This window comes from Pseudomonas sp. DTU_2021_1001937_2_SI_NGA_ILE_001, from assembly GCF_032463525.1.
Lineage (GTDB): Bacteria > Pseudomonadota > Gammaproteobacteria > Pseudomonadales > Pseudomonadaceae > Aquipseudomonas.
On record NZ_CP135971.1, the window covers coordinates 401,262 to 457,505 of the forward strand.

The 56,244-nt window shown below is 65.1% G+C and carries 47 protein-coding genes, 1 pseudogene and 1 riboswitch (2 of these 49 running past the window's edge); of the genes and pseudogenes, 30 read left to right on the top strand and 18 right to left on the bottom strand.

Annotation, left to right across the window (positions count from 1 at the left end; genetic code table 11):
• The 5 genes from RRX38_RS01710 to RRX38_RS01730 all read right to left on the bottom strand — a co-directional run.
• Positions 1-761 carry the 5' portion of an ABC transporter substrate-binding protein gene (locus tag RRX38_RS01710; protein ID WP_315961231.1) on the bottom strand. 202 nt of this gene lie to the left of the window's left edge, so only the first 761 of its 963 coding nucleotides appear in the window; the start codon lies at positions 759-761; the stop codon falls past the left edge of the window.
• The gene (locus tag RRX38_RS01715) at positions 758-1,528 is read right to left on the bottom strand and encodes an ABC transporter ATP-binding protein (protein ID WP_315961232.1); all 771 of its coding nucleotides are present in this window, start codon (positions 1,526-1,528) and stop codon (positions 758-760) included. The genes RRX38_RS01710 and RRX38_RS01715 overlap by 4 nt, the downstream gene beginning before the upstream one ends.
• Positions 1,529-1,549: 21 nt before the next feature.
• Positions 1,550-3,691, bottom strand: coding sequence for a TonB-dependent receptor (locus RRX38_RS01720; RefSeq protein ID WP_315961233.1), 2,142 nt, complete (start codon positions 3,689-3,691; stop codon positions 1,550-1,552).
• 105 nt (positions 3,692-3,796) lie between these two features.
• A riboswitch (cobalamin riboswitch) is annotated at positions 3,797-4,014 on the bottom strand.
• Positions 4,015-4,097: 83 nt separating this feature from the next.
• A complete protein-coding gene (locus RRX38_RS01725) occupies positions 4,098-4,751 on the bottom strand; it encodes a flagellar motor protein MotB (protein ID WP_315961234.1) in 654 nt (217 codons plus the stop codon).
• A 6-nt stretch (positions 4,752-4,757) separates the two neighbouring features.
• Positions 4,758-6,113 carry a hypothetical protein gene (locus RRX38_RS01730; protein ID WP_315961235.1) on the bottom strand — a complete coding sequence of 452 codons (1,356 nt, stop codon included), beginning with the start codon at positions 6,111-6,113 and terminating at the stop codon, positions 4,758-4,760.
• Positions 6,114-6,554: 441 nt separating this feature from the next.
• On the opposite strand from RRX38_RS01730, the gene tssA reads away from it, so the two are divergent.
• From tssA to tssM, 13 genes are read left to right on the top strand one after another with little or no spacing between them, the layout of a single operon-like run.
• Positions 6,555-8,126, top strand: coding sequence for a type VI secretion system protein TssA (tssA, locus tag RRX38_RS01735; RefSeq protein ID WP_315961236.1), 1,572 nt, complete (start codon positions 6,555-6,557; stop codon positions 8,124-8,126).
• An 18-nt stretch (positions 8,127-8,144) separates the two neighbouring features.
• The gene (tssB, locus tag RRX38_RS01740; RefSeq protein ID WP_315961237.1) at positions 8,145-8,666 is read left to right on the top strand and encodes a type VI secretion system contractile sheath small subunit; all 522 of its coding nucleotides are present in this window, start codon (positions 8,145-8,147) and stop codon (positions 8,664-8,666) included.
• A gap of 25 nt (positions 8,667-8,691) precedes the next feature.
• Positions 8,692-10,167 carry a type VI secretion system contractile sheath large subunit gene (gene tssC, locus RRX38_RS01745; RefSeq protein WP_295473410.1) on the top strand — a complete coding sequence of 492 codons (1,476 nt, stop codon included), beginning with the start codon at positions 8,692-8,694 and terminating at the stop codon, positions 10,165-10,167.
• Between the two features lie 4 nt (positions 10,168-10,171).
• Complete coding sequence (gene tssE / locus RRX38_RS01750) at positions 10,172-10,603, top strand: type VI secretion system baseplate subunit TssE (protein WP_315961238.1); 432 nt, start codon at positions 10,172-10,174, stop codon at positions 10,601-10,603.
• On the top strand, positions 10,600-12,387 hold the full coding sequence (tssF, locus tag RRX38_RS01755) for a type VI secretion system baseplate subunit TssF (RefSeq protein WP_315961239.1): 1,788 nt from the start codon (positions 10,600-10,602) through the stop codon (positions 12,385-12,387). Before tssE ends, tssF begins: the two co-directional genes overlap by 4 nt.
• Complete coding sequence (tssG, locus tag RRX38_RS01760; protein WP_315961240.1) at positions 12,351-13,358, top strand: type VI secretion system baseplate subunit TssG; 1,008 nt, start codon at positions 12,351-12,353, stop codon at positions 13,356-13,358. Before tssF ends, tssG begins: the two co-directional genes overlap by 37 nt.
• Positions 13,359-13,370: 12 nt before the next feature.
• Entirely contained in the window at positions 13,371-15,962 is a 2,592-nt protein-coding gene (gene tssH / locus RRX38_RS01765) for a type VI secretion system ATPase TssH (protein ID WP_315961241.1), read from the top strand.
• Position 15,963: 1 nt separating this feature from the next.
• Positions 15,964-17,466, top strand: a complete 1,503-nt coding sequence (locus tag RRX38_RS01770; protein ID WP_410524888.1) for a sigma-54 interaction domain-containing protein — start codon at positions 15,964-15,966, stop codon at positions 17,464-17,466.
• Positions 17,467-17,497: 31 nt separating this feature from the next.
• Entirely contained in the window at positions 17,498-17,635 is a 138-nt protein-coding gene (locus RRX38_RS01775; protein ID WP_295473427.1) for a hypothetical protein, read from the top strand.
• Entirely contained in the window at positions 17,632-18,141 is a 510-nt protein-coding gene (gene tssJ / locus RRX38_RS01780) for a type VI secretion system lipoprotein TssJ (protein WP_295473430.1), read from the top strand. Before RRX38_RS01775 ends, tssJ begins: the two co-directional genes overlap by 4 nt.
• Positions 18,138-19,469 (top strand): type VI secretion system baseplate subunit TssK, encoded by a 1,332-nt coding sequence (gene tssK, locus RRX38_RS01785; protein ID WP_315961243.1) that lies wholly within the window; start codon positions 18,138-18,140, stop codon positions 19,467-19,469. The genes tssJ and tssK overlap by 4 nt, the downstream gene beginning before the upstream one ends.
• Before the next feature lie 5 nt (positions 19,470-19,474).
• Positions 19,475-20,299, top strand: coding sequence for a type IVB secretion system protein IcmH/DotU (icmH, locus tag RRX38_RS01790; RefSeq protein WP_315961244.1), 825 nt, complete (start codon positions 19,475-19,477; stop codon positions 20,297-20,299).
• Positions 20,296-23,718 carry a type VI secretion system membrane subunit TssM gene (gene tssM, locus RRX38_RS01795; RefSeq protein ID WP_315961245.1) on the top strand — a complete coding sequence of 1,141 codons (3,423 nt, stop codon included), beginning with the start codon at positions 20,296-20,298 and terminating at the stop codon, positions 23,716-23,718. The genes icmH and tssM overlap by 4 nt, the downstream gene beginning before the upstream one ends.
• A gap of 63 nt (positions 23,719-23,781) precedes the next feature.
• Here the strand turns inward: tssM and hmpA are convergent, their stop codons facing one another.
• Positions 23,782-24,963 (bottom strand): NO-inducible flavohemoprotein, encoded by a 1,182-nt coding sequence (gene hmpA, locus RRX38_RS01800; protein WP_315961246.1) that lies wholly within the window; start codon positions 24,961-24,963, stop codon positions 23,782-23,784.
• Positions 24,964-25,174: 211 nt separating this feature from the next.
• Between hmpA and RRX38_RS01805 the strand changes: the two genes are divergently transcribed.
• From RRX38_RS01805 to RRX38_RS01815, 3 genes are all read left to right on the top strand, one after another.
• Positions 25,175-25,612, top strand: coding sequence for a YqaA family protein (locus tag RRX38_RS01805; RefSeq protein ID WP_315961247.1), 438 nt, complete (start codon positions 25,175-25,177; stop codon positions 25,610-25,612).
• 179 nt (positions 25,613-25,791) lie between these two features.
• Entirely contained in the window at positions 25,792-27,333 is a 1,542-nt protein-coding gene (katB, locus tag RRX38_RS01810; RefSeq protein ID WP_315961248.1) for a catalase KatB, read from the top strand.
• A gap of 88 nt (positions 27,334-27,421) precedes the next feature.
• Positions 27,422-27,946, top strand: a complete 525-nt coding sequence (locus RRX38_RS01815) for an ankyrin repeat domain-containing protein (RefSeq protein WP_410524859.1) — start codon at positions 27,422-27,424, stop codon at positions 27,944-27,946.
• A gap of 266 nt (positions 27,947-28,212) precedes the next feature.
• Here the strand turns inward: RRX38_RS01815 and RRX38_RS01820 are convergent, their stop codons facing one another.
• Positions 28,213-28,713, bottom strand: coding sequence for an Lrp/AsnC family transcriptional regulator (locus tag RRX38_RS01820; protein WP_295473333.1), 501 nt, complete (start codon positions 28,711-28,713; stop codon positions 28,213-28,215).
• A gap of 138 nt (positions 28,714-28,851) precedes the next feature.
• Between RRX38_RS01820 and RRX38_RS01825 the strand changes: the two genes are divergently transcribed.
• From RRX38_RS01825 to RRX38_RS01845, 5 genes are all read left to right on the top strand, one after another.
• Positions 28,852-29,787, top strand: a complete 936-nt coding sequence (locus tag RRX38_RS01825; RefSeq protein ID WP_315961250.1) for a DMT family transporter — start codon at positions 28,852-28,854, stop codon at positions 29,785-29,787.
• A 247-nt stretch (positions 29,788-30,034) separates the two neighbouring features.
• On the top strand, positions 30,035-30,703 hold the full coding sequence (locus tag RRX38_RS01830) for a (2Fe-2S)-binding protein (RefSeq protein ID WP_315961251.1): 669 nt from the start codon (positions 30,035-30,037) through the stop codon (positions 30,701-30,703).
• Positions 30,703-31,698: a xanthine dehydrogenase family protein subunit M gene (locus RRX38_RS01835; RefSeq protein ID WP_315961252.1), complete on the top strand. Its 996-nt coding sequence runs from the start codon at positions 30,703-30,705 to the stop codon at positions 31,696-31,698. The genes RRX38_RS01830 and RRX38_RS01835 overlap by 1 nt, the downstream gene beginning before the upstream one ends.
• The gene (locus RRX38_RS01840; RefSeq protein ID WP_315961253.1) at positions 31,695-33,911 is read left to right on the top strand and encodes a xanthine dehydrogenase family protein molybdopterin-binding subunit; all 2,217 of its coding nucleotides are present in this window, start codon (positions 31,695-31,697) and stop codon (positions 33,909-33,911) included. Before RRX38_RS01835 ends, RRX38_RS01840 begins: the two co-directional genes overlap by 4 nt.
• Before the next feature lie 64 nt (positions 33,912-33,975).
• The gene (locus tag RRX38_RS01845; RefSeq protein WP_315961254.1) at positions 33,976-34,959 is read left to right on the top strand and encodes an XdhC family protein; all 984 of its coding nucleotides are present in this window, start codon (positions 33,976-33,978) and stop codon (positions 34,957-34,959) included.
• Here RRX38_RS01845 and RRX38_RS01850 read toward each other — a convergent pair.
• Positions 34,932-35,537 carry a nucleotidyltransferase family protein gene (locus RRX38_RS01850; RefSeq protein ID WP_315961255.1) on the bottom strand — a complete coding sequence of 202 codons (606 nt, stop codon included), beginning with the start codon at positions 35,535-35,537 and terminating at the stop codon, positions 34,932-34,934. The two genes, RRX38_RS01845 and RRX38_RS01850, sit on opposite strands and share 28 nt — an antisense overlap.
• Positions 35,538-35,643: 106 nt before the next feature.
• Between RRX38_RS01850 and RRX38_RS01855 the strand changes: the two genes are divergently transcribed.
• Positions 35,644-36,204 (top strand): flavin reductase family protein, encoded by a 561-nt coding sequence (locus RRX38_RS01855; RefSeq protein ID WP_315961256.1) that lies wholly within the window; start codon positions 35,644-35,646, stop codon positions 36,202-36,204.
• Positions 36,205-36,310: 106 nt separating this feature from the next.
• Here the strand turns inward: RRX38_RS01855 and RRX38_RS01860 are convergent, their stop codons facing one another.
• Positions 36,311-37,702 carry an aldehyde dehydrogenase family protein gene (locus RRX38_RS01860; protein ID WP_315961257.1) on the bottom strand — a complete coding sequence of 464 codons (1,392 nt, stop codon included), beginning with the start codon at positions 37,700-37,702 and terminating at the stop codon, positions 36,311-36,313.
• A gap of 102 nt (positions 37,703-37,804) precedes the next feature.
• On the opposite strand from RRX38_RS01860, the gene ptrR reads away from it, so the two are divergent.
• A complete protein-coding gene (gene ptrR, locus RRX38_RS01865) occupies positions 37,805-38,665 on the top strand; it encodes a putrescine utilization regulator PtrR (RefSeq protein ID WP_295473316.1) in 861 nt (286 codons plus the stop codon).
• Between the two features lie 3 nt (positions 38,666-38,668).
• Here ptrR and RRX38_RS01870 read toward each other — a convergent pair whose 3' ends face one another.
• The 3 genes from RRX38_RS01870 to RRX38_RS01880 form a co-directional block, all read right to left on the bottom strand.
• Positions 38,669-39,319 (bottom strand): hypothetical protein, encoded by a 651-nt coding sequence (locus RRX38_RS01870; RefSeq protein WP_315961258.1) that lies wholly within the window; start codon positions 39,317-39,319, stop codon positions 38,669-38,671.
• 77 nt (positions 39,320-39,396) lie between these two features.
• A complete protein-coding gene (locus tag RRX38_RS01875) occupies positions 39,397-40,647 on the bottom strand; it encodes an OprD family outer membrane porin (protein WP_315961259.1) in 1,251 nt (416 codons plus the stop codon).
• Positions 40,648-40,722: 75 nt separating this feature from the next.
• Entirely contained in the window at positions 40,723-42,384 is a 1,662-nt protein-coding gene (locus tag RRX38_RS01880; protein ID WP_315961260.1) for a DUF6351 family protein, read from the bottom strand.
• 115 nt (positions 42,385-42,499) lie between these two features.
• Here RRX38_RS01880 and RRX38_RS01885 point away from each other — a divergent pair, with 115 nt between their 5' ends.
• Entirely contained in the window at positions 42,500-42,988 is a 489-nt protein-coding gene (locus RRX38_RS01885) for a DUF3237 domain-containing protein (RefSeq protein ID WP_315961261.1), read from the top strand.
• A 54-nt stretch (positions 42,989-43,042) separates the two neighbouring features.
• Here the strand turns inward: RRX38_RS01885 and RRX38_RS01890 are convergent, their stop codons facing one another.
• Positions 43,043-43,381, bottom strand: a complete 339-nt coding sequence (locus RRX38_RS01890) for an FKBP-type peptidyl-prolyl cis-trans isomerase (protein ID WP_295473306.1) — start codon at positions 43,379-43,381, stop codon at positions 43,043-43,045.
• A gap of 73 nt (positions 43,382-43,454) precedes the next feature.
• Entirely contained in the window at positions 43,455-43,934 is a 480-nt protein-coding gene (locus tag RRX38_RS01895; protein ID WP_295473304.1) for an Lrp/AsnC family transcriptional regulator, read from the bottom strand.
• Positions 43,935-44,082: 148 nt separating this feature from the next.
• On the opposite strand from RRX38_RS01895, the gene RRX38_RS01900 reads away from it, so the two are divergent.
• The 3 genes from RRX38_RS01900 (at position 44,083) to RRX38_RS01910 (ending at position 48,428) form a co-directional block, all read left to right on the top strand.
• On the top strand, positions 44,083-46,170 hold the full coding sequence (locus RRX38_RS01900) for a transketolase C-terminal domain-containing protein (protein WP_315961262.1): 2,088 nt from the start codon (positions 44,083-44,085) through the stop codon (positions 46,168-46,170).
• A 1-nt stretch (position 46,171) separates the two neighbouring features.
• Positions 46,172-47,416, top strand: a complete 1,245-nt coding sequence (locus tag RRX38_RS01905; RefSeq protein WP_315961263.1) for a dihydrolipoamide acetyltransferase family protein — start codon at positions 46,172-46,174, stop codon at positions 47,414-47,416.
• Positions 47,417-47,501: 85 nt separating this feature from the next.
• Positions 47,502-48,428 carry a hypothetical protein gene (locus RRX38_RS01910; RefSeq protein ID WP_315961264.1) on the top strand — a complete coding sequence of 309 codons (927 nt, stop codon included), beginning with the start codon at positions 47,502-47,504 and terminating at the stop codon, positions 48,426-48,428.
• 60 nt (positions 48,429-48,488) lie between these two features.
• On the opposite strand, the gene RRX38_RS01915 is transcribed toward RRX38_RS01910, so the two are convergent.
• Positions 48,489-49,190: a DUF3053 domain-containing protein gene (locus RRX38_RS01915; RefSeq protein WP_315961265.1), complete on the bottom strand. Its 702-nt coding sequence runs from the start codon at positions 49,188-49,190 to the stop codon at positions 48,489-48,491.
• Positions 49,191-49,314: 124 nt separating this feature from the next.
• Positions 49,315-50,106, bottom strand: coding sequence for an AraC family transcriptional regulator (locus tag RRX38_RS01920; RefSeq protein ID WP_295473296.1), 792 nt, complete (start codon positions 50,104-50,106; stop codon positions 49,315-49,317).
• Between the two features lie 82 nt (positions 50,107-50,188).
• Between RRX38_RS01920 and RRX38_RS01925 the strand changes: the two genes are divergently transcribed.
• Complete coding sequence (locus tag RRX38_RS01925) at positions 50,189-51,199, top strand: bile acid:sodium symporter family protein (RefSeq protein WP_315961266.1); 1,011 nt, start codon at positions 50,189-50,191, stop codon at positions 51,197-51,199.
• Positions 51,200-51,210: 11 nt separating this feature from the next.
• Here the strand turns inward: RRX38_RS01925 and RRX38_RS01930 are convergent, their stop codons facing one another.
• Together RRX38_RS01930 and RRX38_RS01935 are read right to left on the bottom strand one after the other, a co-directional pair.
• Positions 51,211-52,101, bottom strand: coding sequence for a DMT family transporter (locus tag RRX38_RS01930; protein WP_315961267.1), 891 nt, complete (start codon positions 52,099-52,101; stop codon positions 51,211-51,213).
• Positions 52,102-52,447: 346 nt separating this feature from the next.
• Positions 52,448-54,562 carry a TonB-dependent siderophore receptor gene (locus RRX38_RS01935; RefSeq protein WP_315961268.1) on the bottom strand — a complete coding sequence of 705 codons (2,115 nt, stop codon included), beginning with the start codon at positions 54,560-54,562 and terminating at the stop codon, positions 52,448-52,450.
• A 284-nt stretch (positions 54,563-54,846) separates the two neighbouring features.
• Between RRX38_RS01935 and RRX38_RS24930 the strand changes: the two are divergent.
• Both RRX38_RS24930 and RRX38_RS24935 read left to right on the top strand, forming a co-directional pair.
• Positions 54,847-55,359 (top strand): annotated as a pseudogene (locus tag RRX38_RS24930) (MCP four helix bundle domain-containing protein); the annotation flags it as partial.
• A 420-nt stretch (positions 55,360-55,779) separates the two neighbouring features.
• A protein-coding gene (locus RRX38_RS24935; protein WP_410524889.1) for a methyl-accepting chemotaxis protein crosses the window boundary here: on the top strand, positions 55,780-56,244 show its 5' portion. The gene runs 246 nt beyond the window's last position; 465 of the gene's 711 nt are visible here — the first part of the coding sequence; its start codon is at positions 55,780-55,782; the stop codon falls past the right edge of the window.

Here is a 56,244-nt window from a genome sequence, read left to right on the forward strand (position 1 = left end):
ATGATGATGATCACCTCGGGGTTGCGCTCCACCACGCTCTCCCAACCGACGCTGGTCCAGCTGGCTTGCACGTCGTCCATGATGTTGCGCCCGCCAGCGGCCTCGATCAGCGCCTGGGGCATGCCCAGGCGCCCGGAGGTGAAGGGGCGGTCTTCGCCGCTGTCGTAGATGAACACCCGTGGGCGCTCGAGGTCGCCTTCCAGGCGCTCACGTACGGCCGCGACACGCTGGCGGGTCTGCTCGATGAGGGCCTGGGCGCGTTTCTCGACCGAGAAGATCCGCCCCAGGTTATCGAGGTCGTGGTACAGGTCGTCGAAGCTGGCGGCGGGGCGGGGCATGACGAACGAGCAGGACTCGCTCAACTCGTAGACGGGAATGCCGAACGGCGCAAGGGTCTGCGGGGTGACCGGGCCGCCGATACGCATGCCATAGTTCCAGCCGGCGAAATACAGGTCGGTGCCGGCATCGACCAGGTTTTCCAGCGAAGGGGCGCGCGGGGCGATTTCCTTGAGCCCGGCAAGCTGCTCGCGCAGCGGATCTTGCAGGGTCTTCCAACCGGTAATGCCACTGAAGCCGGCCATGCGCTCGCGTAGGCCCAAGGCCAGGAGCATGTCGGTCATGTTCACGTCCTGGCTGACCGCGTGTTGCGGTGCGTGCTGGAAGGTCACGTCGCGGTCGCAACTGCGCACGGTCAGCGGGTAGTCGCTGGCGTAGGCGCCGAAGCTGGTCGCCAGGCCGAGGAGAAACAGCAGTCGCATCATGGTCGGGTTATCCAGGTAATGCGTGGATGGGGGGCAAGAGGGTGGGTGTCGACCAGCGCTTGCAGGCCGAACACCTCGTGCAGCAGCGCCGGGGTCAGCACTTGGGCAGGCGTGCCGCTGGCCACCGCCTGGCCGTCCTTGAGCACGTAAAGGCGGTCGCAGAACGCGGCTGCCAGGTTCAGATCGTGGAAGCTGGCCAGGGTGCTCAGGCGCAGTCGGCGCAGCAACTGCAACAGCTCCAGCTGGTAGCGCGGGTCCAGGTGGTTGGTGGGCTCGTCGAGGATCAGCAGGCGCGGCTGCTGCACCAGTGCCCTGGCCAGCAGCACGCGCTGCTTCTCGCCGCCGGAAAGGCTGGCGAAGGCTCGCGCGCCGTGTGCGTGCATGCCGGTGCGCTGCAGGGCCTGTTCGACCAGCGCCCGGTCCTCAGCGTTGTCTCCCTCGAGCAGCTTCTTGTGCGGGGCGCGGCCCATGCCCACCACCTCGGCAACGCTCAGGCCGAAGTCCTGGGGAAACTCCTGTTGCATCACCGCAATGTGCTGTGCGCTCCAGCGCTGGCTGCGCAGCCACAGGTCTTCGCCGGCAAGCCGTACCTGGCCGCCGGCCGGGCGGCTGAAGCGCCAGGCGCAGCGCAACAGGCTGGTCTTGCCGCTGCCGTTGGGGCCGATCAGGCCAACGAACTCGCCGTCGGCGACCTGCAGGTCGATATCGACCAGGCGAAAGCGCTGCGCATCGCCCCAGTTCAGGCGTTCGATGGCCAGGTGGGTCATGGGTACTCCTCGTCGAGCCGATCAGAAGCTGTAGTCGGCGGTGACCAGCAGCGAGCGGGGCGCCCCCATCAGCCATTGCTGGCCGCTGTTCTGCCCGGTCACCGCATAGCGGCGGTCCAGAAGGTTATACAGTTGCATGCCCAGATGCACGTCGGGCCGTGCCTGCCAGCCCAGGCTGGCGTCGACCACGGTGTAGCCCGGCACCTGGGTGGTGTTGGCCACGTCGGCGTAGCGCGCGTCCACGTAGCGCAGGCCGACACCGGCATCCACCTGATGACCGAGGTCCTTGTTCAACCACAGGTTGGCGGTGCGCCGCGGCACGTCGATCGGGCGGTTGCCGGCCCGCGACACCGGCTCGCCGCCGGCCAGGTCGTCGAAGTCATCGAAACGCGCGCGCAGCAACGCGGCATTGGCCGACACCTGCCAGCCACGCTCCAGGTTCAGCTCCAGGCTGGCCTCAAGGCCGTCGGAAGACTGCTGGCCGACCTGCTGGCTGAGGCGCGTCAGCGGGTCGGTGCTGAGCAGTTTCTTCTTGACGATATGGAAGGCTGCCAGGGTCCACTCGCCATCGCCGTTCCAGAAGCGCTGCTTCAGGCCCAGTTCGGTCTGCCGCGCTTCGGTAAGGTCCAGCTGCTGCTGGCTGGGGCTGAGGGTGATGAGGTTGCTGATGCCATCTTCGGACGTCGAATACTGGCCATACAGCGACAGCTGGTCGGTGACCGCGAACACCAGCCCGGCGCGCCAGTTGCCGCCATTCAGGTTCCGCTCGCTGCGGCTGGCGTCGCGCAGGTCTTCGCGTTGCAGCTGGTTATGGTCGCGGCGCACGCCAGTGACCAGCGACCAACGCTCGGAGAGCTGCAGGCGGTTTTCGGCGAACAGCGCGACGCTGTGGGTCAAGGTGTCGGCCAGTGGGCGAAACGCTGACTGGCTCTGGAAATAGCCGTCGGCAGGCCGCCAGGCGTCGATGTAGTCACCGCCGACGTCGGTGTAAGGCGAGTTGTTGTCGAGGCGGAAGCGGATGCGGTTGTACTCGGCGCCGACCAGGGTCTGGCTGTCCAGACCGAACAGGCTGTGGTGCCAGGTGAAGGTCTGGCGGTCGCCTAGCTGCTCTTGGTCGTGTTTGATTTCCAGGTAATCGCTGCGCAGCAGTTGTTCGCGCGCGCCATTCCAGGTGTAGATCTCGGCGTTGCGCCAGTGACGGCGGCTGGTGATGAAATAGAGCTGGTTGCTGGCACTCAAGCTGTCGTTGATCTGCCAGTCGGTGTTCAGTCGCGTCCACTGGTCGTCGTTGCGCTGCACCGCGTTGTGCAGGTTGTAGTTCTTGTCGCGCAGGCTGTCGTGGTAGTGGCCGTCGAGCAGCGGGGTGCCGAAATAACTGGCCGGTTCGCTGTCGCCCCGCTCGTGGGCCAGGGTGAAACTCAGCGCGTCGGTGGCTTGCCAGCGCAGCGCGGCGCTCAAGGCCGTGTTGCGCGAGTTGCCGTGGTCGACCCAGCCGTTGCTCTGCTGCTGGTTGAGGGTCAGCCGATAACTGAGGTGCTGATTCAGCGAACCGCCGCTGTCCAGCGCGGCCTGCTGCTGGTCCCACGACCCGTAGCCGAGGCGCAGGCGGTTGCGGATCTCACCTTCGAAGGGCTTCTTCGGCACGATGTTGACTGTCGCCCCGGTGGCGCCTTCGCCATACAGCACCGAGGCCGGGCCGCGCAGCACGTCGATGTGCTCGACCATCCAGGTGTCTACGGGAAAGGTCTGGCTGCCCATGCCGGTGTACAGCCGCGAGCCGTCGAACAGGGTCATTACCGACTCATGGCCGCTGAAGCCGCGTGCCGAGAGCGCGGTGTTGCCATTGCCGGGGGCGGCGATGCTGGTGATGCCCGGTGTGCGGCTCACGGCATCCTGCACGCTGGGGTTGGCGCGGCTTTCCAGGCTTTGGTGATCGATGCGGGTCACGCTGGCCGGCGTCTGCAGCGCGCTGAGGGCAAGCCGCGAAGCGCTGGGTTGCGGGGCGTCGAGGCCGGAAGCTGGCACTTCGCCCACCTCACTGACGGTGGTCGGCGGCAACGACAGGCCGCTTTCGGCCAGGGCGAGGGGAGAAAAGGCCAGTAACGGCACGAGGTTCCAGCGCAGCGAACGCTGCACGATGCTGGCAGGGAGAAATCGGGACATGCTGTTCCACTTCGTAAAGGAAAGATGAGCCCGGAGGGAATAACGCATAGGCAAACACGCGCGCAGGGGCGCACGGGTACCGGCCTGCGCCCGCCCACCGCGGGAGTGCAAAACGAAGTTCCAGGCCGGTCTCCGGGCTTGCGAGGATCATGAAACCTTCACCTTCCCATGCTTGCCGTGGGGCAGTGGCACAGTGGTCTATCGAAGGTTTCGCTCGCCTACCGTTGCGGGGGCAGCGCCGGACTGATCACCTGAGTGACGCACCGGCTTCCCGTTTCACCCCATGCACGGCGGCATGGGACACCTGAAGCTGGGCGGCATATGAACACCGATGAACGGGAGCGTCAACCTTGCTCGCCCGGTTCAGGTGCGGTGGCAGGAGACGGTGGCCGAGGCGCTGCCCGTCTCAAAGGCCGGTGCTGGTAGGTGCCGCCTGGAGCTGGATTTCCACCCGGCGGTTCAGCGCGTCTTGCGGCGCCAGACCGGGGCGTGGCCTGGAATCGCCGTATCCGGCCACCACCACACGCAACGCCTGGCCTGCGTCGAGTGCCTGGATCAGCAGTTTGCGGGCCTCGCGGGCGCGGGCGGCGGAGAGGGTGTAGTTGTCGTCGTAGACCGTGCAGTAGCGGTTCAGGTCGGTGACCGGTCGGGTCACCGGCAGGCTGTCGGTATGGCCCTCCACCAGCAGTTGCGCCTGTGGGTGAGTGCGCATGAATTCCGCTACGCGCAGCGCCAGGCGGCCCAGCAGGTTGCGGGTGGCCGGGGTGATGCAGGCGCTGCCGCGGGCGAAGGCGTCGTCGGGCAACACCAGGCGGCGGCCCTGGACATCAATGTCCAGCAGGCGCGATTCGCCACTGTGCAGCAGGTCGCGCTGCATGTCTGCGAGCAGGTCACGCAGGTCCTGGTTGCGTGCGCTTTCCTGCAGCTGTCGTTGTACCTGGCTGGCGGCTTCGGCGGCCTTGTTCTGCAGAACCGAGACCACCAGCATGAGCATCACCACCGCCATGACGCCGGCCATCAAGTCGGAAACCGACACCCATTCACTGGCTTTGTCCTTCATCGAGCATCACCCCGAGTGGCGCGCGGCTGATTGCTCTTGGGGCTTGCGAGGCGCCGGCGCGCCAAGCTGCCTGAACAGCTGCACGGCCGAATCGGTCGCAGCGTTGAGTGATTCATTGACTCCGGCCAAGCCTTCCAGGGTGCTTTCCAGATGGCTTTCCTGGGAAATGCTCGACGCATTCAGGGCATCGAGGCGCTGGTTGATGTCGCGGGTGCCCTGCAGCAGGCCATCGAGCTGTCGCGCCACCGACTCGCTGCGCTGGTCGAGGCTGGCCAATGACAGGTTGCTTTCACGGATCTGGTTGATGAACTCGGTCACCTGTTCGAGCAGGTGGTCGTCACGTTCCTGGGCCAGGCTCAGCAGCCGGGCATTGAAGCGCTTGAGGTCGTCGAACTGGGCGGCGTGGTTGCCGGCTTGCTGGTGCAGAGCGAGCAGCGTCTGATTGCTCTCGCGGTGCTGTGCGGCGAGGTCTGCCAGCTGCTGCTGGGTTTCGGCGTGGCGGCTTGCGGCGTGCCGGTCGGCATCGGCCTGGCGGCTCTGGATGGCCTCCAGTCGCTGTGCAGCGCTGGCGGCGCTCTGTTCCAGCTGACCGAGCAGGCGATTACCGGTGGCCGCCTGGGCCAGGGATTTCTTGTGGAAGTCCTGCGTCTGATCCTGGCTGTCACGGGCCAGTTGCACTTGCAGGGCCATGAGGGCGCGCAGGTCTTCGGCCAGTTGCGAAGACTGCTGGTGCATGCCTTGTACCAGGCGCTCGCCGAGCACTTCCAGGCTTTCCCGGGCCTGCAGGTCGCGGCGCTCGTCGTAGGCACGTCGACCGCGCCGTTCGAGTTCCATGTCCAGCTTCATCTGGCGCACGCACCAGGCGCTGCGACGGCTCTCCGCCGACCAGCGCGAGGCTTCCCAGAGCTTTAGAGCGATGAAGGCCATGATGCCCCAGGTCGAGGTTTTGAACTTCGAGCCCAGGTCTTTCATCATGCCGGTCAGTTGCCCCAGCGAATCGCTCATGGCACCGATGAAGTCGCCGCTGCCTTGCAACACCATCGAGGCTTTGTCCAGGGCCAGGCCCAGGCCGAGGAAGGTGCCGAGCAGGCCGAAGATCAGCAGCAGGCCGGGCATGTTGCCGACGATGCGTTCCGGCAGCGAGGCCAGGGCATGGGACAGTTCGCTGATCGAACCGTGTTGCGGGTCTAGGGCGCCGGTCTGCACGGTGCCATTCCAGTTGCGTTCCCAGTTCGTTTCGCGGCCCAGCATTTCGGCGCTGATCAGCGATGCCAGCAGGCCGCCCAAGATCAGGATGAAGAAGGTCAGTTCCAGCCCGCTGCCTGACGAGGGCAGCAGGAAATGCATGATTTCACCGTTCATGGACGCTCCTTGAAGCGGGCTGCGACGGTGGCAGGAATGAGCGAAAGAAGGGAGGCCGGCACTGCAGAATTCCTTGTCTGCGGGATCGAAAGCGCGCCCGCGAGTCCGGGCGGCGATGCATGCAATACAACGGGTTATCGGCCGTTGTCGCAGAGTCTTTAGCTTTTCATGTACCGCTGAACATCATGTTCGTGTGCGTTGGGGGCGCCGACGTCGGCGGCTGAAGTGGCCGGTTCGACGCGGTGGACGAGTGCCGACGGGAAAGTTGCATGCAAGTATATGTTACTGATTATGTTGCTTTCTTTCGGTTGTTCATGATGTTGGCGTCATACTTTTTCACTGGATTAAATATTCGTTTATTGTTCAGCGCTTTGCGTTTTCTCGTAGCGCTATATCCTCCGGCGCCAAGTTTTATCGTGCTCTCTCGCCGCCGGAACCCTTATGCCGTATCTCGGAAAGTTGTGCTCTTCGTATCTGGAAATTGCCTATCGCGCCGTCGATGAAAACAGCGTTGTCGGTGAGGACATGCGCTTTTCCATGGAATACGAAGCACTTGAAATGGAATTGGCGAAAGGGCAGTCCCTGCACCCCGGTGTCGCGACTGACTGGCAAAAGGTACTGGAGGGCAGCGAGACGCTGTTGCGCACACGCTCCAAGGATCTGCGCGTCGCGGCCTGGCTGACCTGGGCGCTTTATCAGCGCGAATCGTTCACCGGGCTGCTGGCTGGCCTGGGCATGTTGCAGGAACTCTGCGCCAGGCATTGGCCTGTGCTGCACCCGCTCAAGAACCGGACGCGCATCGCCGCCTGTGACTGGTTGCTCAAGCGCCTGGACAGCCTGCTGGACGACCGTGTGCCGGTACTGGAGCAGATCGAGCTGTTCCGGCGTCTGCTGGAGTTGCTGCAAGCGCTGGATGAAATCCTGAGTTCCAGGTTGGGGGCTGACGCGCCGCTGTTCCTGCCGTTGTGCCGCCGCCTGGCCGGAATGCTCCAGCGCGCCACGGACAACCGCCCCAAGCCCGGTCTGGTCGGTGCAGCAACCGCCCAGGTGCGTCAGGTCGCCAGCCAGTGGCGCGCATCGGCAGCCATCGACAGCGACAAGAGCGCCAGTGCAAGCCTGCGCAGCCTGCAGGATACGGCGCTACCGCTGTGCAAGTGGTGGCTGCGCAACCAAGCCTGTGACCTGCGAGCCCTGCACTTGAGCCGCGCCTTGCTATGGCTGGCGGTGGACACGCTGCCCGAGCGCAACGCTGAAGGCATCACCGCCTTGCGTGGCGTGCCGGCTGACCGGCTCAAGGATTACCAGATGCGCTTCGCTGCGGGCCAGTACGCCGACCTGCTGCTCGACGTCGAGGCGAGCCTGGTGCGCGCGCCGTTCTGGCTCGACGGGCAGCGCCTCGGCTGGGAATGCCTGCAACAACTGAACGCCGAGCCGGCCATGCAGTGCATCGAATTCCACCTCGCCCTGCTGTTGCAACGCCTGCCGGCACTGCCCCGGTTGTGCTTTCACGACGGCACCCCGTTTGCCGACGCCGCGACCCAGGTCTGGTTGCAGGAGCGGGTTCAGGTTCATCTGCACAAACCGAGCACCGAGCCGCCCGCCGTAGCGCCGGCTGGCGAACGTCCGGCTTGGGAGCTGGCACTCGAAGACGCCGTGCAGACGTTGCCGCAGCAAGGCCTCAAGGCTGCCGGGCAGCCACTCAAGCTGGGGCTGGCGCAGGCTCTGGGCGGGCGCGAGCGCTTCTTCTGGCAGTTGAGCCTGGCGCGGCTGTGCTTCGCCGCCCGGCAGTACGAGCTGGCGCGCGTGCAGCTCGATGGGCTGGATGCCTTGCTGGTCGGCCAGGGCGACCCTGGTTGGGAGCCCGCCCTGGCGTGTCAGGTGTTGCATCTGCTGCACGCCTGCTGTGAACGCCTGCCACAGAGCCACGCCGTGCGCGAACGCAAGGAAGAGATTTTTCGCAGGTTGTGCCGCCTCGACCCCGACGTGGTACTCGAACAGGCCCCCGTGCCGTGACCCCCAAGGAGAAACCCCATGGCCAAAGATGCCTCGGTAGCACCCAAGGAACGCATCAATATCACCTTCAAACCGGCGACCGGTGGTGCCCAGGAACAGATCGAGCTGCCGCTCAAGCTGCTCGCCCTGGGTGATTTCACCGGACGCCCCGACGAGCGCAAGCTCGAAGATCGCAAGCCCATCGCCATCGACAAGAACAGCTTTGACGAGGTACTGGCCAAGCAGGCGTTGAGCCTGGTCTTCAGCGTCCCCAACCGTCTGGAGGATGAGTCGCAGGCCGACGAGACAGCCGTGCAGCTGCAGATCCGTTCGATGAAGGACTTCAGCCCTGCCAGCCTGGTCGAGCAGGTGCCGCAGTTGCGCAAGCTCATGGAGCTGCGCAATGCACTGGTCGCGCTCAAGGGACCCTTGGGCAATGTACCGGCGTTCCGCAAGGCCATCGAGGACGTTCTGGCCGACGAACAATCCCGCGCACGAGTGCTAGGCGAGTTGGGGCTGGCCCTCGAAGCGCCCGCCAGTACGCCGTCCCGCGACCAATGATGCCACTGCCAAGGAAAGCCGTTCCATGACGACTGCAAGCCAGACCCAAGCTCAAGCCGAGCACGCCCAGCCCAGCCTGCTTGATACGATCATCGCGCAGACCCGCCTCAACCCGGCTGACGAAGCCTGGGCCATCGCCCGGCGCGGCGTTTCGGCATTTATCGCCGAACTGCTCAAGCCGCACAACGACGCCGAGCCGGTCAAGAAGGCCTTGGCCGACCGCATGATCGCCGAGATCGATGCACGCCTCAGCCGGCAGGTGGATGAAATACTCCATCATCCACAGTTCCAGGCCCTGGAGTCGGCCTGGCGTGGCCTGAAGCTGCTGGTCGACCGCACCGACTTTCGCGAGAACATCCGCATCGAGATCCTCAATGTCTCGCGCCATGACCTGCTCGACGACTTCGAGGACTCTCCGGAGGTCGTCCAGTCGGGTCTCTACAAGCATGTCTACACCGCCGAGTACGGGCAGTTCGGCGGCCAACCTGTCGCGGCGATGATCGCCAACTACGAGCTGACGCCCAGCGCCCCCGACATCAAACTCATGCAGTACGTCGCCAGCGTGGCCTGCATGGCTCATGCGCCCTTCATCGCTGCCGCCTCGCCAGCGTTCTTCGGCCTGGAGAGCTTTACCGGGCTGCCCGACCTCAAGGACCTGCGTGATCATTTCGAAGGCCCGCAGTTCGCCAAATGGCAGAGCCTGCGCCAGTCCGAAGATGCCCGTTACCTGGCCCTGACGCTGCCGCGCTTTCTGCTGCGCACGCCTTACGATCCCGAGGAAAATCCGGTCAGGTCGTTTGCCTATCGCGAGTCGGTGGCAGCCAGCCACGAGCATTACCTGTGGGGCAACACCGCCTGGACCTTTGCCACGCGCCTGACCGACAGCTTTGCCCGTTTCCGCTGGTGCCCGAACATCATCGGCCCGCAGAGCGGCGGGGCCGTGGAAGACCTGCCCCTGCATCATTTCGAGAGCATGGGGGAGATCGAGACCAAGATTCCCACCGAGGTGCTGGTCTCCGACCGCCGCGAGTTCGAACTGGCCGAAGAGGGCTTCATTTCCCTGACCATGCGCAAAGGCAGCGACAACGCGGCGTTCTTTTCCGCCAGCTCGGTGCAGAAGCCCAAGCTGTTCGGCAACAGCCCCGAGGGTCGGGCGGCCGAGCTCAACTACCGACTGGGCGCGCAATTGCCCTACATGATGATCATCAATCGTCTGGCCCATTATCTGAAGGTGCTGCAGCGCGAGCAGCTGGGTTCCTGGAAGGAGCGCACCGACCTGGAGCTGGAACTCAACAAGTGGATTCGCCAGTACATCGCCGACCAGGAAAATCCCGCTGCCGAGGTGCGGGGCCGGCGCCCGCTGCGCGCTGCACAGGTGCGAGTCACCGATGTAGAGGGAGAGCCGGGCTGGTATCGGGTGAGCCTCGATGTGCGGCCGCATTTCAAGTACATGGGCGCCGATTTCACCCTGTCGCTGGTCGGCAAGCTCGACAAGGAATGACGCCATGAACGGTTATGGCAGCCTTTTCGAACGATTGGCCGGCGATTCGGCCCGGCGGGCCGGATGGACTCACGAGCAGGCAGTGATGGACTCGGTGGCCACTCACCTGCAGCGCATGCTGGTGGTACGCGCCGGTAGTGTGCCGACCCTTGGCGATTACGGGCTGCCTGACCTCAATGATCTGCGCCTGAGCCTGCACGATGCCCTTGAACAGGCCCGCACGGCCATCGAGGCGGTGATCAGCCGTTACGAACCGCGCCTTGAGGAGGTGCGAGTGGCGGCGCTGCCTGGTGGCCATGACCCGCTAAAGCTGGGCTTCAGCGTCGCGGCCTGGCTGCGCATCGACGATCTGCGTCGGCCAGTGCACTGGCAACTGCGGTTGCAGGGTGGCAGCCAGATACGGATCGGACCACGCGCCGTGGGTGACCTTTCTTGACCTTCAATGACTATTACCTGAGCGAGCTGAGCGCCTTGCGCCAACTCGGGCAGCGCTTTGCCGAGCGCAATCCGGGACTGGCGCCCTGGCTCGGCCAGCCTGGCCAGGACCCGGATGTCGAACGTCTGCTCGAAGGCTTCGCCTTTCTGACCGGGCGGTTGCGGCAAAAGCTCGACGATGATCTGCCCGAGCTGACGCATTCGCTGGTGCAACTGCTGTGGCCCAACTACCTGCGGCCGCTGCCCGCGTTCAGCATTCTGCAGTTCGATCCTCTGGAACAGCCCGAGGCGGGGCGCCTGGTGGTGCGTGGCAGTCCTATCGAAAGCCGGCCGGTAGACGGTGTACGCTGCCGCTTTCGCACCTGCTACGACACTGAAGTCCATCCCCTGGCGTTGACCGAACTGAGCCTGTCGGCCGACGCCCAAGGCGCGCTACTGACGCTGCGCCTGCATGTGACCGGCGAAGGGCATCTGGGGCAATTGTCCCTGCAGCGCCTGCGTTTGCACCTGGCCGGTGAGCGCCCGGTCAGCCAGACGCTTTACCTGAGCCTGCTGCGTCATTTGCAGGACGTTGTACTGCTGCCGTTGGGTGGCGACGGACAGGCGCTGTGTGATGAGAGCGGCCACCCTGTGACGCTCAAGTTGCCCGCCGACAGCGTCCAGCCCGTGGGCTTCGCCGAGCACGAAGCACTGGTGCCGTACCCGCTCAACACCTTTCGTGGCTACCGCATCCTCCAGGAATACTTCGCGTTTCAGGACAAGTTCCTGTTCGTCGAGCTGCAAGGCCTGGTCGCCCTCCAGAGCCTGCCGCAGCGGCTGCTGCAACAGGGGCGGGGTTTCGAACTGCGTTTGGCCATGGGCAACCCGGCGCTTTGCCAACTGCAGCCTGGCGCAGCGAATGTGCGCCTGTACTGCACACCCATCGTCAATTTGTTCCGTCACGACGCCTTACCCTTGCGTATCGATGGCCGGCGTGACGACTACCTGCTGATGGCCTGCGCCGACGGAGCACAGAGCCGTGCCGTGTATTCGGTGGATTCCGTGGTGGGCTGGCGCAGTGGCGGACTCGGCTACCGCAACTACGTGCCATTCGAGTCCTTCGAGCATGACCCCAGCTTCGAAATGACCGGGCGCCAGCCTTACTACAGTGTTCGCCAGCGTCCGTCGCCGGTGCATGGCAGCCTGGAAACCTGGCTGAGTTTTACCGGTGACAGCCCGCAGGTCGGTGAAACCCTGTCCGTCGAGCTGACCTGTACCAACCACGACCTGCCACGCCGCTTGCAGGTCGGTGAAATCGACCAGCCCTGTGAAAACGGTCCCGCATTCGTCAGGTTCCGCAACATCGTACCGGCGACCCGCAGCTATCCGCCGCCGTTGGGTCGCGACTTTCTATGGCGGCTGATCAGCAACATGTCGCTCAACTACCTGTCGTTGACCAATGTCGAGGCGCTGAAGGTCATCCTGCAGACCTACGACCTGCCACGTCACTACGACCCGCATGCCGAAAGGCTCAGCAACCACCTGCTCGGCGGCCTGCAGGCGGTGCAGCACCTGGGCGTCGACCGCTTGCACCAGGGCTTGCCGGTGCGTGGCCTGCGTACCCTGCTGCGCATCGACCCACGCCACTTCAGCGGCGCAGGCGATCTGTTCCTGTTCGCCTCGGTGCTCAACGAATTCTTCGCGCTCTACGCCAGCCTCAACTCCTTTCACGAGTTGCAGGTCATCACCACTCAGGGAGAGAACCATCGATGGAAGCCACGCATGGGGCAACAACCCCTGTTGTGAACCGGCTGACCGGTTCGATTCGCGAGTACTCGCTGTACCAGGCCCTGGGCCAGATCATCGCGCGGTTGCGCGAGCACCATCCGCAGCTCGATGAGCAGGCGCTGTACGAGCTGGTGGAGTTCCAGGCCAACCCTGGCCTGGGCTTTCCCGGCAGTGACATCGAGCGTCTGGAGTTCTTTGAAGAACAGGGGCGGTTGCATGCCCGGCTGCACTTGAACCTGCTTGCCCTGTGCGGTTCGGCATCGCCTTTGCCGGCGTTCTACGCCGAGCAGGCGCTGCGCGATGGCGAGGAGGGCACGCGAACCCGGGCGTTTCTCGACCTGTTTCATCACCGCTTGCAGCGCCTGCTGCTGCCGGTATGGCGCCGGTATCGTTATTACGCCAGCTTCCGTCGGGGAGCCGAAGACGATTTCTCACAGCGCCTGTTCGCCCTGATCGGCCTGGGTTCGCCCGCCCTGCGTGCCTCCCGGGCCCTGAACTGGAAACGCCTGTTGCCCTATCTCGGCCTGCTCAGCCTGCGCGGCCATTCCGCCGCGCTGGTCGAGGCGGTCCTGCGCTACTACTTCAAGCATGCCCGGTTACACATCGAGCAGTGCGTTGAGCGCCGCGTCGACATTCTCGCCGAGCAGCTCAATCGCCTCGGCCTGGGGCACTCATGCCTGGGCAATGACCTGGTGATCGGCCGGCAGGTACGCGATCGGGCCGGCAAATTCCGCATCCATGTCTGCCAGCTCGACTGGCAGCGCTTCCACGACTTCCTGCCCGGAGGCAGCGGCCATGAGCCGTTGTGCGCCTTGGTGCGCTTCACCTTGCGCGACCCGTTGGACTACGACATCCGCCTGCAACTGCGTCACGAAGAACTTCGCGAGCTGCGCCTTGGCGAGCACAACCCGTGTCGTCTGGGCTGGACCAGCTGGCTGGGCCGCGAGCGCGCCGACGGCGTCGTCACCCTCGGCCACCGGATTCACTGAAGGACCTTGAGCATGATCAATCTGGACCTGCAAAAACTCATTCAGGCCCTCGACGCCGACACGCGCCGCGACCTGGAAACCTGCGCGCAACGCTGCGTGACCCGGGGCGCCAGCCAAGTACTGGTCGAGGACTTGCTGCTATGCCTGCTGGAGCGCCCCCAGGGGCTGCTGCCGCAGGGCCTGCGTGATGCCGACGTCGATGCCGGGGCGCTGCGCAACCTGTTACAGCCGCAGCCGGGGCAGAGCACTTCGCGCAACCCGGCGTTCGCCCCCGAGCTGGTGCAATGGCTGCAGGAGGCGCTGCTGCTGGCCCACCTCGAACTAGGCCAGAGCAGTGTTGGCGAAGCCGCGTTGTTGCTGGCGGTGCTGAATAACCCCTTGGCGCATGCCGGCTGCGCCTACCAGCCCTGGCTGGCAAAACTCGATGCCAGCCGCTTGAAGGCCAGCGTGGATGAACCTGGCGCCCGGGCGGGCGCCGGTTCTGGCGGCGACTCCCTGCTGGAGCGCTTTACCCATGACCTGACGGCCCAGGCCCGCGAGGGCGCTTTGGACCCGGTGCTGTGTCGCGACAGCGAGATCGCCCGGATGATCGACGTGCTGGCCAGGCGTCGCAAGAACAACCCGATCCTGGTAGGCGAGGCCGGGGTCGGCAAGACCGCGCTGGCCGAAGGCCTGGCCCTGCGCATCGTGGCGGGCGAGGTGCCGCCGGTGCTGGAGGCTGTGCGGCTGCTGACTCTGGATCTTGGACTGCTGCAGGCGGGGGCCAGCGTCAAGGGTGAATTCGAGCGGCGCCTGCAAGGGGTCATCGACGAAGCCGGCCGGTCCATGCCCCCGGTAATCCTGTTCATCGATGAAGCCCATACCCTGATCGGCAGTGGCAACCAGCCCGGCGCCGCCGATGCGGCCAACCTGCTCAAGCCCGCCCTGGCGCGTGGCCAGTTGCGCACCATCGCCGCCACGACCTGGAGCGAGTACAAGCGCTACTTCGAAAAAGACCCCGCACTGGCTCGGCGCTTCCAGCCTGTGCAGGTCAACGAGCCGAGCCCAGAGCAGGCGGTGGCGATTCTGCGTGGCCTGGCTGCCACCTACGAGCGCAGCCATGGGGTCTACATTCGCGACGATGCCTTGCAGGCCGCCGTCAGCCTGTCGGCTCGCTATCTGGCCGGTCGTCAACTGCCGGACAAGGCCGTGGATGTGCTGGACACCGCCTGTGCGCGGGTGCGCATCAGCCTGGCCAGTGCCCCACAGAGCCTGGCCAGGTTGCGCGGTGAGCGGGCTGCCGGTTACCGGCAGGTGCAGGCGTTGCGCCGGGATGCCCTGGCCGGGTTGCGGGTCGACCGCCGGGCGTTGGCCAGCCTGGAGGCCCGCTTGCCGGAACTCGAGCGGCAGCTGACCCGCCTGGAAGCGGACTGGCACATCCAGCGTGAACAGGCCGGTCGCCTGTTGGCGTTGCGGCTAGCGCTGGACGATGGCGGTTGGCCTGGCGGCATGGGTCTGGATGAGGCTTTGCCTGAGGAGCGCAGCAGCCTGGCGCGTGAACTGACGGTTGCCAGGGCCGAGCTGGAAGAGCATGAGCGCGGACAGCGGTTGGTCAGTTTCGAGGTATGTCCGCGTGTGGTGGCCGAAGTGGTCAGCGCCTGGAGCGAGGTGCCGGTGCAGCAGCTGGCCCGAGAACACAATACGCGGGTCGAGGGCTTCGCCAGCGACCTGCAGGCGCGCATTCGTGGGCAGGGACATGCCGTGCAGGCGCTCGATCGTGCGGTGCGCTGCGCCGCTGCCGGCTTGAACCGCGCCGATGCGCCGGTGGGGGTATTTCTGCTGGTAGGCCCCAGTGGCGTGGGCAAGACCGAGACGGCGCGGGCCCTGGCCGACCTGCTGTATGGCGGCGAGCGCTTCCTGACCACCCTGAACATGACCGAATTCCAGGAAAAGCACAGCCTGTCGCGGCTGATCGGCGCGCCGCCGGGTTATGTCGGTTACGGTGAGGGCGGCATGCTCACCGAGGCGGTACGCCAGCGCCCTTACTCGGTGGTGCTGCTCGATGAGGTCGAGAAGGCCGATCCTGAGGTATTGAACCTGTTCTACCAGATCTTCGACAAAGGCCTGGCCAACGATGGCGAAGGCCGTGAGATCGACTTCCGTCACACCCTTATCTTGCTGACTTCCAACCTGGCCAGTGAACAGATTGAGGCGCTCTGTGCCGACGGCGCACGGCCTGAGGCCGCGCTGCTGGCCGAGCACATTCGCCCCACGCTCATCCGCCATTTCAAGCCGGCGCTGCTGGCGCGGATGCAGGTGGTGCCTTACTACCCGATAGCGGGCGAAGTGCTCGGTGAGGTCGTGACGCTCAAGCTGCAACGCCTGGCCAGCCGGCTGCGCGAGCGCGACCTGCGCTTCAGCTACAGCCCCCGGCTGGCCGAGCACCTGAGCGCACGCTGCCGTCAGGACCACAGCGGGGCCAGGCTCATCGATCAGCTGTTGGAAAACGGGTTGATGCCGACCCTGGTCGACCGCCTGCTCGCCGCCATGGCCAGGGGGGAACGCCTGGAACATGCGCATGCCGACCTCGATGCGCAAGGCGCTCTGGCCTGGGAGTTCTCCTGAAATGACCCCGCCGATTCTCGATGAGCAGGCCGAGGCCCTGCTGATGCGCTGCCTCCGTCTGTTCAGCAACGAGTGCCCGCAACGTCTCAAGGACGACTTCGTCCAGGCACTGTCGTATATCACTGGCTGTGAGCTGGGGCAGTTGTACCTGCTGGCAGATGGCGGCCCGGACCTGCAGCTTGCCGCCGAACACCTGGTCGCGCCGCTCTCGCCACGCCAGTGCGCAGCGCTGCCGAGCTACCACAGCTGCCCGCTGCTGGCGTTCGTGCTGCGTCAGCGGACGGCGCTGCATCTGGACAGCCTCGACCCCGCGCTGCACGACACGTCCTTCCTGCCGTCCGCTCAGATGCCCTGGCAGTCATTGTTGTGCGTGCCATTGTGCGACCGCCGAGGCAAGGCCGTTGGCCTGCTGCTGTGTGTCAGCGCCAGGCGCTTGCCACTGGGTCATCACAGCGGGTTGCTCAGTCAGCTTGGCGATCTGCTCTCCAGCCGCCTGGCCGCGTTGCAGGCACCGCTATTGCAAGAGACACCTGTGCATTACCCGTCGTGCTCCGACGACTTCGGGTTGCTGGGCGACAGCCCGGCGATCCGCGATGCCCGGCGCATGATCAGCAAGGTCCTGGCCAGTGACTGCACGGTGCTGCTCACCGGTGAAACCGGCACTGGCAAGGAACTGGCGGCGCGCGCTATCCATGAGCAAGGCACCCGGCGCGCAGGCGCCTTCGTGGTCCAGAACTGCGCCGCCTTTCCGGAAAGCCTGCTGGAAAGCGAGCTGTTCGGTTACCGCAAGGGCGCCTTCACCGGTGCCCTGCGCGACCGTCCAGGGCTGTTCGATACCGCGCATGGCGGCACGCTGTTGCTCGACGAAATCGGCGACATGCCTCTGGCCTTGCAGGCCAAGCTGCTGCGTGTGCTGCAAGAGGGTGAAGTACGACCACTGGGGGCCAACACCACGCATCGTATCGATGTGCGAGTGATCGCCTCGACACACAGAGACCTGCTCGCCATGGCCAAGACGGGGCAGTTCCGCGAAGACTTGTACTACCGCCTGGCGCAGTTTCCCATCGAACTGCCAGCCTTGCGTCATCGCACCGGCGATGCCGTGCCGCTGGCCCGGTATTTCGCGAGCCAGGCCAGCCGTCCTGGCGAAACCGGCGTGGCGCCGTTGCGCTGGTCCCCGGCGGTGCTGGATTTCCTTGCCACTCATGCCTTTCCCGGCAATGTCCGCGAACTCAAGGGCATGGTCGAGCGCGCGGTATTGCTGTGCGAGGACGGGCAGTTGTCGCTGGAACATTTCATCTGCCGTCCCGGTGCGCTGCCCGAGCGCGAACCTGGCCTGCGCCAGCGACTGGAGCGCTTCGAGCGTTCATTGCTGATCGAGAGCCTGCACAGCAACGGCGGCAACCGCACCAGGACCGCCCGCCAGCTGGGCGTGGCGCGCCGCACCCTGCAGTACCGCCTGCAGCGCCTGAACATTCAATCCCTACCCGATGGCGGTTGCTGAAACCGCCACCTCATGATCTGGAGATTCACCGATGTCCCCAACCACGTGGCGTATTTTGTCACTGGCGCTGACGCTTGCCGGTATGACCGGCTGCAGCCTGTTGCAACCTTCCGACCACCACCAGTTCCGCCCGCTCGGCGAACCGCCGGCCCTGGAGCTTGAGCCGTGAGTGCGAGAATTTCACCTGCCAGACAGCCGGTGAGCGGGGCACTGGTGCTGTGCGTACTGCTGGGCCTCGGCGGCTGCGCGGCCCTGTCGGAGCCTGAACCGACGCGGCTCGACCTGACCCTTGCGGCCAGCGAGCGACTCAACCCCGACCTGCATGGGCGCCCATCGCCAGTGGTGGTGCGTCTGTACGAGTTGCGCCAGCCGGCGGCTTTCCAGGCCAGTGCGTTCTTCGACCTCTATGAGCGGGCCCGCGCCAATCTGGCCGCGGACCTGCTGGCCAGCGAAGAACTGGAGCTGCGCCCCGGCGAAACCCGTCGGCTCAAGCTGCTGGTCGAGCAGGGGCGCTATGTCGGTGTGCTGGCGGGCTACCGTGACCTGGGTTCGGGGCGCTGGCGCCAGGTACTCAGCTTGTCCCGAGGGCAGCGCAACACAGCCGTGCTGCTACTGGACGAAGAAGGTCTGGGTCAGGCGCCCGTCGCGCCGGGCAGTCAGGGAGGCCAGCCATGATCGCGCACAAGGTCATCTGGCAGGAAGGCATGCTGCTGCGTCCCCAGCACCTGCAGCACAACGACCGCTATCTCGATCAGCAACTGCGCGCCCGCACCTGTCAGCTCGGTGGCTACAACTGGGGATTCTTCGCGCTGGAGATCGACGTGCAGTTTCTCAATATGGGCAAGCTGGTGGTCAGCCAGGCCAGCGGCATCCTGCCCGACGGTACGCTGTTCGACCTGGCGGGCGCCTCACAGCCCCTGGCGCTGGATATTCCGCCGGGTACTGCCGATGCTGCGGTGTACCTGGCCTTGCCACTGGTGACCGGTAATCATGTCGAGGCGCGGCAGCCCGAACAGGTCGATGTGCTGGCGCGTTTCATCGCGTACCCGATGCAGGTCGCCGATTCCAATGCTGGTGAGGAGGCCAGCAGCCTGGTGCACTGCGCGCGCCCCGACCTGCGCCTGATGCTCGGTGAGCCGTCCGCTGCTGAAGGCTGGGTGCGCCTCAAGCTCTGCCAGGTCCGTGAGGCCACTGCTGCGGGGGTGGTCACCCTGGCGGCAGATTTCCTGCCCAGCGTCATCCATGTCCAGGCCAGCACCTGGCTGCTGTCGTGCCTGAAGGAAGTGATCAGCCTGCTGGCTTACCGGGGCGATATCCTGGCCGAGCGTCTGGGCGACACCACCAGCCATGGCAGCGCGCAGCTGGGTGACCTGCTCATGCTGCAACTGATCAATCGTCATGAACTGTTGTTGCGCCACTGCCTGGAGGCACAGCGCCTCGTACCGGAGGACCTGTACCGCCAGCTGCTGGCACTGCTTGGCGACCTGGCGACCCTGGCCAGCGATGGCAAGCGTGCCGTCGTGCAGGGCCACTATCGGCACGCAGACCTGCACGCCAGCTTCACGCCGCTGATGGATGCTATCCGCCACGCGCTGTCGATGGTCCTGGAGCAGCATGCCATCGAACTGCCTTTGGAGCCTCGCGAATACGGCGTTCAGGTCGCCGTGCTGCACGACCGCAACCTGCTGGCCTCCTGCAGCTTCGTACTGGTAGCCAGTGCCGATTGCGACAGCGAAACGCTGCGTCAGCGCTTGCCGGCGCATCTCAAGGTCGGTGCGGTGGAGCGTATCCGCCAGCTGGTCAACCTGCACTTGCCGGGTATCCGTTTCAGGCCCTTGCCCGTGGCGCCGCAGCAGATGCCGTTCCATGCCAACAAGATCTATTTCGTCCTCGAACCCGCCAGCGAAGAGCTGGCCCAGCTGGAAAGCTCCGGCGGCTTCGCCTTGCACGTCTCGGGCGAGTTCAGCGACCTCGAACTGGGCTTCTGGGCGATCAGGAACTGACATCCATGAATCATTCCCTCCCACAGCACGCAGCCCCTGGATTCTTGAATACCTCATGGCCGACCCGGCCACTCACGGCTTCATCCTCAGGCCCGCCAGGCCAGCCTGAAATCACCCCCGGTAACGCCCTGGTGGCGGCGGCCATGCCTTTGCTCAGCGGCCTGGTGCGCATCCGCTACGACGAAAACGAGCCGGCCATCGACCCGCTCAATGCACAACTGCGCGAGCGCTTGCGTGACTTCGAGCGACAGGCCCTGCATGCCGGTGCTGACGGCGAACAGGTCGAAACTGCCCGCTACCTGTTATGCACCGTGCTCGACGAGGCCGTGCTCACCACTTCTTGGGGACGGCACGGCGACTGGGCGCAACACAGCCTGCTCAGCCACTTTCACAACGAGACCTTCGGTGGTGACCGCTTCTTCCATTTTCTGGAGCAACTGTCGAAAGACCCCTTGCGCAACCTGCCACTGCTGGAACTGAGCTACCTGTGCCTGGCCCTGGGCTTCGAGGGTCGCTACCGGGTCCAGCCGGGGGGCGCAGTGGAACTGGAGCAGGTCCGCGATGCGCTGTACCGGCAGATCCGTCATTGGCGTGGCGACCCCTCCGGTGAGTTGTCAGTGCCAGCTCCAAGGCCTGGCGAGCAACCACCGCCAGCGTTGCGCATCGTACCGCGCTGGCTGGTCGCGCTGTTCACGGCGGTGGGCCTGAGCATCCTGTACGCCGGTTTTGCCTGGGTACTGGGCGAGCAGCGCGACAGTGTGGTGCAGCAATGGCAGGCGCAGGGCCTGATCCTGGATGAAAAACCGCAAGGCACGCGAGGCCGCCAATGAAGATGATGATCGACAAATGCCTGCGCATACTGAGCCAGGCCTGGCTCTGGAGCCTGGTGTTGCTGCTGTGCGTGATTGCCCTGCTGTGGTGGGGCGGCCCACGCCTGGCCATCGACGAGTCGCGGCCTTGGGCGTCGGTCAGCGCCCGGCTGGTGACGGCAGGCGCACTGCTGCTGCTCTGGGGCGCGGCAATGCTGCTGGCCGGCTGGTCCAAACGGCGTGCTGCCGGGCAAGACCCGGTACGCCAGGCCGAGCTGTTGCGCCAGGGTGACGAGCGCAAGGCACTGCGCCTGGGCTTTGCCGCTGCGATGCGTGCCCTGACCACCTGCGGCTTGAGTCGTGCTGCTGCGCGCCGCCAACCCTGTTACCTGCTGATCGGCCCCCCAGGCAGCGGCAAGACCCGCCTGCTGGCCTGTTCAGGGCTGGAGTTTCCTCTGCACAGTTTCGACCTGGCGGCCGAGCGTACCGCTGACCAGTGCGAGTGGTATGTCACCGACCAGGCGTTGCTGATCGACGTACCCTCACGCTACCTGACTCAGCTCGATGCCGGTGTGGATGCACATGGCTGGAAAACCCTGCTCAGGCTATTGCGCCAGCGTCGCCGGGCCAGGCCGTTGAACGGCGTACTGCTCAGCGTGCCGGTGCCCATGCTGTTGCAAGGCGGCCAGCAGGCCATGCAGGCGCTGAGGTTGCAGCTGCGCCAGCGCCTGGACGAAATTCGCCGCATCCTCGGCGCCCAGGTACCGGTCTACCTGGTGCTGAGCAAGGCCGATCAGCTACCGGGCTTCACCGCGTTCTTCAGCTCGCTGAGCCGGGAACAGCAGCAACAGGTGCTGGGGGCCAGCCTGGCGTCGCCGCGCATGGCCACTGACCCGCATCAGGTTCGCCAACAGGTGCAGGCCTTGCTGGCGCACTTGGACAGCCAGTTGCTGGGGCGCCTGCATCATGACCGGGACGTTCGTCGGCGCAGTCTGATGCTGGAGTTCTCCCAGCAGATGGCCGTGCTGGGCGAGCGCCTGTGCAGCTTCATCGACGGCGTATTCACGCCTGGGCGAATGGGGGCCGTGCACGGCTTGCGTGGGTTCTATCTGACCAGCGCGGCGGTGCCGACGCTGGGTGACGAGGAACGGGATGGAACGATGGAGTTCCACCCGGAAAGACACGCACCCAGCCGGTCGTTGTTCATCCATGATCTGTTCGCCCGCGTCATGTTCGCTGAAGCCGCCCTGGCCGGTCTGGAGCCAGGTGAGCAGCGGCGCATCCGCTGGACCCAGCGTGCGGTGTTGGGCACCGGCCTGGCGGCGCTGGTGGTGGGCGGCCTGCTGTGGACCCAAGGCTTCGCGTTGAATCATCAGCGTCTCGAAAGTCTGCGCCAACTGGCCAATGACGGGGCGCTTCATCGCCAGCTTCTGACCCCGGATGCCGACAGCCAGACCACATTGAAGCTGCTCGATAACCACTGGCAGGCCACCCAGGTGTTTCCCGCCAGTGAGGCGCTGGCCTGGCATGAGCGCAACGGGCTGTACCAGGGCGGCGTCACCCGGCCGGTGGTGGTCGCCGCCTACCACGCCGAGTTGCAGACGCAGCTGCTGCCGCAGGTCAGTCGCCTGCTGGAAACCCGCATCCGTGCCAGCCTGCACGACCGTGATGCACTGCTGGACAACCTGCGCGCCTACCTGATGCTCAACCTGCCGGCGCGGCGTGACCCGGCCTGGCTGGCGCAGCGCCTGGACGAGGAGTGGGGGCGAATCTACCCGGCCCAGCCGCAGGTACAAGAGGGCCTGAACCGGCATTTCGGTGCCTTGCTGCAGGTGCCGTTCAGCCAGCCACTGGATGAAAAGCTGGTGAGTCAGGCCCGCCAGGTGCTGCGCGGCGAATCGTTGGCGAGCCTGGCCTACAAGGTGCTGCGTGAGCAGGCCAGAGGCCTGCCGGAATACCGCCTGGGCCAGCACCTGGGGGCGCAACGCGAGCTGTTCGTCGGTGCCGAACATGGCATCCCCGGCCTGTATACGCGGCAGGGCTACCGACAGCTGTTCTCGGTGCACAGCGCCACTCAGGTCAGCGAACTGCTGCGTGACAACTGGATTCTCGGCGGGGGCAGCGAGCTGAGCGCCCGGCAGATGCGCCAATTGCTTACGGAACTGGAACAGCTGTATTTCCGCGACTACGCGCGCTACTGGAGCGAAGCCGTGGGGCGTTTGGGGCTGCTGCCGTTCAATGATGCCGGTGAGGGCGCGGACCTGGCCAACGGCCTGTTGTCGGCGCATTCACCGGTGGTGCAAATGCTGGTGCAGATTCGCGACAACACCCGCTTTGCCCCCGCCCAGGAGGCGGACTCCAGTCCTCAACCCGAAGCGGGACTGGCGGCGCTGGCGCAGACCGGCAAAGCCCTGGCCACGCCGGACAATGCCCGCAAGACGCTGCAACGACGCTTCGAACCCTTGCACCGCCTGCTCGATGAAGACGACTCGCCAGTGCCCGAGCTGGCTGGGGTGCTGCAGGCACTGGACGCCGTGCAGCAACAGCTGGCGAGCCTGGCGCGTACCAGCCAGCCTGAACAGCTGGCTTATGACATGGCCCGTGCTCGAATGGGCGGCCAGCGTGATGCGCTGAGCCAGTTGCGCAACAGTGCCGCACGCCTGCCGCGCCCGGCGGCCGACTGGTTCGCCGTGCTGGCCGACGATGCCTGGCGGCTGATGCTTGCCGATGCGTATCGGTACCTGGACCAGCGCTATCGGAACGAACTGCACGCGTTCTACGCCAAGGCCCTGGCGCAGCGTTATCCCTTCCATGCGCATGCCAGCAGTGACGTGGCTTTGAATGACTTTCGCGAGTTCTTCAAGCCCCAGGGCCTGTTGGAACGCTTCGTTGAGCGACACCTGCAACCCTTCGTCAGTGGTCAGCCGGGCAACCTGCGTTTGCGCAGCGTCGATGGGCACGGCCTGCCAATGTCGGTCGCTTTCCTCGAACAGTTGGGCAGGGCGCAGCGGATTCGCGAGGCGTTTTTCGCCGAAGACCCGGCGCAGCCGCAGATTCGCTTTCGCCTGGAACCTTACGGCCTGGACAGCGCCGCCAGCCGGGTGGAGTTCCGTTTCGGAGCGGCGCGGCAGGAATACCGACATGGGCCGATCGTGCCGTTGCCACTGACTTGGCCGGACGCCGAAGGGCAGGGCGCGGCCAGCCTGCTGGTCGAGCGCCGAGGAGGGCGTGCGGTGGGGATCGAGAAAGACGTCGGGCCCTGGTCGCTGTTCCGCCTGCTGGACCTGCTGCAGAGCGAGCCCTTGAGCGGACGTGACGTGCTGCTGTTCAAGGCCGAGCTTGGCGGCCTGCGGGCCAATTACCTGCTGGCCAGCCAGCGAATGCCCAGCCCGTTCGACATGAGCGCGCTGCGCGGCTTCCGCCTGCCAGGGCAACTGTAAATGTTCAAGCGCCAGGGCCTGTGACCAACGTCACGGGCCCTGGCGCTTGAGGTAGAGCGGGTGTCAGTCCGGCAACTGCGCGGCCGGACCGAAGAACTCGTAGTGGCTTTGCGCTACGGGCACACCCAGGGCCTTGAGGTCGCGTTTGACACTGGCCATGAAACCCGCCGGGCCGAGGAAGTAGGCATCCAGGTTGCGGTCCTCTGGCAACCAGCTGGCCAGCACTTCCTGGCACAGCCGGCCCTGTGCGTCGAAGCGGTCGCCGGCTTGTGGCTGGCTGTAGCAGAAGTGCAGCCTCAATTGCGGATGCTGGCGTTGCTGTTCCTCCAGCCAGGGGCGGAAAGCCTGCAAGCTGCCGTTGCGGGCGCTGTGGATGAAGGTGATCGGGCGCCCGGTCGGCAGGGCGGCTTCGAGCATCGCCAGGGTCGGAGTGATGCCCACGCCGGCGCTGATCAGCACCAGCGGGCGAGTCGAGGCCTCCAGTGCGAAATCGCCGGCGGGTGGGAACAGCTCGATGCGCTCGCCCACCTGCAACCGGTCGTGCAGGTAACCCGAGACCACGCCGCCGGCTTCGCGCTTGACACTGATGCGGTAGCCACGGCCATTGGCCTGGGCTGAAAGTGAATAGTTGCGGCGTACTTCCTGGCCATCGATGAGCAGCTTCAACCCCAGGTACTGGCCTGGCTCGAAGCTCACCACGGCGCCACCGTCTTCGGGCTCGAACCAGAACGAGGTAATCTGCTCGCTCTCGCGTTCCTTGCGCACCACCTTGAAGGTTCGCGCGCCGCGCCAGCCGCCCTGGGCGATTTCGTTCTCAAGGTATTTGGCTTCTTCCGCGCCGATGAGGATATCCGCCAGTTGCCCGTAGGCCGCAGCCCAGGCGGCGATCACTTCATCGGTAGCGATCTCTTCACCCAGCACTTCACGAATGGCGCGCAACAGGCAAGTGCCGACGATGGGGTAGTGCTCGGGCAGAATCTGCAGCGCCACGTGCTTATTGACGATCTGGCCCACCAAGGGGCCAAGGGCTTCCATGCGGTCGATGTGTCGCGCATACATCAGCACGCTGAATGCCAGGGCTCGGGGCTGGGCGCCGCTGGCCTGGTTGGCCTGGTTGAACAGCGGACGGACCTGCGGATATTCGGCGAGCATCATCTGGTAGAAATGCGTGGTCAGCGCCTCACCGCCGGACTCCAGGAGCGGGACGGTGGCCTTGATGATCGCGCGTTGCGCTTCGTTGAGCATGGGTGACTCCTTGGCTGGATGACGATTACCAGGGAGGAGTCAACTTCCGTGCCAGTTCCGCAAGCCTTGTAAACCGGGGTTCTTGGCTGCTTGTAGTCATTAAGACTGCTGGTTTGCTTTGGTCAAAATGACTCTTCTTGGTCAATTTGACCCGATATCGTTTTGCTACGAGACGGTTAGAATGGCGGCCCCGTTTCAAGGCTCGTCCGCCATGTTCGAACTGTCCAGCTACCTCGGCCTGTTTTTCGCCGCCTTCGGTGCTGCCACCCTGCTGCCCATGCAGTCGGAGGCGGTGCTGGTGGCGATGCTGATTTCCGGGCATTACCTGACCTGGCTGTTACTGCTGGCCGCGACCCTGGGTAATGTGCTGGGTTCGATCACCAACTGGCTGATTGGCCGCTCGGTAGAGCGGTTGCGCCACAAGCGCTGGTTCCCGGTGTCTGAACAGCGCCTGGGGCAGGCCCGCCTCCAATATGGCCGCTACGGTTACTGGTCGTTGCTGCTGAGCTGGGTGCCGGTGATCGGCGACGCCCTGACCGTCGTGGCCGGGGTAATGGGCGAGCCACTGTGGCGTTTTACCCTGATCGTTACCCTGGCCAAGGGTCTGCGTTATCTGGTGGTCGTGCTGCTGACGCTGGGTCTTGTTTAGTGCCCTCAATTGAAAATCTGGCCGATCTGCGCGTGCTCGAATCAACTAATCAACTAAGTAGCGTGGCGTTATTGAAAAACCTCATCGGTGGCATCTAGAGAATCTATTTAAGTTTTTCGGAGGGGGCTTACTACTCTCTGCGAGCGAAAATGCCCAATTAGAGACATCGGAGTCCACCTATGAATCCTTCGCTGAGCTTTTTTAAACCCGGCCGCCTGTTAGTTGCTGCAACACTGGCTGCGAGCCTGTTGTCATTGTCCGTGCAGGCTGCCACGTTGACCCGCGATAACGGTGCGCCGGTCGGCGACAACCAGAATTCGCAGACCGCCGGACCGAATGGTCCGGTGTTGCTGCAGGACGTTCAACTGCTGCAAAAACTGCAGCGCTTCGACCGTGAACGCATTCCGGAGCGCGTGGTACATGCCCGTGGTACAGGCGCCCATGGTGAGTTCACGGCCAGTGCCGACATCAGCGAACTGAGCATGGCCAAGGTCTTCCGCCCCGGCGAGAAGACCCCGGTGTTCGTGCGTTTTTCCTCAGTGGTGCATGGCAACCATTCGCCGGAAACGCTGCGTGATCCGCGCGGTTTCGCCACCAAGTTCTATACCGCCGATGGCAACTGGGACTTGGTCGGCAACAACTTCCCGACCTTTTTCATCCGTGACGCGATCAAGTTTCCGGACATGGTCCATGCCTTCAAGCCTGACCCGCGCACCAACCTCGACGATGACTCGCGCCGCTTCGACTTCTTCTCTCATGTACCGGAAGCGACGCGTACGCTGACCCTGCTGTACTCCAACGAGGGCACTCCGGCCAGCTACCGTGAGATGGACGGCAACGGCGTGCACGCCTACAAGTTGGTCAATGCCAAGGGCGAAGTGCACTACGTGAAGTTCCACTGGAAGAGCCTGCAAGGACAGAAGAATCTCGACCCCAAGCAAGTCGAAGAAGTGCAGGGGCGTGACTACAGCCACATGACTCACGACCTGGTCAAAGCCATTAACGATGGCAACTTCCCGAAATGGGACTTGTACATCCAGGTGCTCAAGCCTGAAGAACTGGCCAAGTTCGATTTCGATCCACTGGATGCAACCAAGATCTGGCCTGACGTGCCGGAGCGCAAGATTGGTCAGATGGTGCTCGACCGCAACGTCGACAACTTCTTCCAGGAAACCGAACAAGTAGCCATGGCGCCGTCGAACCTGGTGCCTGGGATCGAGCCGTCTGAAGATCGTCTGCTTCAGGGGCGTCTGTTCGCCTACGCCGACACGCAGATGTACCGGATCGGTGCCAACGGCCTCAGCCTGCCGGTGAACCGTCCGCGTAATGACGTGAATAACATCAATCAGGATGGCGAGACGAATAGCGGACATACCACCAGTGGCGTCAATTACCAGCCGAGCCGCCTGCAGCCACGAGAGGAGCAGCCCAGCGCGCGCTACTCGCAGATGCCGTTGAGCGGCACCACCCAGCAGGCGAAGATCCAGCGCGAGCAGAACTTCAAGCAGACGGGCGAGCTGTTCCGCTCATACAGCAAGAAGGAGCAGACCGACCTGATCAACAGTCTGGGCGGGGCCTTGGCGGTCACCGATGAGGAAAGCCGGTACATCATGCTGTCGTTCTTCTACAAGGCTGACAGCGACTACGGCACTGGCCTGGCGAATGTCGCCAAGGCCGACCTGAAGCGTGTTCAGCAGTTGGCGGCAAAGCTGCAGGACTGACGAGTCGACGGGTGGGCCTGCGGGCCCGCCTTGCATTCAGGAGGTCAAGACCATGTACAGATGGATGGCGGCGGTCGTACTAGGGCTGATGCTCAACACCACTTACGCTGAAGGCCGGCAAGCGCTGCCCAATGAGAGCGGTGACACCGCACAACGCTTGCGCGGCTACTTCCTCGACGCCGCACGTCGCGGCGACCAGGCAATGCTGGATGAATTCATCAAGGCCGGTTATGACTTGAACGTTCATGACGACAAAGGCTACACCGGCTTGATTCTCGCGGCCTACCATGGCCAGCGCGACGCCGTGGAACAGCTGCTGGCGGCGGGGGCCGACCCTTGTGCCCAAGACTTGCGCGGGAATACGGCGTTGATGGGGGCGGTCTTCAAGGGCGAGGTGCGCATCGCCCAGCGCCTGCTCAACGCCCCCTGCAGTCCGGATCAGCGCAATGCCAGCGGGCAGACGGCGGCCATGTATGCGGCGCTCTTCCATCGCCAGGAGCTGCTTGAGGCGCTGAAGGCACAGGGTGCGGACTTGAACGCGACCGATGCGCTCGGGAACAGTGCACAGAGCTTGAGTCGGGGCGAGATCAATGGCGTTAAGCCGGGGAATTGACTGAATTCGATGCCTCTGCCGAGGCCGGAAAGCTCGTGGTTGAGGCCGCGAGCTAAAACTCTCCAACTTTTGGGGGGCAGTTCAGCCTGGTGGGAGCGGCTTCAGCCGCGAAAGCGCCAGGAAATTCTCTGCATCTGCTGTGAACAGGCGGTCGCTTCGCGGCTGAAGCCGCTCCTACCCGGCCTGACTGACCCGTATTGGCCTTAGCCCCAATACCGGTCAGTCAGGCGGTGGAAGCGCTTGATCGAACGGTATCGGGCTTGGCCCTACCGCCTCGGGCTCCTGGCCAGGGCCAGGCCATCCGGCGGCAAGGGCAGGGCGGTCTTGTACAGCACCTGCTTGAGCGCAAAGCTGGAGCGGATGTTGGCCACCCCCGGCACCTTGGTCAGGTGTTCGAGAATGAAGCGTTCCAGTTCATGGATGTTCGGCACCAGGATGCGCAGCAAGTAGTCGGCGTCGCCGGTCATCAGGTAGCACTCCATCACCTCCGGGCGGTCGGCCACCGCCGCTTCGAAGCGCTGCAGGGCGCCTTCGTCCTGCTTCTCCAGGCTCACATGAATGAATACGTTGAGGTCCAGGCCCAGCACCCTGGGGTCGAGGAGGGTGACCTGGCCCTTGATCAACCCGGCCTCCTGCATGGCCTTGACCCGATTGAAGCAGGGCGTGGGTGACAGATTCACCGAACGCCCCAGTTCGGCATTGGTGATGCTGGCGTCGCGCTGCAAGCTGTCAAGAATGCTGATATCGGTGCGGTCGAGTGTCTTCAAGAGAACAAACCTCTGAAAAAAGTCGTGAAGGCAGATGTTAATGCTTCAAATAGCTCTTGATGCAGAAGAATCAGGAAAAATTTTCTGCGGACCTTTCACTAGCATGGCTTTGGCGAACTGACCCGTCGGAGCCCCGTCATGCCTGGAACCAGCAAGATCATCCCCGCCATTCCTACCAGCGGCCCGCTGGCCACTCCACAGGCCAAGGGCGTGTTGTTGCTGGTGCTGGCGATCGTCATCTGGGGCGCCAACTGGCCGGTGATGAAGGCCGGTCTGCAGCACATCAGCCCGGTGTGGTTTGCTGCGGTGCGCTTTGCCGCTGGCGCAGCCTGCCTGTTCGCCCTGCAACTGGCGACCGGCAGCCTGCGGGTGCCGCAACGTCGCGACCTGCCCCTGATCCTCAGTGTCGGCCTGCTGCAGATGCTGACCTTCACCGTACTGGGCGCCATGGCCATGACCCAGGTGCCTGCGGGCCGCTCGGCAGTACTTGCCTACACCACGCCGCTATGGGTCACGCCACTGGCCGTGAGCTTTTTCGGCGAGCGGCTGAGCCGCCGGCAACTGGCCGGCACCTTGCTGGGCGGCATTGGAGTCGGCGTGCTGTTCAACCCGCTGACCCTGGACTGGCACGACAGCGCCTTGCTCAAGGCCAACCTGATGCTGATCGCCGCCTCGTTGTGCTGGGCGCTGTGCATTCTGCATATGCGCCATTCGCGGCCCGCTGCCAGTGCCTATCAGCTGGCGCCCTGGCAGATGCTCACCGCCACCGTACCGCTGCTGGGCCTGGCGTATGCGCTGGAAGGGCCATTCACTGGTGACGGCTCGGCCACGCTGTGGCAGATCATGCTGTTCATGGGGCCACTGGCTACCGCGTTCTGCTTTTGCGCGGTGAATGCCGCGAGCATGTGGCTGTCCAGCACCAGCATGTCGACTGCCATGCTCGGGGTGCCGGTGGTGGGGCTGTTGATGTCGGTGGCGTTCATGGGTGAACAGCTGACCTGGCCGTTGCTGGCGGGCGTGCTGGCGATTCTGGCGGGCATCGTGGTGGTGACCTGCGGACGTAATTCGGGTTGATGCTTCTGTATTAATACCACCCCTTATCTTTGCGTGGTTCAGCCACCCACCTCCTGCGGCACCTTCGAAGTGGTCAGCAGGAGGGGGCTGGGTGCGCTTGTCTGACCACCACCACATTGCGCTGAATCTATTTACCCGCCCAGGGTCCCCTTAAAGGTCCGGTCATGTCCGGAAGGCGGCGACGGCGTATCGCGGCCCCTCATGACCTACAGCGCCAGCGTGAGCGCGCCAATGAAGGGTGATCCTGATGAAAGATTCAACCACAGCGTCCAAGGCCGATGCGGCGGCCACGGCCTTGCAGGCTTCAAGGCGGCATTTTCTCAAGGTCGGTGCCTCTGGTCTGGCAGCGGCGACGGTCGCCACCTGGGTGCCGGAGTCCGCTGCGCAACCCGCGCAGGCGGCGCCCGCTGGCGAGCAGTCAAGCGCACCGGCTGCTGGCGAGCGCAGTATCGAGCTGAAGGTCAACGGCCAGAGCCATCGTCTCAACGTGGCACCCAACGCGATCCTCCTCGATGTACTGCGCGACCGCCTGCAGCTTACCGGCACCAAGAAGGGTTGTGACCATGGGCAGTGCGGGGCCTGCACCCTGCTGGTCAATGGCGTGGCGATCAACTCGTGCCTGTCCATCGCCGTGCAGCACGACGGCGACGAGATCACCACCATCGAGGGCCTGGCCCGCGACGGCCAGTTGCATCCGGTGCAGGAGGCCTTCTGGGAGCACGATGCCTACCAGTGCGGCTACTGCACCTCCGGACAGATCATGAGCGCCGTGGCGATCCTCAACGACCCGAACATTCCCGCCGACGACGCCAGCGTACGCGAAGCCATGAGCGGCAATATCTGCCGCTGCGGGGCCTACAAGAACATCCTCGCCGCCGTGCAGTCGGCGCGCAGCAAGATGGGGAGGCCAGCCTGATGCGAACCTTCGACTATCAACGCGCCAGCTCGCCGGCCCAGGCGGTCAGTCAGGCCACCGGCGACGGGCAGCGCTTCTACCTGGCCGGCGGCACCACGCTGCTGGACCTGGTGAAGCTGGATGTGATGCAGGCCGACCAACTGGTGGATATCAACCGCCTCGACCTGCTCAAGATCGAACCCTTGAGCGATGGCCGCCTGCGCATCGGTGCGCTGGTCAGCAATACCGAGCTGGCCCAGCATCCGCTGGTGCGCGACCGTTACCCGGTGCTCGCCGAAGCCATCCTGCAAGGCGCCAGCACGGCGTTGCGCAACAAGGCCACCACCGGCGGCAACCTGATGCAGCGGGTGCGCTGCAATTACTTCCGCGATGGTCTTTCGGCGTGCAACAAGCGCGAGCCGGGCTCGGGCTGTGCGGCCATCGACGGCCTGAACCGCAGCGTGCATGCGGTGCTCGGCACCAGCGACCAGTGCATCGCCACGCACCCCTCGGACATGTGCGTGGCGGTGGCGGCCATCGGCGCACAGGTCACCGTGCAGGGCGCCAAGGGCAGCCGCGACATCGGCTTTGCCGATTTCCACCTGCTGCCCGGCCAGACCCCCTGGCGCGAGCATGCCCTGGAAAGCGGTGAACTGATCACTCACCTGACCCTGGACGCGCCGCTGCCCGGCAGCCGGTCGGCGTATCTGAAGCTGCGCGACCGCACCTCCTACCAGTTCGCCCTGGCCTCCAGCGCCGTGGTGCTGGTGCTTGAAGGTCAGCGCATCAAGGAGGCACGCATCGCCCTGGGCGGGGTCGCCACCAAACCCTGGCGCGCCGTCGAGGCGGAGCGTGCGCTGGTGGGCCAGCAGGCGTCGCTAGACCTCTACCAGCGCGTTGCGCAGCTGGCCATGAAAGAGGCCAAGGCCTACAGCCATAACGCCTTCAAGATCCCTCTGGGGCAACAGGTCATCACCCGCAACCTCCGTGATCTCACGGCCAAGGAGCTCGCATGAGTCAGACCATCATCGGCAAGGCGCACAAGCGCATCGACGGCCGCCTGAAGGTCAGTGGCCAGGCGCGCTACGCGGCGGATCATCCGTACCCCGGCATGCTCTACGCCTATGGCGTGTACAGCAGCATCGCCTGCGGGCGCATCCAGGCGCTCGACACCTCGGCGGCCAAAGCCATGCCCGGCGTAGTGGAAATTCTCCACCATGGGCACTGCCCGACGCTGCATCGCACCCCGGAAAGCGCGATGAGCTTCGACCAGATATTGCAGGCCAGCAAGGCCGACGAACACCGGTTGCCATTCGAGGATGACCGCATCTATTACCCTGGCCAGTTCGTCGCCCTGGTGGTCGCGCAAAGCTTCGCCCAGGCGCGGGCCGCCGCGCAGGCGGTGAAGGTCAGTTACCAGGCTGAGGAGCCGGTGAAGAATCTCGAGGAGGGGCTGCGCCTGAAGGGCTTCAAGCCCAGCAGCGGCACCCACGAGCGCGGCGACCCGGACACCGCGTTCCAGCAGGCCACCCAGCGCATCGACGTGACCTACACCACCCCGGCAGAAACCCACAACCCCATGGAAATGCACGCCACCACCGCGCACTGGCAGGACGGTCGGCTGTATGTGGAAGAAAGCACCCAGGGAGTGGTCAACCATCGCAACTTCCTGGCCAATGTCTTCGACCTGGCGCCGGAGCAGGTCGAAGTGCGTGCGCCGTTCATCGGTTCCGGGTTCGGCGGCAAGCTGTGGCCCTGGCCGCATTCGGTGGCGGCCTGTGCAGCGGCAAAAATGACCGGCCGCCCGGTGCAACTGATGTTGCCCCGGGCGCAGATGTTCAGCACCGTGGGCCATCGTCCGGAAACTCGCCAGCGCCTGCGCCTGGCCACCGATGACCAAGGCCGTCTGGTGTCGCTGCGTCACGAGTCGATCAACAGCACCTCGACTGTGGACACCTACACCGAGACCTGCGGCAGCGTCACCAAGAGCCTCTACAGTTGCGCCAATGTGCTGGTCAGTCATGCCACCAGCCCGGTCAACCACGGTACGCCGACCTCGATGCGCGCCCCTGGCGCGGCACCGGGGCTGTTCGCCCTGGAGTCGGCCATCGATGAAATGGCCGAAGCGGTGAAGATGGACCCGCTGGCGTTCCGTCGCCTGAACCTGGCGAGCAAGGATGAAAGCAGCGATCTGCCGTGGTCGAGCAACCACCTGGCCGAAGCCATCGACCAGGCGGCCGAACGCTTCGGCTGGAACCAGCGCGATGCGCGCATCGGCGCAATGCGTGACGGTGACGAAATCATCGGCTACGGCATGGGTGCCTGTAACTGGGAGGCGTTCCAGGTGCCCACCGAAGCGCGGGTCAGCCTGCGCGCCGATGGATCGGCGCTGGTGCAGTGCGGCGTGCAGGACATCGGCACCGGCACCTACACCATCGTCGCGCAGACCGTCAGCGAACTCACCGGGCTGCCGCTGGAGCGTATCGAAGTTCAGCTGGGCGATTCGTCGTTCGTCCCCGGCCCGGTGTCCGGGGGCAGCTGGATGACCGCCAGCGTCATGCCGGCCCTGGCCGGTGCCACGCGCCAGGCGCTGGACAAGCTGCGCAGCTTCGCGGTGGCCGACAAGGCCGCCTTTGCTGGTGAAAAGCCGGAGAACCTGGAGGTGCGCGACGGGCAACTGGTCAAGGATGGTCGTCAGGTGAGTTTCGCCGAGATTCTCAAGGGCCAGCGCCTGGCCCGCGCCGAAGGCACTTTCCGCAGTGGCATGGGCGACCAGAAGAAATTCTCCTATCGCTCGTTTGGTGCGCATTTCGTCGAAGTGCGCTGGGACCCGGGCATCTCGCGCCTGCGCGTGGCGCGGGTAGTCAGTGCCATCGACGTCGGCAAGGTGGTCAACCCGCTGGCGGCGCGCAACCAGGTCGAGGGCGCCATCGTCATGGGCGTCGGCATGGCGCTGTTCGAGGCCACCGAGTACGACCCGCGCACCGGCCTGCCGGTCAATGACAACTACGCCGAGTACGTGGTGCCCGTGCACGCCGACCAACCGGAGCTGGATGTGATCCTGCTCGATTATCCGGACCTCAACCTCAACGAGTTCGGTGCCCGGGGCATCGGCGAAATCGGCATCACCGGGCTGGCCGCCGCCGTCGCCAATGCGGTGTACCACGCCACCGGCCAGCGCATCCGCAACCTGCCCATCACCAAGGAGAAGCTGATGGCCGGTCTTTGATCGGCGTGCGCGCCTGCCCGGTCAATGGACCGGGCAGGGCGGTCTTCAGCGAAGGAGGCTAGCGATGCAACAGCTCGATTTGCAGGTGGTGCGCCAGGCGCGGGACTGGCTGGCAACGGGGCAGCCGGTGTGGCTGTGCACGGTGCTGGGCACCTACGGCTCCGCCCCGCGTGGCCCGGGGGCCATGCTGGTAGCGTTGTCGGGCGGCGAGCACCGTGGCTCGTTGTCCGGTGGCTGTATCGAGGAGGATTTTCTCGAACGCCTGGCCAAGGGCTCGCTGCCCATGCGCAACCAGATCGTGCGCTATGGCGAAGGGGGTATAGCCCCTGGATTGTCGTTACCCTGCGGGGGCGTGCTCGATGTGCTGGTCGAGTACCTGACGCCGGGCGAAGAGATACAGGCGCATCTGGGGCAGGTGGAACAGGCCCTGAGCGCAGGCCCCTTGCTGACGCGCCAGGTCACCCTCGGGCGGCAGGCGCCCGATCTGCTGCCGGGGCGGCTCGGTGAGGCGCGGGTACAGGTGGCGGCCGAGGCGGTACGTATTCGCGTGGGGGCGGTGCATCGCATCCTGCTGGCGGGGTTGTCGCCGGTAGCCGAGTTCTGTGCCAGCTTTGCCCTGGCCCTGGGTTACGAGGTGATTCTGTGCGAGCCCCGCGAAGAGGTGCTGGCCGGCTTCTCGATGCCCGGCGTGGAGGTGCGTCAGCAACTGCCGGCGGTGTTCATCGCCGAGGGCGGCTGCCATGCCGCCACCGCAGTGGTGGCGCTGACTCACGACCCGCGCCTGGATGACCTGACCCTGATGGAAGCGGTGCGCACCGAGGCGTTCTACATCGGCGCCATGGGCTCACGGCGCACCAGCGACCTGCGCCTGGAGCGTCTGGCACGCGTCGGTGGCCTGGGCCGTGAAGAACTGGCGCGCATTCATGCGCCAATCGGTCTTGATCTGGGCAGCAAGACCCCGGCAGAGATCGCCCTGGCGGTGATGGCCGACATCCTTGGCACCGCCAACGGCTTCGGCACTCAGGCCGGGTGGGCACGCAGCGCCTGACTCAGGGCTGTCGGGGTGTCGGCATCCAGCAGCGTGCCGCGGTCGTTGCACGGCACGCAGATCCAGGCCTGCGGGTGTGCGGCGACCACGGCCCGCGCGCCCTGGTCGCCGCTCAGCATTTCCAGCATCGGCCAGAAGTGCCGACCGATGATCACCGGGTGGCCGCGATGCCCATCGCACAGCGGCAGGACGATGTGCTGCGCGCTGGCGCGAGCCGCGAGTTGCACCAGGGTGTCCACCTGAAGCCAGGGCATGTCGGCCAGCAGAATCGCCACGGCTTCGGCAGGCGAGTCGGCCAGGGCGCGCACACCGGCCGCCAGGCTATGGCCCATGCCCAAGTGCGCCTGCGCACTGCGAATCACCGGTGTATCGGGAGCGATGCCGAGGGCGGCAGGTTGGTCATCGACGCGCAGCACCACCCGCACGTCGGCGAAGGCGCTACGTGCATTGGCCAGGCAGGTGCCCAGCAACGGGCGGCCGTCATCCAGCCTGGCCAGGCGCTTGTCGCTGCCAAAGCGCCGGCTGGCCCCGGCGGCCAGCAGCAGGGCCACGACCTGGGAAGTGGAAGGGGCGGTCATGATTCGGCGGGCTCCGGAGTTGGTTCGCAGCTATGACACCGGCGGGCGCCAAGTGTGGCATCTTTATGCGCTTTATCGCCGTCAGAGTGCTCCCATGACCGCTTCAATGCTCCCCGTCGAACTGGAAAAAGCCTACCGCCTGCTCAACCATGGTCCTACCGTACTGGTCTCAGCCAGTCATGCCGGTACCGATAACGTCATGGCCGCCGCCTGGGCCTGCGCCCTGGATTTCGACCCGCCCAAAGTCAGCGTGGTGCTGGACAAGATCGCCGCGACTCGGCGTCTGGTGGAGGAGAGCGGCCATTTCGCCCTGCAGGTGCCGAACCTGGCGCAGTTGCAGCTGACCCAGGCGGTGGGCAGCCGCAGCCTGGCCGACACGCCGGACAAGCTGCAACAGTGTGGGGTGGAGCTGCTGCGCATGGACGGTTTTGACACCCCGCTGGTGGCCGGCTGCTCAGCCTGGCTGGTGTGCAAGGTGATCCCCGAACCGCACAACCAGCAGACCTACGACCTGTTCATCGGCGAGGTGGTGGGCGCCTGGGCCGACGAGCGAGTGTTTCGCGACGGCCACTGGCGCTTCGAAGAAGCCGGCCCCCAGTGGCGCAGCCTGCACTACATTGCCGGCGGGCATTACTACGCCATTGGCGATCCTGCAGACGCCGAATAATCGTCAGGCAAACCCAATGGGAGCCGCTTCAGCGACGAAAACTGCTAAAACGGTCGTTATCTCGGCTGAAGCCGCTCCTGCAAGGTGCAGCGCGGCCTGCCTGGGCTCAGTTGCGATCCAGCCACACGGTCTGGGCGTTGCAGAACTCGCGTACGCCGAAGTGCGACAGCTCCCGGCCGAACCCGCTCTTCTTCACCCCGCCGAAGGTCACTCGGGGGTCCGAGGCGCTGTAGCCGTTGATGAACACGCCGCCGGTTTCCAACTGCGCGCCCAGTCGCTCGGCGCGTTCCACGTCGGCACTGTAGAGGGTCGCGGTCAGGCCGAACTCGCTGTCATTGGCCAGCGCCAGGGCATGTTCGGCATCACGCGCCGTGATGATCGAAGCCACCGGCCCAAACAGTTCCTCGCGGAACGAAGTCATCTGGTCGGTGACATCGCCCAGCACCGTCGGCTGATAGAAGTTGCCGACGCCCTCGGCCTTGCTGCCACCCAGCAGCAGGGTCGCGCCTTCGGCGAGGGTTGCCTGCACCTGCTGGTCCAGCTCGTCGCGCAGGTCGAAGCGCGCCATCGGGCCGATGTAGGTGTCGTCGTGCAGCGCATCACCGATCACCAGCTGGCGCGTGGCCTCGACGAAGCGCCGGGTGAATTCCTCGACCACACCCTGTTCGACGATCAGGCGCTTGGCCGCCGCGCACACTTGGCCGGTGTTCTGGTAACGGCCTATTACTGCTGCCTGCACGGCGGCATCGAGGTCGGCATCGTCGAGCACGATGAACGGGTCGGAGCCACCCAGTTCCAGCACGCACTTCTTCAGCGCAGCACCGGCCTGGGCACCGATGGCCATGCCGGCGCGCACGCTGCCGGTCAGGGTCACCGCCGCGATGCGTGGGTCGGCGATCGCCTGGGACACGCCTTCGGGGGTGACGTTGAGCACTTCGAAGGTGCCAGCCGGAAAGCCCGCTTCCTGCATGGCGTTACCCAGCAAGTAGGCGCAGCCCATGATGTTGGGCGCATGCTTGAGCACGTAGGTGTTGCCAGCCAGCAGGGTGGGTACCGCACCGCGCAGCACTTGCCAGTAGGGGAAGTTCCACGGCATCACCGCCAGGATCGGCCCCAGCGGGCGGTATTCGATGCGCGCCTGGCCATTGGGTACCGGCGCTGGCTCGGCGGCAAGCATCGCCGGGCCTTGTTCGGCGTACCACTCGCACAGCTGCGCGCATTTCTCGATTTCGCCGCGGGCCTGGACGATCGGCTTGCCCATTTCCTGGCTGGCCATGCGCGCCATGGGCTCGGCCTGACGGCGCAGTACCTGAGCGAGCACCACCAGCCGTTCGACGCGTTGGCTGAGCGGCAGGTGTTTCCAGCTGGCGAAACCGGACGCGGCTCGCGACAGCGCGGCGTCCAAGGCCTCGGCGGATTCATAGGGGTAGGCGGCCAGCTGTTCGCCGTTGCCGGGGTTGATGGAGATCGCGTGGGTGGCAGGGGAAACGCTGGACATGACAGCCTCCTCGAATGCGTGAAAGTGGCGTCAGGTTAATTCCCTGTTATGCTCCTGAAAACTGAATAATATTGAGCAACTCATTCACGTTTGGAGAATGGCTTGGACCTCGTACAGCTGGAAATCTTCAAGGCGGTGGCTGAACACGGCAGCATCAGCGCCGCTGCGCAGCACATCCACCGCGTACCCTCGAATCTCACCACGCGCATCAAGCAGCTGGAGGAAAACCTCGGCGTGGAGCTGTTCATCCGCGAGAAGCAGCGCCTGCGCCTGTCGCCGGCGGGCTGGAACCTGCTCGACTACGCGCGGCGCATTCTGGAACTGGTCGACGAGGCGCGCATGACCGTGGCCGGGCAGGAGCCGCGCGGGCCGCTGGCCCTGGGCTCGCTGGAAAGTACCGCGGCGGTGCGCATCCCGGCCTTGCTGGCGGCCTACAACCAGGCCTGCCCTAAGGTGGAGCTGGCGTTGTCTACCGGTTCTTCCGGCACCATGATCGACGGCGTGCTGGGCGGCCAGCTTGCGGCGGCCTTCGTCGACGGCCCGGTGCGTCACCCGGCGCTGGACGGCGTTGCGGTGTTCGAAGAGGAAATGGTGGTCATCGCACCGCTCAACCACGCGCCCATTCATAGCGGCGCGGACGTCAACGGCGAGCCGATCTACGCCTTTCGCTCCAACTGTTCCTATCGCCATCATTTCGAAAGCTGGTTCGCCCACGCCGGGGCGGTGCCAGGGCGGATCTTCGAGATGGAGTCGTACCACGGCAAGCTGGCCTGCGTGAGTGCCGGCGCTGGCCTGGCGCTGATGCCGCGCAGCATGCTTGAGAGCATGCCGGGCTGCACCACGGTCAGTGTCTGGCCGCTGTCGGAGCAGTTCCGCTACCTGAATACCTGGCTGGTGTGGCGCAAGGGGGCGGTGCCGCCCAGCCTGGCAAGTTTCATCGAGCTGTTGCAGCAGGCTGGCTGAGTCTTACCTTGGCCGCGCACACAGGCGCAGCGCGCGCTCGCCGGCCTGGGCCACCTGGGGGTGAGGGTGGCTGGCGCATTGGCGCGCCAGTGGCAGCAGGTCGGCCGCCGGACGTGCGCACACCTGCCGGGCGATCGCCTCGCCGAGGTAGAAGTCTTCATGGGCAAGCAGCGTCTGCAGCAGCCGGGTATCGCGCAGGTCCAGGGAAGGGATGAGCGCCACGGCAACCTCCACCTGGTCCTCGGCCAGCGCCTCGCCGATCAGGCTTGCCAGCGCCGCCTGGTCTGTGACTTGAATCGCCAGGGGCGGGTGCAGCTCGGTCAGCGCGCAGCCCTGTGAGATAGCTTGGTCGGCGGCGTCGAGCAACGCATCAAGGCTGGCGAACACGGCACGCGAGTCGCCGTCGTGAGCGAGGAAAAACACCTGTCCTGCGAAGGGCGCGGCCCTGGCCAGTAGGTGATGATCGCTGCTGCCGGGATCATCCAGCAGCAGGCCGTCGAGAAACTGCACCAGCGGATGCCAGGCGAAGCTCATGGTCAGCGTCTGGATTTGCTCAGGTTCCAGCAGGTGGATCGCCAGCTCCTGGCGGTCGGCGTAGTGACCCTGTTCCAGGCGGGCCAGGTACAGGTCGAGAGAGTCGTCCAGGGCAGTCACGGTCGGCGGGCTCCATGTGCAGGTAAAGACGCCCAGTAGACCGCAAACGCCCTGTGAGGTCGAGGCGAGGCAGCCACTCAGAAACTCAACGGATAGCTGAGTCTCAGCGTGGTCTCGTCGAAACTGCTCTGGAAGGTCGAGCGCAGGCTGGACAGCCCCAGGGCCACGCTGAAGTTGCGCAGCGCGCCAGACTGCCACACGTAGCGCAGGCTGACGTCGCGCTCCCATTCATGGCCGTTCACCTCGGCACCGCGCTGCACGTCCCAGCCACGGATGTAGCGGGTCATGAAGTTCAGGCCCGGCACGCCCATGGCCACGAAGTCGTAGTCATAACGCACCTGCCAGGATTTCTCGCGGGCGTAGGCGAAGATGTTGTTGGCGTGGTTGACCATAGGCGTGCCGGAGTCTTGCAGGCCGACGAAATCGCTGTCGCCGAACATGCGCTGGTAGCCCAGCAGTACGCTGTGACCTGCCTGGGTCCACTTCAGGCCCAGCCAGGCGGCGCGGTTGTCCTGTTCGCCGGCCAGCGCCGCGCCGGTTTCGCGGCTGACATACAGGCCGCTGTCCAGCCTGACCACGGCAGTGCCCCAAGGCTGGTCGTAGCTGAAACGGTAGAGGTCCTGGCTGTAGATGTCCTTGAGTTCTGCGCGCCAGTAAGCCAGTTGCAGGCGTTTGTCTGGCGAACGCCACTCGGCGCCAGCGTAGTCGAAGTGTTTGCCGCCAACCGGGCTGCCGTGCATGTGCAGTCTTTCCAGGTTGGCCGAGTCGCGACCGCTGAACCTGTCCAGGCGCCCGGCGTACAGGGTGGTCTGGGGCAGGTCGCGGGACACCAGGGTGGTGCCGTCGTAGGTCTGTGGCAGCAGGCGGGCATCGTTGGTCCTGACCACTGGCAGGGCCATGATCTGCTCGCCATGCTTGAGTTCGGTGTGCGCCATTCGCGCCCTGAGCGCACCGCCCAGGCGGCCGTACTCCCTGGCCGGCCCGTCTTCGTGTCGGGGAAACAGCGCCAGCCCCGTACGTCCGGCCCCGCTATCGAGGCGCAGGCCGTACTTACCAGTGACCTCCAGACCCAGGCCCAGGGTGCCGGGGGTGTAGCCCGAGTGGCCCTGAAAGACCAGGCCCTGACCCCATTCGGCGCGGCGGGGCGCCGGAGCGGTACTGCCCTTGTAGTCGCGCTGCATGTACAGGTTGCGCAGGTTCAACGTGCCCTTGGCATCGTCGATGAAACCTTCGGCCTGGGCGGTGGTGCCCAGGGCGCACAAGCACAGGCCGGTGAAAAAATGGCAGGCGAAACCAGACCGCGCGGCAACAGGCGAGTCAGCATGCATGGTGCATCTCCATGATTCTTGTTGTTGTGACGGGGCCGCCGCGCAGGGCGGCCCGTGGAGCGGAGCAGGTCGGGATCAGCGTGCCTGGGTGGCACCTGGCGCTGGTGTGCGGCATTCGAAGGAGGCGGCCAGCTGCGGGTCACCGCTGCCTCGGTAGTGGGCTTCTTGCGGATACGCGCACAGTGGGCGGCTGCGGCCAGGGAAGGCCGTGCCGGTGACGAGCAGTTGCGCCGGCGGCTTGCCCTCGGCCTGCCAGCTTTGCAAAGCCTGCAAGGGGTCGAAGTCGTCCAGCGCCGGGCCGTCCCCGCAATGCGTCATGCCCGGCACCATGAACAGCCGTGCCCACTGGCCGAGCGGCTGCGCGCCGCCGTTGTCTTTGGCAAGGCGGTCCCAGTAGCGGCGCAGGTCATTGGCAGAGAACACCGGGTCGCTGTTGCCGTGGATGACCATCAGCTTGCCGCCGTTGGCTACGAAGCTCGACAGCTGGGTGCCGGTGGGGTCGTTGATCGCGCCGGTCTGCGCCACGGCTTCGGCGGCCCGGTCGAAGTCCACGGCGGCGAGGCTCAGCTGCGGGTTGGGCGGGGTCATGAAGTAGTAGCCCAGCGAGTTGGGTGCCAGGGTGGCGTTGCGTGCGTTGGGCTGCCCGGTGTCCGAGGTGCCGAGCTTCCAGGCGCGCCAGCCATCGCTGGCAATGCCGGCATCCCACGGCCAGTCGCTGTACAGCGGTGTGCCCCGGCTGTCTTTGGCGCCCTCGAAGACCTTGCGCAGCGCCTGCACTTTGGTCGCCGACAGGCATTCAGCCTGGCCGGAGGATTTGCACTGCAACTGCGCGGGATCGAAGTGACACTGGCTCATGGCATCAATGCTGCCATCGCGGGCACCGTCCAGTGCGTCGCACGTTTCCAGCACCCGACGTGCCACCAAGGCCTGTTCGTCGCGGGTCAGGGCCTGGGCGAGAATCGGTTCGCCGGCGGCGGTACGCGGGGCGGCAGCCTCGAGGGCGCGCGTGTCCCAGGCCTGCGCCACGGCGGCGCGCGACAGACGCAAGCCGGGGTTGCCGGCGATGATGCCGTCGAACTCGGTGGGAAAGCGCTGCGCCGCCATCAACGCGGCGCGACCGCCGTTGGAACAGCCCATGAACACACTGTGCTGCGGACCCTTGCCGTAATGTTCGGCAAGCAACTGCTTGGCTTCGCGGGCCACCTGGCCGATGGCGGCGTAGGCGTAGTCGAGGCGCGCCTGTTGGTCGAGGCCGAAGCGTGCATCGCTGCTGTCCTGGCCGGCGTGCCCGGAGTCGGTGGAGACCACCGCGTAACCGCGATTCAGCGCCGGTAGCGAGCTGGCACCACGAAACGGGATGGCACCGACCGCCTGGTTGACCACACCGTCCATGCCGCCGCCACCCTGGAACAGGAACTGGCCGTTCCAGTCTTGCGGCATGCGCAGCTCGAAGCGGATGCCATAGGCCTGGCCATCGCTGCCCTGGCGGGCGTCGATCAGTCCCTCGACCAGGCAGTGGGCGGGCATGGCGGCCTTGGACAGCGCCTGGCCAGTGAGCGCCGCACGCCCCGGGTTGGCCTTGGGCAGCTCCCCGGCCGGCACCTGGCGGGCCTGCAGCAACTGCACACGCGGGTCATGGCTGGTCAGCCCGCTACAGGCGTTTTCGGCGGCATGGGTGAGGGCGGAGAGGCCGAGCAGGGGGAGGGCTAGAAAGATAGGATGCGTAACTAAATGCATGGGTAAGTCCATTTTTTTTGTTGTCTTGTTTTTGGAATTCACGCTATAAAGTTAATAGTATTAACTAAATGGTCGGTCAAGTTTTTCACTTACAACAATGAAATGGAGTTCCCTCATGCGTCAGGTCCTTGCCATGTCCTTCCTGCTCCTGTCTGCCCCCCACGTGAATGCTGCCGAGGTCGCGCCGCCGCGCAGCGAACTGGTCTACGAGGCGATCGTCGATATCGCCCCTTCGGTGAGCCTCGGCCAGGGGCCGCTGGGTGAGCGGCGCATGGTGCCGATCACCGGGGGCGAGTTCCACGGTGCCGGGTTGTCGGGCAAGGTGCTGCCCGGCGGCGCAGACCGGCAGTTGATTCGCAGCGACGGCGTGCGCCAGCTGGATGCGATCTACGAGATGCAGACCGACGACGGGGTGATCATCAGCGTACGCAACGAGGTGCTGGTGCGCGGCGAAGGCGCGGATCGCTACGCCTTCTCGAAAATCACCTTGAACGCCCCCAGCGGGCGCTACGAGTGGCTTAACCAGTCGTTGTTCATCGGCACTCTGAGCAGTCTGCGCCCGGCCCGTAATGCGGTGTCGATCAAGGCCTGGCGGGTCTACTGAGCTCTCGGGTTTGCCATGAAAAGTGGCTGCGCGAGGCCCTGTTGCCCTGACAATTTAGTCGTCGCGGGTCAGCACTTCGAGCAGCTCGATCTCGAACGTCAGGTCCGAATGCGGCGGGATGCTGCCGACCTTGCGCTCGCCATAGCCCAGTGCTGCCGGCACGCGCAGTTTGCGCTTGCCGCCGACACGCATGCCCATCAGGCCCTGGTCCCAGCCTTTGATGACCCGACCGGTGCCGATCACGCACTGGAACGGCTTGCCGCGCTCGAACGACGAGTCGAACACCGTGCCGTCGGCCAGCCATCCGGTGTACTGGGTGGTGATCAGGGCGCCCTTGACCACGGCTTTGCCGTCGCCAGGGTGCAGGTCGATGATTTCCAGGGTGTCGCTCATGGTTCGGCCCGTCGTGCAGGAAAAAGGGCGGGCTTTGTCGCAGGAAAGCGCCGGGTGCGCAAGCCCTGGCGGTTCAGGTCAGGTGGTCGAGCGGCACCGGGGTGTTGGCCTTCACCTCGCGGATCACCACCGACGAGCGAATCTCGCTGACCCCCGGCAGCTTGAAGATCACCTTGTGCAGGAAGTCGTCGTAGTGGGCGATGTCGGTGGTCAGCACCTTCATGATGTAGTCGGCCTGCCCGGTGGTGCTGTTGCACTCGATGATCGCCGGGCAATTGCGCACGGCCTCTTCGAAGGCTTCGACGACATTCTCGACGTGCTTGGAGAGGTTGACCTCGGCAAGCACGCAGTTGCCCAGGCCCACCTTCTGACGGTCGACTACTGCCGTGTAGCGTTTGATGTAGCCACTCTGCTCAAGCGACTTGAGGCGTTTCCAGGTGGGTGTCGAGGACAGGCCGATACGTTCGGAGAGGTCCTGCACCGAGAGCCGCGCGTCGGCCTGCAGGGCGTCGAGAATGCGGGTGCTGTAGGAATCGAGGTGATCTTTCTTCATTTGTTGTTGTTCTGAGAATGAGCCTTCTCGATTCTGGCCATAGCGCGGAAAAATAGAAAGCACATTCTCCGGGTCGGTCCCTACGATTTGCACAAAGGATTGCGCGCCATCGGCGCCGCACCGCTCAACCGTAGAGGACAACAACAAAATGACGGTGATACAGCCCAAGCCTGCCCTGACCACGCCTGCCGACCTGGGCGCGGTTGCCTGCGACTGGCGCCGCGTGGCCTACCTGCTGCTGGTTTCGCGCCAGCTCGATGAGCTTGAAGAGCGCACCCTGGTGCCGGAGAAGAAGGTGCTGTACCAGTTCTCTGCGCGTGGCCACGACATGGCGCAGATTCTTCTTGGCCTGCAACTCGACGACTCCCACGACGCGGCCTGCGGCTATTACCGCTCGCGGCCGCTGCTGCTGGCCCTCGGTGTCGACCTGGCCGATGCGCTGGGTTCTTCCATGGCCCGTGCCGGTGGCTACTCGGATGGCCGCGACATCGGCGTGGTGTTCAACTACCCCAACCCCGGTGGCGTAGCGGCCTTGCCGATGTGCGGCGGCGTCGGCGCGCAATACACGCCCACCGCTGGCTGGGCCCAGGCCATCGAGTACCGGGTCAAGGTGATGGGTGAACACCAGCGTTCGCGGGCCATCAGCGTGGTGCTAGGTGGTGACGGTTCGGTGGCGACCAACGGTTTCTGGTCGGCGCTGACCATCGCCACCACCCAGCAGTTGCCGATGCTGTTCTATATCGAAGACAACGGCTTCGGCATTTCCACCCCCTCCACCCTGCAGACCCCCGGCGCCGACATCGCTCGGAACCTGGCCAGCTTCCAGGGCCTGCACGTGATTTCCGGCGACGGCTGCGATCCGCAGCAGAGCGCGGCACTGATCGCCGATGCGGTGGCGCATGTGCGTGACCGCCAGGGGCCCTGCCTGCTGCGCCTTACCGTGCCGCGTCTGCAAGGTCACAGCTTCCAGGATACCCAGGCCTACAAGTCGCCCGAACAGGTGGAGGAGGAATGGCGCCGCGACCCGCTGCCGCGCCTGCGCGATTACCTGGTGCCGGCGCAACTGAGTGAAAGCGAATGGCTGGACCTCGAACAACAGGCCGCCGCTGCGGTGCGCCAGGCCCGTGAGCAGGCCGAGGCACGCCCGCTCAGCGATCCGCTGCGGGTCGCCGACAACGTGTTTTTCGAAGGCAGCCTGCAATTGCGCGGCGGGCAGTGGAGCGAAGGCTACACAGCCCCGACCGGCAGCGAGCAGGCCCGGCCTGAAGGGCCGCGGCTGAACATGGTGGCGGCGATTCGCCGGACCCTCGACCACGAGCTGGCCAGCAACCCGCGCGTGGTGGTGTTCGGCGAAGACGTCGGCCCCAAGGGTGGCGTACACGCGGTGACCCTGGGTTTGCAGGACAAGTACGGCAGCGAGCGGGTGTTCGATACCAGCCTGTCGGAAGAGGGCATCATCGGCCGCGCCGTGGGCATGGCCCTGTGCGGGCTGATGCCAGTGCCGGAAATCCAGTTCCGCAAGTACGCCGACCCGGCCGTGGAACAGATCAACGACTGCGGCACCATGCGCTGGCGTACCAACAACCGCTTCGCTGCGCCCATGGTGGTGCGTATTCCGGGTGGCTTCTTCAAGTGCGGCGACCCCTGGCACAGCCAGACCAACGAGGTGCAGTTCGTCCATTCGCCGGGCTGGAAGGTCGCCGTGCCGTCCAATGCCGAAGACGCCGTGGGCCTGCTGCGTACCGCGCTGCGCGGCAATGACCCGGTGATCTTCTTCGAGCACCGCGCCATGCTCGACGCCGCCAGTGCGCGGCGCAGTTACCCCGGTGACGACTATGTGCTGCCGTTCGGCAAGGCGCGCCGGGTGACCGAAGGCAACGACCTGACCGTGGTGACCTGGGGCGCCATGGTCGAGCGTTGCGAACAGGCGGCTGAAGGCCGTTCGGTGGAAGTGCTCGACCTGCGCACGCTGATGCCTTGGGACCGCGAAGCCGTGCTGGCCTCGGTGGCCAGGACCCACCGTTGCCTTGTTGTTCACGAAGACCTGGAAACCGCCGGTTTCGGCGCTGAGATCCTCGCCGTGGTCGCCGAACAGGCGTTCATGGAGCTGGACGCCCCGGTGGCGCGCCTGACCATGCCGGACATTCCCAGCCCGCACCATCCGCTGCTGATGGAACATGCCTTGCCGTCGGTGGAGCGCATTCGGGCCAAGATCGACGAAATGGTGGGGTTCTGAGATGAATGACATGACCATCGCCACACAAGCACAGGACATCGTCGCGCCGTTGCAGCAAGAGGGCACCAAGGCCGTGCTGCGCACCTGGCTGAAACAGCCGGGTGAGCCGGTACGCCGTGAAGAGCCGGTGCTGGAATTGGAAACCGACAAGGTCGTGGTGGAAGTCTGCGCGCCCTGCGACGGCCTGCTGCAGGTGGTCCTGCAAGAGGGGCAGGACGCCGCGCCCGGAGCCGTGCTCGGGCGTGTCAGTGTCGCCGGTGAAGCACCGCTGGCGGTGCCCGCGCCCACCGCAGACAAGCCTCGACAATGCAGTGCGGCGAGCGAGGCGAACGAAGAGGTTCGTGCGCGACTGTCGCCAGCGGTACGCCGGTTGATCGCCGAACATGACCTGCACCTGGACGACCTCGAAGGGTTGGGCACTGGCCGCGACGGGCGTCTGACTCGTGAAGACGTGGTGCGTTTTCTCGAACGCCAGCCGCCCGCCACGCCGCCGTCGCCGGCCCAGCCTGGCGTAGCGCCAGCGGCCAGCGAGGCATCAACGGCGCCACGGGTCGCCGAGCGTATTGCGCACACGGCGATGCGCCGACGCATCGCCGAGCACATGCAGCGCTCGGTCACGGTAGCGCCGCATGTCACGGCGGTCTTCGAGCTGGACTGCACGGCGCTCATCGCCCATCGCCAGCGCCACAAGGAAAGCTTCGCCGCCCAGGGGGTCAACCTCACGTACACCGCCTATTTCGTCGCGGCAGCGGTGCAGGCCATGCAGGCGGCGCCGGCGGTCAACAGCCGCTGGCACGAAGACGCCCTGGAAGTGTTCAGCGACGTGAACATCGGCGTGGGTGCCGCGCTGGGCGACCAGGGCCTGATCGTCCCGGTCATCCACCGCGCCCAGGAGCTGTCGCTGCTGGGCATCGCCAGCCGCTTGCAGAGCCTCACCGAGGCTGCCCGTAACGGCAAGCTGAAGCCGGCGGACGTGCAGGGCGGCACCTTCACCATTTCCAACCATGGCGTGTCCGGTTCGCTGCTGGCCAGCCCGGTGATCATCAATCAGCCGCAGTCGGCGATTCTCGGTATCGGGGCGCTGGAAAAGCGTGTAGTGGTTCGCGAAATAGACGGCGTGGACAGCTTCCAGGCACGCACCATGGCCTATGTGTCACTGACCATCGACCACCGCGTGCTCGACGGCAGCCAGACCAACGCCTGGCTCAAGCGCTTCGTCGAGGTGCTGCAAAGCTGGCCGGCCTGATTTTTTTACTGCGCCTGGCTAATGAATGTCGAGCATGATGGTCTGACTTGGGGTTTCTATCTCTAGCCATCAGGGAAGTCAGACCATGCAAGCCGACCCGACCTTGACCACCGCCTGGGATCTCTTGCGCGATCCCCAGGCGCCCCTTCCGACCACCGAGCGTGGTGCCGCCTGGGCCGGCGGCTGGAGCCTGGGCCTGCCGCCGGGCATCAGCACCGCCCAGTGGCCCCTGAGCCCGCTGCACGGCTACCCGATGCGCCACGCCTTCACCCTGCATGTACCGTCCGAGTATCGCGGTCAGGGCCAGGAATACGTGGCATTCAGCCTGTTCGTCGACGATCAGTTCGAGGAACTGTCGAGCAGCGATGCGGTGGAGGCGTTCTTCGCCGAGCCGCTGACCGAGCAGCGCCCGGCGGACGCCAGTCTGCTGCCGTTCTGGGAGCATCGGCGGGCTCGCCACCCCATGCAGTTCGACATGCAGGACATTCTCGGCACCCACTATGCGGTGATCTGGCTGACCCAGGCGGCCTTCGAGGGCGCGCTGGCCGAGCCGCCGCAACTGGAGGGCAATCCGCTGTTGGGCGACGCGCCCCGCTGGTTGCACGCCAGCTACGTGGACTACCTACCGTATGACAAGGTCCGCAACCCCGGCCAGGAGGCCTTCGAATGGCTGCCGGCCAACGGTCGCGCCGCCGGCCTGGACACTGCCTTTCCGATTCGCGCCCAGCGCCGCGAAGACGACCCCAACGTCGGCAAGCCGCCGCGCGAGTGGGAAGATGAATGCCAGGAAAGCGGCTACATACCGGCGTTCAGCGATGAAGGCGTGGCGCTCAACCTGGAACGCTTCCACGCGCACAACCACCTGGGCGGCACCATGATTCCGGTCCAGGGCTACCCGGAGTTCGGCCCGCGCTACCTGGAGTTCGAAGAGGACTTCGGCGGTTTCAATTTCGGCGGTGGCAATGGTCAGGTCGACCTGGTGAAGATGGAACTGGACTGGGCCTGCGGCTAAGGCAGAGCCGGTCAGGTGGACTGGCGGGGTTCTTCCCGAACCCCGCCAGTGCCTGGCAGGTCAGTTGCCGAACATCAGCTTCTGCATTTTGGCCTGCGCCTGCTGCGCATTCTGGGCCTGGTTGTTGAGGTCCTGCAGCAAGCCGTTCAGTTCCTGCTGAACCTTCGGGTCCTTGACGGTAACCGTCGGGCCTTTCACATCGATCTGCTGCTCGTGTGCCTTGACGTAATCCGCGACTTTCAGGCCGCTGTCCAGGGTCGCGCCGATCTGCGGCAGCACCTGCATGAAGGTCTCGGCCGGCAGCGTGACGGTCTTGGCATAGGCCTTGTCGTAAACCGGTTTCAGGTCATCGGGCTGCTTGACCTGGGCGTGGGCGCTGTCAGCCTTGGCTTTCTGCTCCTTGAGCTGCACGCCCATATCGTTGAGCCCGGTCTGCGCCGCCTTGATGTCATCGCGGCGTTCGAGCACATCGCTGAGCGAACGGATCGCGCCTTTCTGCAGCAGGCCGGAGAAGGGTTTCACGGTGCTGTCCATGGCGGCATTGAAGTCAGTGATCACCGCGTAGTCGCGGGTGTAGTCGCCAAATGACTTGGACTCCTCGGGGGTGAGCTTGGGCACCCTCAGTCCAGGCTTGTCGATGATGCGGGTCTGCAGGAACTGGCTGAAGGCCGCCCGCTGCTTGGGTTCATCGTTGCCGCAGCCGATCAGGACCAGGGACAGGGCGAGGGCAAGCAGCCATTGGGGGCGAAACGAGACATTCATGTCGAGGGGGACTCCGGAAATTCACGAGGTGCCGGCAGGGCAGGCGTGCGCGGCATGAGGCAGCCAGGCGCTACGCCTGGCTCGCCGGATAGGACGCGGCCGCATGCAGGAGGTTCCATGGGCCTCAGCCCGAGAAGAAGTCGCCAGGGGTGACGCCGAAGTGCTCGCGAAATGCAGCAATGTAGGCCGAGGTGGACTGGTAGCCGAAGTTCAGCGCCACCTGAGTGACCCTGACCCCGCGCCCCAGCTCTTCGATGGAGCCGAGCAGGCGCAGGCGCTGGCGCCAGATACGGAACGACAGCCCCGTTTCGCGCAGCAGGATGCGCCGCAGGGTCTTTTCCGAGGCGCCCAGCTGGCAGCCCCATTCGGCCAGGGTACGGGCGTCGTCCGGGGTGTCCTGCAGCTGCCGGCACAGTTGCAGGGCGCGTGGGTCCTGCGGCAGCGGCAACGACATGCTCACCTCGCGGGCGCGGCGCAGTTGGTCGACCAGTACCAGCGACAAGCGGCCTGCCTCACCCTGTTCGTCGTACTCGGTCTCCAGGGTACAGAACTGCTTGATCAGTTCATGGGTAAGCGGGGTGATCTCGATGACCCGGCAATGGTCGTGCGGCGCGCCGAACAGCGTCGCATCCAGGTACAGGCTGCGCATTTCGGTATTGGCGAAGCTGAACACCTCGTGCTCCATCTGCGCCGGGATCCACACCGCACGCTGTGGCGGCGCGACGAAGCTTTCACCGGGGGTGTGCACATGCAGCACGCCGCGTATCGCGTAGGACAACTGTACCCAGGGGTGGTGGTGCATGCGCGTGCGCTCGGCCCGCGCCAACGACTCGCTGCGCGCATAGAGCGGGCGGGGCAGGGCGTCCAGTGGCGGGATGGGGCGCTCGTGGACGGCAGTTTGGCCGTTTATCGACATTTGTTGCCCTGATCGCGTTAGTCGGCAGAAGGGATCAAGGCTAAGGTGTGCGGGCTATTCTGACAATACAGGACTCTCACCCATGGCCCGTTCGCGTTTCTTGCCGGACAACTTCACCCTGACCCTGCTGGCGGTGGTCATCACCGCCACCTTCCTGCCTGCCCGTGGCCAGGTGGCCGTGGCGTTCGACTGGATCACCGACATCGCCATCGCCCTGCTGTTCTTCCTCCACGGCGCCAAACTGTCCCGTGAAGCCATCCTCGCCGGTGCCGGGCACTGGCGCCTGCACCTGCTGGTGTTCTGCTGCACCTTCGTCCTCTTCCCGCTGCTGGGGCTGGCCATGAAGCCGCTGCTGCTGCCACTGGTCGGCCAGGACCTGTACATGGGCTTCCTGTACCTGTGTGCGCTGCCGGCCACGGTACAGTCGGCGATCGCCTTCACCTCACTGGCGCGTGGCAACATTCCGGCGGCGATCTGCAGCGCCGCCGCATCCAGCCTGCTGGGCATCTTCCTGACCCCGCTGCTGGTGGCGTTCCTGATGGGCGTGCATGGCGATGGCGGCTCGACCCTGGAGGCGATCCGCAAGATCAGCCTGCAGCTGCTGGTACCCTTCATCGCCGGTCAGATCGCCCGGCGCTGGATCGGCGGCTGGGTAGGGCGCAACAAGAACTGGCTGAAGTATGTCGACCAGAGTTCGATCCTGCTGGTGGTCTACTCGGCGTTCAGTGCGGCAGTCATCGGTGGCCTGTGGCAGCAAGTGCCGCCGGTTACCCTGGCCTGGGTCGTGGTCGGCTGCATCGTGTTGCTGGCGGTGGCCCTGGGCATCACGGCGCTGCTGGGGCGGCTGCTGGGCTTCAACCAGGAAGATCGCATCACCATCCTGTTCTGTGGCTCGAAGAAGAGCCTGGCCACCGGCGTGCCCATGGCCCAGGTGCTGTTTGCCGGCAGCACCATCGGTCTGATCATTCTGCCGGTGATGCTGTTCCACCAGATCCAGCTGATGGTCTGCGCCGGTCTGGCCCAGCGCTACTCGCGCCGCCCGGAACCCCCGGTAGTTACCGAGCAGAAGGCCGAGCCGAGCACTGCGCGTTAGGTTCGTCGTGCCTACCGGCCTGGCGGCACCCGCCGGGCCGTCAGTGCCAGGGCGATGCCGCCCAGCACGATCAGCGACGCCAGTACCAGGCGCAGCGACAGCGGTTCGTCCAGCAACAGTACGCCGACCAGCGCCGCCAGGACTGGCACACTCAACTGCAAGGTTGCAGCTGTCTGTGCGCTCATCCGCCCGACCACCGAATACCACACGGCATACCCGGCCCCGGAGGCCAGCACGCCAGACGCCAGGGCATAGACCACGCCTGGCACGCTGATCGATATGCCGCCCTGCACCAGGCCCAGCGCCACGGCCACGCCCACCAATGGCAGGCTGCGCAGGAAGTTGCCGGCGGTATTGCCCAGTGGATTGCCGCCCGCTCCCCGGCCCAGAATCGAATAAACGCCCCAGGCGATACCGGCGACTACCATCGCCAGTGCACTGGACAGCGGCGGCGCCATGCCGCCAGGCGCCAGCAACACCAACAGCCCGCAGAACGCGATGAACATGCCCAGCGCGACCCTGGCACGCAGTTTTTCGCCACTTTTCCAGCCCAGCCCGAACATGCTGATCTGCACCGCGCCGAACAGGATCAGCGCGCCCACGCCGGCATCCAGGTGGATGTAGGCCAGCGAGAACAGATAGGCATAGACGAACAGGCTCATTGCGCCACGCCAGCTGCCGCCCAGTGGCGTGCGCTTGCCCAGGTTGAGGAGCATCAGCAAAAACAGCGAACCACCGAGCAGGCGGATGGCGGTGAAGGACTGCGGGTCGATGGCGCCGCTGCGCAGGGCCAGGCGGCAGAAGATCGAATTGGCGGCGAAGGCCAGCAGGCTGAACAGGGTTCCGGCGATCCACAGCCATTGGCGTCGGTCGGCAGCGGCAGGCAGAGGTGTGTTTCCCATCATCGGTGGCTCTCGTGTCAGTGGCGGTCTGGCGCCGCCTGGTGCTGAACGATAGCCGATAAGCCGGTCGCCGTGGGGAGTCACCCGGTGGGAGCGGCTTCAGCCGGGAAGCGCTCTGCGAGGGCAGGCCATCTTCAGCCTATGATGCGCCTTACCGGCCTCAGCGCGGCTGCAGCCCAACCGTTCGGCAGGCTTAGAACCAATACTGTTCGCTTAAGCGACATGTGGCCCGGTGGGAGCGGCTTCAGCCGCGAAAGCGCCAGAAAATTCACTGCCTCTGCTGTGAACAGGCGGTCGCTTCGCGGCTGAAGCCGCTCCTGCCCGGCCTAACTGACCAGTATTGGGCTTAGAACCGATAGTTGGCGCTGACCTCCAGGGTACGCGGGGCGCCCGGAGTGATCAGGTCTACCGAGCCATGCGCCGAGGCGTAGTAGTCGCGGTTGAAGACGTTCTTCAGGCGCAGCGCCATGTCCCAGTGCGGCACGTTATACAGCAGTGCCGTATCGAACGTGGTGTAGGCGGGCATCACCACGTTGTTGTCCAGCGCGGTATAGCGGTCGCCCACATAGTTGGCGCCGGCTGCCACGCGCCACTGCGGGGTCAGGCTGCGCACCAGCCACAGATTGGCGCTGTTGCGCGGCGTGAGGGTCGGGGTCTGGCCCTTGTTGGCCACGCCATTGGTGAAGCTGTTGGACTTGGTGATTTCCGCATCCAGGAAGGCGTAGCCGCCATAGACCTGCCACTGGTCGCTCAGCTGGCCGCTGAGGGTCGTCTCGAAACCGTCGGTACGCTGTTCGCCGGCCAGGATGGTCAGGTTCGGGTTGGCTGGGTCGGCGGTCTTCATGTTGGTGCGTTCCAGGCGGAACACCGCAGCAGTTACCGCCAGGCGGTTATCCAGGAGGTCCCACTTGGCGCCCAGCTCGTAGTTGGTGGTCTTCTCCGGCTCCAGGTCCTGGTTGCTCGTCGAAATGGCGAACACTTCGCCCGAAGGCTGGTAGCTGCGGCTCACCGACAGGTAATAGGACTGCACAGAGTCGGGCTGGAACACCAGGCCCACGCGCGGGCTCCAGGTACGGTCGGTACGATCGAGGTCGACGTTCTGCACGCGGCGGTCGTCGTAGTCCTGGCCGAAGATGTCGTAGCGCGCTCCCAGCAGGGCCTTCCACTGGCTGCTCAGCTCGATCATGTCCTGCACGTAGAACCCGGTGGTGGTCTGGGTGTTGGTGCCCTTGGACGACAGGGTCGAAGCGTGCTCCGGCACGCCTACCAGGGCATCGCGGAACACTGGCACCTGGGCCACGTTGTTCTGGCTGAACACGCGCTGGTGTTTGTCCTGCACGCCGACTTCAACGCCGTACAGCAGGTTGTGCTGCAGGCCGGCGAGGTTCGCCTGCTGCTTGAGTTCGGTCTGGTTGAACACCCCCGACTCGTCGCGGGCCACGTTGCCGCGGTTGAGCTTGACCAGCAGTTCGCCGTTCGGCGCGGTGACGAAGCGCGTCGGGCTGCTGTCGGCCAGGGTGTTGTTGCGGTCCAGGTCGTAGCGGTAGTAGCGGGTGGTGTTGCTCAGGTTCAGGTTGTCGTTGATGCGGTAATCCAGGCCGGCGGTCAGCGTGAAGACTTCGCTGCGTGCATAGTCCTGAGAAGCGTTGCCCGAGCCGAAGCGTCTGTCGCGGCTGACATCCACCGGGCGGTTGCCCAGGGCTGGCACACCGAAGTCGATCAGGCGTTTGTCGTACAGGTAGCTGGCGGCCAGGTTCAGCTCCAGGTCGTCGGAGAGCTTGAAGAACGCCGAGGGGGCGATGGCCTTGCGGTCGGTATAGGCGTCGTCGCGGAAGGTGTCGCTGTCCTCGACGGCGCCGGTCACCCGGTAGGCCTGCCGGCCGTTGGGGTCAGCCCAGCCGCTGTCGAACTGGGTGCGGCGCTTGCCCTCGCTGTCGAAGCTCACGCCCACTTCCTGCTTGGGGTCGAAGTTGGGCTTCTTGCTGACGCTGTTGATCAACCCGCCCGACGAGCCGCGACCGTAGAGCACGGCGGCGGGGCCCTTGATGACCTCCACCCGTTCGACGTTCGACAGGTCGCGGAAATACAGCGCATCGTCGCGCACGCCGTCGATGTAGAAGTCGCCGATGGCGCTGAAGCCACGGATGGTCACCTGGTCGCGCTGGCCGTCGCCGTTGGACAGGCCGACACCGGGCACGTTCTTCAGCACATCTTCCATGGACTGCGCACCCTGGTCCTTGATGACGCTCTCCGGCACCACGTTGACCGTCTGCGGGATGTCGCGCTGGGCGGCGTCAATCTTCATCGCGCTGCGGTTCTCTGCGGCCTTGTAGCTCTGTTGTTCGTAATCACTGTTGACCGAGGTGGCCGGCAGGGTAAGGGGAGCGCCGGTATCGGCGTGGACTGCAGGAATGACCAGCAGCATCGACAGCGATGCCGGGGCGATGGAGCGCTTTGCCATGGACGTGTGACTCGTTGTTTTTGACGTGGCGAATGCTAATTAATCGCAAATACAAATCAAATACTAAAACGACACATTTTGAAAAATATTTTCAACTGGACCCGCTGGATGAGGGGAAGCTCTGTATCAAGCGAGGCTTATGGCTCGCTGCAGGGATTACCGATATCTATCGGCAGCCACGCTATTCATGATTGGGAATTTTTGGCGCCATCGGATATCTTCGCCGCAGACTTAGATATCACTTTGATATTGAAGATATCCTTCCAACCTCTGCGAGCCTGGCGATGAAAAAACCCTTATCCCTCTCAACGCGTATTGGCCTGGGCTTCGCAGCCATCGTCTCGCTGCTGGTGCTGATCACTGCGGTGGGTATCCAGCGGGTGGCCTATATCGACACCACCCTGGAACACGTCAACGACAACGCCGCCAAGGTGCAACGCTACGCAATCGATTTCCGGGGCAGCGTGCACAACCGCGCCATCGCCATTCGCGACGCGGTACTGGTCGACAACCCGGCGGCGCTCAGCGGACACCTGGGCGAGATGACCCGCCTGGAAAATGACTACAGCCAGTCTGCAGCGCTCATGGATCAGCTGTTCAACGCCCGCGACGTAACGCCTGAAGAGCGCCGCCTGCTGGCCGCCATCAAGGACATCGAGCAGCAGACCCAGGCCTCGTCGCGGCGCGTGCTGGATCTGCGCCGTGGCGGCGACATCGCCGGCAGCCAAGGCCTGCTGTTGCAACAGACCTCGGGGCTGTACAGCGAGTGGCTCAAGCGCATCAACGCCCTTATCGACCACGAAGAAGCCGCCATCAAAGCGCAGCTCAACGACGTACAGAGCACCGCCAGTTCGTTCCGTGGCCTGATGCTGGTGGCCACCGGCATCGCCTTGCTGCTGAGCATTCTGCTGGCACGGCAGATCATCCGCTTCGTCACTTCCACGCTCGGCGCCGAGCCCACCGAAGTGGCGCAGGCCATCGAGCGCCTGGCAGCTGGCGACCTGCAGCAGCGTCTGGAAACCCGCTACCCGGCCAGTGTCATGGGCGTGCTCAAGTCGGCGCTCGCGCAATTGTCCGAAACCATCACCCAGGTGCGCGCGGCGGCCCATGAAGTGAGCCATGCCTCGGCGCAACTGACCGCCACCTCGTCGCAGAACAACGCGCACATCAGCCGCCAGAGCCAGGAGGCCCAACAGGTCGCCACCGCCATCACGCAGATGGCCGCCACCGTCAACGAGGTGTCTGGCTACGCCTTGCAGGCTGCCAACGCCACCGAGCAGGCCGACGGCGAAGTGAACAGCGGTAACCGCCTGGTGACCGATACCTCGCAGGCCATCGAAGCGCTGGCGGTGACCCTGACCCAGACCACCGATACCGTGGAAAAGGTGTCCCGCGACAGCGAGCAGATCGAGACAGTGATCGAGGTGATCAACTCCATCGCCGCGCAGACCAACCTGCTGGCCCTCAATGCCGCCATCGAGGCGGCACGGGCCGGTGAGTACGGTCGTGGGTTCGCCGTGGTGGCCGACGAGGTGCGCTCGCTGGCCAACCGCACCCAGGAGTCCACCCAGGAAATCCGCGAGATGATCAGCAACCTGCAGAGCGGCACTGAAGTCGCCGCGCAGAACATGCGCGACAGCCGCGACCTGGCAGAGCGCACCGTGGCCCAGACCCGCAATGCG

What these genes read in the sequence shown, in the direction of transcription:
- RRX38_RS01845 (WP_315961254.1), top strand. Translation starts at nt 33,976, where the DNA reads ATGCAACAGCTCGATTTGCAGGTGGTGCGCCAGGCGCGGGACTGGCTG.
- RRX38_RS01835 (WP_315961252.1), top strand. Translation starts at nt 30,703, where the DNA reads ATGCGAACCTTCGACTATCAACGCGCCAGCTCGCCGGCCCAGGCGGTC.
- RRX38_RS01920 (WP_295473296.1), bottom strand. Translation starts at nt 50,106, where the DNA reads ATGTCGATAAACGGCCAAACTGCCGTCCACGAGCGCCCCATCCCGCCA.
- RRX38_RS01885 (WP_315961261.1), top strand. Translation starts at nt 42,500, where the DNA reads ATGCGTCAGGTCCTTGCCATGTCCTTCCTGCTCCTGTCTGCCCCCCAC.
- tssK (WP_315961243.1), top strand. Translation starts at nt 18,138, where the DNA reads ATGATCGCGCACAAGGTCATCTGGCAGGAAGGCATGCTGCTGCGTCCC.
- RRX38_RS01855 (WP_315961256.1), top strand. Translation starts at nt 35,644, where the DNA reads ATGCTCCCCGTCGAACTGGAAAAAGCCTACCGCCTGCTCAACCATGGT.
- RRX38_RS01725 (WP_315961234.1), bottom strand. Translation starts at nt 4,751, where the DNA reads ATGAAGGACAAAGCCAGTGAATGGGTGTCGGTTTCCGACTTGATGGCC.
- RRX38_RS01910 (WP_315961264.1), top strand. Translation starts at nt 47,502, where the DNA reads ATGCAAGCCGACCCGACCTTGACCACCGCCTGGGATCTCTTGCGCGAT.
- RRX38_RS01815 (WP_410524859.1), top strand. Translation starts at nt 27,422, where the DNA reads ATGCTCAACACCACTTACGCTGAAGGCCGGCAAGCGCTGCCCAATGAG.
- tssC (WP_295473410.1), top strand. Translation starts at nt 8,692, where the DNA reads ATGACGACTGCAAGCCAGACCCAAGCTCAAGCCGAGCACGCCCAGCCC.
- RRX38_RS01925 (WP_315961266.1), top strand. Translation starts at nt 50,189, where the DNA reads ATGGCCCGTTCGCGTTTCTTGCCGGACAACTTCACCCTGACCCTGCTG.
- tssM (WP_315961245.1), top strand. Translation starts at nt 20,296, where the DNA reads ATGAAGATGATGATCGACAAATGCCTGCGCATACTGAGCCAGGCCTGG.
- RRX38_RS01850 (WP_315961255.1), bottom strand. Translation starts at nt 35,537, where the DNA reads ATGACCGCCCCTTCCACTTCCCAGGTCGTGGCCCTGCTGCTGGCCGCC.
- tssA (WP_315961236.1), top strand. Translation starts at nt 6,555, where the DNA reads ATGCCGTATCTCGGAAAGTTGTGCTCTTCGTATCTGGAAATTGCCTAT.
- RRX38_RS01775 (WP_295473427.1), top strand. Translation starts at nt 17,498, where the DNA reads ATGTCCCCAACCACGTGGCGTATTTTGTCACTGGCGCTGACGCTTGCC.
- RRX38_RS01880 (WP_315961260.1), bottom strand. Translation starts at nt 42,384, where the DNA reads ATGCATTTAGTTACGCATCCTATCTTTCTAGCCCTCCCCCTGCTCGGC.
- RRX38_RS01915 (WP_315961265.1), bottom strand. Translation starts at nt 49,190, where the DNA reads ATGAATGTCTCGTTTCGCCCCCAATGGCTGCTTGCCCTCGCCCTGTCC.
- RRX38_RS01840 (WP_315961253.1), top strand. Translation starts at nt 31,695, where the DNA reads ATGAGTCAGACCATCATCGGCAAGGCGCACAAGCGCATCGACGGCCGC.
- RRX38_RS01935 (WP_315961268.1), bottom strand. Translation starts at nt 54,562, where the DNA reads ATGGCAAAGCGCTCCATCGCCCCGGCATCGCTGTCGATGCTGCTGGTC.
- RRX38_RS01900 (WP_315961262.1), top strand. Translation starts at nt 44,083, where the DNA reads ATGACGGTGATACAGCCCAAGCCTGCCCTGACCACGCCTGCCGACCTG.
- RRX38_RS01905 (WP_315961263.1), top strand. Translation starts at nt 46,172, where the DNA reads ATGAATGACATGACCATCGCCACACAAGCACAGGACATCGTCGCGCCG.
- hmpA (WP_315961246.1), bottom strand. Translation starts at nt 24,963, where the DNA reads ATGCTCAACGAAGCGCAACGCGCGATCATCAAGGCCACCGTCCCGCTC.
- katB (WP_315961248.1), top strand. Translation starts at nt 25,792, where the DNA reads ATGAATCCTTCGCTGAGCTTTTTTAAACCCGGCCGCCTGTTAGTTGCT.
- RRX38_RS01860 (WP_315961257.1), bottom strand. Translation starts at nt 37,702, where the DNA reads ATGTCCAGCGTTTCCCCTGCCACCCACGCGATCTCCATCAACCCCGGC.
- RRX38_RS01805 (WP_315961247.1), top strand. Translation starts at nt 25,175, where the DNA reads ATGTTCGAACTGTCCAGCTACCTCGGCCTGTTTTTCGCCGCCTTCGGT.
- RRX38_RS01825 (WP_315961250.1), top strand. Translation starts at nt 28,852, where the DNA reads ATGCCTGGAACCAGCAAGATCATCCCCGCCATTCCTACCAGCGGCCCG.
- tssE (WP_315961238.1), top strand. Translation starts at nt 10,172, where the DNA reads ATGAACGGTTATGGCAGCCTTTTCGAACGATTGGCCGGCGATTCGGCC.
- RRX38_RS01930 (WP_315961267.1), bottom strand. Translation starts at nt 52,101, where the DNA reads ATGGGAAACACACCTCTGCCTGCCGCTGCCGACCGACGCCAATGGCTG.
- icmH (WP_315961244.1), top strand. Translation starts at nt 19,475, where the DNA reads ATGAATCATTCCCTCCCACAGCACGCAGCCCCTGGATTCTTGAATACC.
- RRX38_RS01715 (WP_315961232.1), bottom strand. Translation starts at nt 1,528, where the DNA reads ATGACCCACCTGGCCATCGAACGCCTGAACTGGGGCGATGCGCAGCGC.
- RRX38_RS01890 (WP_295473306.1), bottom strand. Translation starts at nt 43,381, where the DNA reads ATGAGCGACACCCTGGAAATCATCGACCTGCACCCTGGCGACGGCAAA.
- RRX38_RS01895 (WP_295473304.1), bottom strand. Translation starts at nt 43,934, where the DNA reads ATGAAGAAAGATCACCTCGATTCCTACAGCACCCGCATTCTCGACGCC.
- RRX38_RS01730 (WP_315961235.1), bottom strand. Translation starts at nt 6,113, where the DNA reads ATGAACGGTGAAATCATGCATTTCCTGCTGCCCTCGTCAGGCAGCGGG.
- tssG (WP_315961240.1), top strand. Translation starts at nt 12,351, where the DNA reads ATGGAAGCCACGCATGGGGCAACAACCCCTGTTGTGAACCGGCTGACC.
- RRX38_RS01875 (WP_315961259.1), bottom strand. Translation starts at nt 40,647, where the DNA reads ATGCATGCTGACTCGCCTGTTGCCGCGCGGTCTGGTTTCGCCTGCCAT.
- RRX38_RS01830 (WP_315961251.1), top strand. Translation starts at nt 30,035, where the DNA reads ATGAAAGATTCAACCACAGCGTCCAAGGCCGATGCGGCGGCCACGGCC.
- tssB (WP_315961237.1), top strand. Translation starts at nt 8,145, where the DNA reads ATGGCCAAAGATGCCTCGGTAGCACCCAAGGAACGCATCAATATCACC.
- RRX38_RS01770 (WP_410524888.1), top strand. Translation starts at nt 15,964, where the DNA reads ATGACCCCGCCGATTCTCGATGAGCAGGCCGAGGCCCTGCTGATGCGC.
- tssH (WP_315961241.1), top strand. Translation starts at nt 13,371, where the DNA reads ATGATCAATCTGGACCTGCAAAAACTCATTCAGGCCCTCGACGCCGAC.
- RRX38_RS01720 (WP_315961233.1), bottom strand. Translation starts at nt 3,691, where the DNA reads ATGTCCCGATTTCTCCCTGCCAGCATCGTGCAGCGTTCGCTGCGCTGG.